The sequence below is a fragment of the Bradyrhizobium sp. Unk1 genome, from assembly GCF_059512345.1.
Map to the genome: position 1 here is coordinate 1 of NZ_JCAMOP010000019.1, position 56,803 is coordinate 56,803.

Annotated in this window: 52 protein-coding genes (1 of these 52 cut by a window edge); 37 read left to right on the forward strand and 15 right to left on the reverse strand. The window is 65.2% G+C overall.

Features of this window, described 5'->3' with window-relative positions:
• Positions 1-220: 220 nt before the first annotated feature.
• The gene (locus AC5ZFO_RS23950; RefSeq protein ID WP_496122724.1) at positions 221-1,843 is read right to left on the reverse strand and encodes a helicase HerA-like domain-containing protein; all 1,623 of its coding nucleotides are present in this window, start codon (positions 1,841-1,843) and stop codon (positions 221-223) included.
• Between the two features lie 349 nt (positions 1,844-2,192).
• Between AC5ZFO_RS23950 and AC5ZFO_RS23955 the strand changes: the two genes are divergently transcribed.
• The 19 genes from AC5ZFO_RS23955 (at position 2,193) to AC5ZFO_RS24045 (ending at position 17,994) form a co-directional block, all read left to right on the forward strand.
• Positions 2,193-2,558 (forward strand): DUF2267 domain-containing protein, encoded by a 366-nt coding sequence (locus AC5ZFO_RS23955; RefSeq protein ID WP_282518854.1) that lies wholly within the window; start codon positions 2,193-2,195, stop codon positions 2,556-2,558.
• Between the two features lie 24 nt (positions 2,559-2,582).
• Positions 2,583-2,990, forward strand: a complete 408-nt coding sequence (locus tag AC5ZFO_RS23960; protein WP_282518855.1) for a DUF4332 domain-containing protein — start codon at positions 2,583-2,585, stop codon at positions 2,988-2,990.
• A 144-nt stretch (positions 2,991-3,134) separates the two neighbouring features.
• Entirely contained in the window at positions 3,135-3,995 is an 861-nt protein-coding gene (folP, locus tag AC5ZFO_RS23965; protein WP_282518856.1) for a dihydropteroate synthase, read from the forward strand.
• A complete protein-coding gene (gene folB, locus AC5ZFO_RS23970; RefSeq protein WP_008553485.1) occupies positions 3,992-4,360 on the forward strand; it encodes a dihydroneopterin aldolase in 369 nt (122 codons plus the stop codon). Before folP ends, folB begins: the two co-directional genes overlap by 4 nt.
• 1 nt (position 4,361) lies before the next feature.
• The gene (folK, locus tag AC5ZFO_RS23975) at positions 4,362-4,853 is read left to right on the forward strand and encodes a 2-amino-4-hydroxy-6-hydroxymethyldihydropteridine diphosphokinase (protein ID WP_282518857.1); all 492 of its coding nucleotides are present in this window, start codon (positions 4,362-4,364) and stop codon (positions 4,851-4,853) included.
• A gap of 81 nt (positions 4,854-4,934) precedes the next feature.
• Positions 4,935-6,806, forward strand: coding sequence for a methylmalonyl-CoA mutase family protein (locus tag AC5ZFO_RS23980; RefSeq protein ID WP_282518858.1), 1,872 nt, complete (start codon positions 4,935-4,937; stop codon positions 6,804-6,806).
• Positions 6,803-7,267: a GFA family protein gene (locus AC5ZFO_RS23985; protein ID WP_282518859.1), complete on the forward strand. Its 465-nt coding sequence runs from the start codon at positions 6,803-6,805 to the stop codon at positions 7,265-7,267. Before AC5ZFO_RS23980 ends, AC5ZFO_RS23985 begins: the two co-directional genes overlap by 4 nt.
• Positions 7,260-7,487, forward strand: a complete 228-nt coding sequence (locus AC5ZFO_RS23990; protein WP_282518860.1) for a hypothetical protein — start codon at positions 7,260-7,262, stop codon at positions 7,485-7,487. Before AC5ZFO_RS23985 ends, AC5ZFO_RS23990 begins: the two co-directional genes overlap by 8 nt.
• Entirely contained in the window at positions 7,484-9,640 is a 2,157-nt protein-coding gene (scpA, locus tag AC5ZFO_RS23995) for a methylmalonyl-CoA mutase (RefSeq protein ID WP_282518861.1), read from the forward strand. Before AC5ZFO_RS23990 ends, scpA begins: the two co-directional genes overlap by 4 nt.
• Before the next feature lie 37 nt (positions 9,641-9,677).
• Positions 9,678-9,974: a nucleotidyltransferase family protein gene (locus AC5ZFO_RS24000; RefSeq protein WP_282518862.1), complete on the forward strand. Its 297-nt coding sequence runs from the start codon at positions 9,678-9,680 to the stop codon at positions 9,972-9,974.
• Between the two features lie 32 nt (positions 9,975-10,006).
• Positions 10,007-10,780, forward strand: a complete 774-nt coding sequence (locus AC5ZFO_RS24005) for an RsiV family protein (RefSeq protein ID WP_496122747.1) — start codon at positions 10,007-10,009, stop codon at positions 10,778-10,780.
• 131 nt (positions 10,781-10,911) lie between these two features.
• Positions 10,912-11,904 carry a tripartite tricarboxylate transporter substrate binding protein gene (locus AC5ZFO_RS24010; protein ID WP_028146998.1) on the forward strand — a complete coding sequence of 331 codons (993 nt, stop codon included), beginning with the start codon at positions 10,912-10,914 and terminating at the stop codon, positions 11,902-11,904.
• A 97-nt stretch (positions 11,905-12,001) separates the two neighbouring features.
• Complete coding sequence (locus AC5ZFO_RS24015) at positions 12,002-12,493, forward strand: tripartite tricarboxylate transporter TctB family protein (protein WP_282518863.1); 492 nt, start codon at positions 12,002-12,004, stop codon at positions 12,491-12,493.
• Positions 12,494-12,497: 4 nt separating this feature from the next.
• Positions 12,498-14,009 (forward strand): tripartite tricarboxylate transporter permease, encoded by a 1,512-nt coding sequence (locus AC5ZFO_RS24020; RefSeq protein WP_282518864.1) that lies wholly within the window; start codon positions 12,498-12,500, stop codon positions 14,007-14,009.
• A gap of 95 nt (positions 14,010-14,104) precedes the next feature.
• A complete protein-coding gene (locus AC5ZFO_RS24025; RefSeq protein WP_282518865.1) occupies positions 14,105-14,419 on the forward strand; it encodes a nucleotidyltransferase family protein in 315 nt (104 codons plus the stop codon).
• The gene (locus AC5ZFO_RS24030; RefSeq protein WP_282518866.1) at positions 14,420-14,764 is read left to right on the forward strand and encodes a HepT-like ribonuclease domain-containing protein; all 345 of its coding nucleotides are present in this window, start codon (positions 14,420-14,422) and stop codon (positions 14,762-14,764) included.
• Positions 14,765-14,785: 21 nt separating this feature from the next.
• The gene (gene meaB, locus AC5ZFO_RS24035; RefSeq protein WP_282518867.1) at positions 14,786-15,772 is read left to right on the forward strand and encodes a methylmalonyl Co-A mutase-associated GTPase MeaB; all 987 of its coding nucleotides are present in this window, start codon (positions 14,786-14,788) and stop codon (positions 15,770-15,772) included.
• Positions 15,769-16,425, forward strand: coding sequence for a pyroglutamyl-peptidase I (locus AC5ZFO_RS24040; RefSeq protein WP_496122725.1), 657 nt, complete (start codon positions 15,769-15,771; stop codon positions 16,423-16,425). Before meaB ends, AC5ZFO_RS24040 begins: the two co-directional genes overlap by 4 nt.
• A 198-nt stretch (positions 16,426-16,623) precedes the next feature.
• Positions 16,624-17,994 (forward strand): TIGR03808 family TAT-translocated repetitive protein, encoded by a 1,371-nt coding sequence (locus AC5ZFO_RS24045; protein ID WP_282518868.1) that lies wholly within the window; start codon positions 16,624-16,626, stop codon positions 17,992-17,994.
• A 124-nt stretch (positions 17,995-18,118) separates the two neighbouring features.
• Here AC5ZFO_RS24045 and AC5ZFO_RS24050 read toward each other — a convergent pair whose 3' ends face one another.
• From AC5ZFO_RS24050 to AC5ZFO_RS24065, 4 genes are all read right to left on the reverse strand, one after another.
• Positions 18,119-18,844 (reverse strand): TIGR03809 family protein, encoded by a 726-nt coding sequence (locus tag AC5ZFO_RS24050; protein WP_306664162.1) that lies wholly within the window; start codon positions 18,842-18,844, stop codon positions 18,119-18,121.
• Between the two features lie 480 nt (positions 18,845-19,324).
• Complete coding sequence (locus AC5ZFO_RS24055) at positions 19,325-21,037, reverse strand: S8 family serine peptidase (protein WP_496122726.1); 1,713 nt, start codon at positions 21,035-21,037, stop codon at positions 19,325-19,327.
• Between the two features lie 15 nt (positions 21,038-21,052).
• Positions 21,053-21,742 (reverse strand): hypothetical protein, encoded by a 690-nt coding sequence (locus AC5ZFO_RS24060; RefSeq protein ID WP_282518870.1) that lies wholly within the window; start codon positions 21,740-21,742, stop codon positions 21,053-21,055.
• On the reverse strand, positions 21,739-22,308 hold the full coding sequence (locus tag AC5ZFO_RS24065; RefSeq protein ID WP_008140099.1) for a sigma-70 family RNA polymerase sigma factor: 570 nt from the start codon (positions 22,306-22,308) through the stop codon (positions 21,739-21,741). The genes AC5ZFO_RS24060 and AC5ZFO_RS24065 overlap by 4 nt, the downstream gene beginning before the upstream one ends.
• 434 nt (positions 22,309-22,742) lie before the next feature.
• Between AC5ZFO_RS24065 and AC5ZFO_RS24070 the strand changes: the two genes are divergently transcribed.
• Positions 22,743-23,900: a GGDEF domain-containing protein gene (locus AC5ZFO_RS24070; protein WP_282518871.1), complete on the forward strand. Its 1,158-nt coding sequence runs from the start codon at positions 22,743-22,745 to the stop codon at positions 23,898-23,900.
• A 63-nt stretch (positions 23,901-23,963) separates the two neighbouring features.
• Positions 23,964-25,067, forward strand: coding sequence for a DUF2336 domain-containing protein (locus AC5ZFO_RS24075; RefSeq protein WP_282518872.1), 1,104 nt, complete (start codon positions 23,964-23,966; stop codon positions 25,065-25,067).
• A 10-nt stretch (positions 25,068-25,077) separates the two neighbouring features.
• Here the strand turns inward: AC5ZFO_RS24075 and AC5ZFO_RS24080 are convergent, their stop codons facing one another.
• The gene (locus AC5ZFO_RS24080) at positions 25,078-25,716 is read right to left on the reverse strand and encodes an NrsF family protein (protein ID WP_014496784.1); all 639 of its coding nucleotides are present in this window, start codon (positions 25,714-25,716) and stop codon (positions 25,078-25,080) included.
• A 2-nt stretch (positions 25,717-25,718) separates the two neighbouring features.
• Complete coding sequence (locus AC5ZFO_RS24085) at positions 25,719-26,264, reverse strand: sigma-70 family RNA polymerase sigma factor (RefSeq protein WP_282518873.1); 546 nt, start codon at positions 26,262-26,264, stop codon at positions 25,719-25,721.
• A 288-nt stretch (positions 26,265-26,552) separates the two neighbouring features.
• Between AC5ZFO_RS24085 and AC5ZFO_RS24090 the strand changes: the two genes are divergently transcribed.
• From AC5ZFO_RS24090 to AC5ZFO_RS24110, 5 genes are all read left to right on the forward strand, one after another.
• On the forward strand, positions 26,553-27,188 hold the full coding sequence (locus AC5ZFO_RS24090; protein ID WP_282518874.1) for a hypothetical protein: 636 nt from the start codon (positions 26,553-26,555) through the stop codon (positions 27,186-27,188).
• A 149-nt stretch (positions 27,189-27,337) separates the two neighbouring features.
• The gene (locus AC5ZFO_RS24095; RefSeq protein WP_282518875.1) at positions 27,338-28,117 is read left to right on the forward strand and encodes an enoyl-CoA hydratase; all 780 of its coding nucleotides are present in this window, start codon (positions 27,338-27,340) and stop codon (positions 28,115-28,117) included.
• Positions 28,118-28,305: 188 nt separating this feature from the next.
• Positions 28,306-29,736 carry a TolC family outer membrane protein gene (locus tag AC5ZFO_RS24100; RefSeq protein ID WP_404979692.1) on the forward strand — a complete coding sequence of 477 codons (1,431 nt, stop codon included), beginning with the start codon at positions 28,306-28,308 and terminating at the stop codon, positions 29,734-29,736.
• A gap of 25 nt (positions 29,737-29,761) precedes the next feature.
• Positions 29,762-30,319, forward strand: coding sequence for a P-loop NTPase family protein (locus AC5ZFO_RS24105; protein WP_282518974.1), 558 nt, complete (start codon positions 29,762-29,764; stop codon positions 30,317-30,319).
• 52 nt (positions 30,320-30,371) lie between these two features.
• A complete protein-coding gene (locus AC5ZFO_RS24110; RefSeq protein WP_496122727.1) occupies positions 30,372-31,334 on the forward strand; it encodes an amidohydrolase family protein in 963 nt (320 codons plus the stop codon).
• Positions 31,335-31,354: 20 nt separating this feature from the next.
• On the opposite strand, the gene AC5ZFO_RS24115 is transcribed toward AC5ZFO_RS24110, so the two are convergent.
• From AC5ZFO_RS24115 to AC5ZFO_RS24125, 3 genes are all read right to left on the reverse strand, one after another.
• Positions 31,355-34,471: an efflux RND transporter permease subunit gene (locus AC5ZFO_RS24115; RefSeq protein ID WP_282518877.1), complete on the reverse strand. Its 3,117-nt coding sequence runs from the start codon at positions 34,469-34,471 to the stop codon at positions 31,355-31,357.
• A gap of 29 nt (positions 34,472-34,500) precedes the next feature.
• A complete protein-coding gene (locus AC5ZFO_RS24120; protein WP_282518878.1) occupies positions 34,501-35,745 on the reverse strand; it encodes an efflux RND transporter periplasmic adaptor subunit in 1,245 nt (414 codons plus the stop codon).
• 145 nt (positions 35,746-35,890) lie between these two features.
• Complete coding sequence (locus AC5ZFO_RS24125) at positions 35,891-37,303, reverse strand: CoA transferase (RefSeq protein ID WP_496122728.1); 1,413 nt, start codon at positions 37,301-37,303, stop codon at positions 35,891-35,893.
• Between the two features lie 113 nt (positions 37,304-37,416).
• Between AC5ZFO_RS24125 and AC5ZFO_RS24130 the strand changes: the two genes are divergently transcribed.
• Positions 37,417-37,704 (forward strand): hypothetical protein, encoded by a 288-nt coding sequence (locus tag AC5ZFO_RS24130; protein ID WP_063984616.1) that lies wholly within the window; start codon positions 37,417-37,419, stop codon positions 37,702-37,704.
• A 176-nt stretch (positions 37,705-37,880) separates the two neighbouring features.
• Complete coding sequence (locus AC5ZFO_RS24135; RefSeq protein ID WP_282518880.1) at positions 37,881-38,651, forward strand: SDR family NAD(P)-dependent oxidoreductase; 771 nt, start codon at positions 37,881-37,883, stop codon at positions 38,649-38,651.
• A 303-nt stretch (positions 38,652-38,954) separates the two neighbouring features.
• Here the strand turns inward: AC5ZFO_RS24135 and AC5ZFO_RS24140 are convergent, their stop codons facing one another.
• The 4 genes from AC5ZFO_RS24140 to AC5ZFO_RS24155 form a co-directional block, all read right to left on the reverse strand.
• Positions 38,955-39,647, reverse strand: a complete 693-nt coding sequence (locus AC5ZFO_RS24140) for a hypothetical protein (protein WP_496122729.1) — start codon at positions 39,645-39,647, stop codon at positions 38,955-38,957.
• A gap of 134 nt (positions 39,648-39,781) precedes the next feature.
• Complete coding sequence (locus tag AC5ZFO_RS24145) at positions 39,782-43,243, reverse strand: error-prone DNA polymerase (protein WP_496122730.1); 3,462 nt, start codon at positions 43,241-43,243, stop codon at positions 39,782-39,784.
• A complete protein-coding gene (locus AC5ZFO_RS24150; protein WP_282518883.1) occupies positions 43,240-44,826 on the reverse strand; it encodes a Y-family DNA polymerase in 1,587 nt (528 codons plus the stop codon). The genes AC5ZFO_RS24145 and AC5ZFO_RS24150 overlap by 4 nt, the downstream gene beginning before the upstream one ends.
• Complete coding sequence (locus AC5ZFO_RS24155) at positions 44,729-45,529, reverse strand: ImuA family protein (protein WP_282518884.1); 801 nt, start codon at positions 45,527-45,529, stop codon at positions 44,729-44,731. The genes AC5ZFO_RS24150 and AC5ZFO_RS24155 overlap by 98 nt, the downstream gene beginning before the upstream one ends.
• 163 nt (positions 45,530-45,692) lie before the next feature.
• Between AC5ZFO_RS24155 and AC5ZFO_RS24160 the strand changes: the two genes are divergently transcribed.
• The 3 genes from AC5ZFO_RS24160 (at position 45,693) to AC5ZFO_RS24170 (ending at position 50,106) form a co-directional block, all read left to right on the forward strand.
• Complete coding sequence (locus tag AC5ZFO_RS24160; RefSeq protein ID WP_496122731.1) at positions 45,693-46,928, forward strand: putative DNA modification/repair radical SAM protein; 1,236 nt, start codon at positions 45,693-45,695, stop codon at positions 46,926-46,928.
• Entirely contained in the window at positions 46,928-48,370 is a 1,443-nt protein-coding gene (locus tag AC5ZFO_RS24165; RefSeq protein WP_282518886.1) for a UdgX family uracil-DNA binding protein, read from the forward strand. Before AC5ZFO_RS24160 ends, AC5ZFO_RS24165 begins: the two co-directional genes overlap by 1 nt.
• Positions 48,371-48,477: 107 nt before the next feature.
• The gene (locus AC5ZFO_RS24170; protein WP_282518887.1) at positions 48,478-50,106 is read left to right on the forward strand and encodes an inorganic phosphate transporter; all 1,629 of its coding nucleotides are present in this window, start codon (positions 48,478-48,480) and stop codon (positions 50,104-50,106) included.
• Between the two features lie 71 nt (positions 50,107-50,177).
• On the opposite strand, the gene AC5ZFO_RS24175 is transcribed toward AC5ZFO_RS24170, so the two are convergent.
• Positions 50,178-51,350, reverse strand: a complete 1,173-nt coding sequence (locus AC5ZFO_RS24175; RefSeq protein WP_282518888.1) for a M20 aminoacylase family protein — start codon at positions 51,348-51,350, stop codon at positions 50,178-50,180.
• Between the two features lie 214 nt (positions 51,351-51,564).
• On the opposite strand from AC5ZFO_RS24175, the gene AC5ZFO_RS24180 reads away from it, so the two are divergent.
• The 6 genes from AC5ZFO_RS24180 to AC5ZFO_RS24205 all read left to right on the forward strand — a co-directional run.
• Entirely contained in the window at positions 51,565-53,184 is a 1,620-nt protein-coding gene (locus AC5ZFO_RS24180) for a GMC family oxidoreductase (RefSeq protein WP_282518889.1), read from the forward strand.
• Positions 53,185-53,196: 12 nt separating this feature from the next.
• A complete protein-coding gene (locus AC5ZFO_RS24185) occupies positions 53,197-54,087 on the forward strand; it encodes an alpha/beta fold hydrolase (RefSeq protein ID WP_282518890.1) in 891 nt (296 codons plus the stop codon).
• Positions 54,088-54,246: 159 nt separating this feature from the next.
• Positions 54,247-55,188 (forward strand): metallophosphoesterase family protein, encoded by a 942-nt coding sequence (locus tag AC5ZFO_RS24190; protein ID WP_282518891.1) that lies wholly within the window; start codon positions 54,247-54,249, stop codon positions 55,186-55,188.
• A gap of 39 nt (positions 55,189-55,227) precedes the next feature.
• Positions 55,228-55,563 (forward strand): cupredoxin domain-containing protein, encoded by a 336-nt coding sequence (locus tag AC5ZFO_RS24195; protein WP_282518892.1) that lies wholly within the window; start codon positions 55,228-55,230, stop codon positions 55,561-55,563.
• A gap of 142 nt (positions 55,564-55,705) precedes the next feature.
• The gene (locus tag AC5ZFO_RS24200; RefSeq protein WP_028146963.1) at positions 55,706-56,254 is read left to right on the forward strand and encodes a sigma-70 family RNA polymerase sigma factor; all 549 of its coding nucleotides are present in this window, start codon (positions 55,706-55,708) and stop codon (positions 56,252-56,254) included.
• Positions 56,251-56,803 carry the 5' portion of an anti-sigma factor family protein gene (locus AC5ZFO_RS24205; protein ID WP_282518893.1) on the forward strand. 215 nt of this gene lie beyond the right edge of the window, so the window shows 553 of its 768 coding nt (coding positions 1-553); it begins with the start codon at positions 56,251-56,253; its stop codon lies beyond the right edge, outside the window. The genes AC5ZFO_RS24200 and AC5ZFO_RS24205 overlap by 4 nt, the downstream gene beginning before the upstream one ends.

Below are 56,803 nucleotides of genomic sequence, written 5' to 3' on the forward strand. Positions count from 1 at the left end.
CGCCTCCACCGAATCGAGATGATAAAGTGAATCATCAAGCCCCCTCCCTGGCGAGGGGGTTCTTCAGCAGACTGCTAAAGCTTCCGCAGCGTCATGGCTGGGCCTGTCCCGGCCATCCACGGTCTTGCCGCGACAACAAAGAACGTGGATGCCCGGGACAAGCCCGGGCATGACGGCCTTTTGTGGTCGAGCGAGGCTGCCTCAAATCCGGCTTCTCTGCCTAACGACGCAGCAGCCCGCCGAGCGCGCCGCGCACCAGGGTGCGGCCGATCGAGCCACCGAGTTGGCCGGCGACCGACTTGCCGAGATTGGCCGCCATCCCCCCGATCACCTGGTTGGTGACCGATCGCGTCACGTCGCGCGCAATGACCTGGCCCGTCGACAGGCGGCCGCGCTTGACGTTGGTGCCGAAGATGGTGCCAACCATCGAGCCGATCTGGCCGAGGATGCCGCCGCCTTCGCCGCCCGCCGGAGCATCCGCAGTCGCGGCGGTGCCGGCAATGCGCTTCTGGATCATCTCGTAGGCGGATTCGGCATCGACGGCGGTGTCGTATTTGCCCTTCACCGGGCTCGCATCCATGATCGCCTTGCGCTCTTCGGGCGTGATCGATCCGATGCGGGCTGATGGCGGCCGGATCATGACACGCTCCACCATCGTCGGCGTGCCGTTGCCTTCGAGGAAGGACACCAGCGCCTCGCCCTTGCCGAGCTCCATGATCACCTTGGCGGTGTCGAGCTTCGGGTTGGGCCGGAAGGTCTGGGCTGCGGCGGCGACCGCTTTCTGGTCGCGCGGGGTGAACGCACGCAGCGCATGCTGGACACGGTTGCCCAATTGCCCGAGCACGCGGTCGGGCACGTCGATGGGGTTTTGCGTCACGAAATAGACGCCGACGCCCTTGGATCGGATCAAACGCACCACCTGCTCGATCTTGTCCATCAACGCCTTCGGCGCGTCGTTGAACAACAGATGCGCCTCGTCGAAGAAGAACACCAGCTTCGGCTTCGGCAGGTCGCCGGCCTCGGGCAGCTCCTCGAACAGTTCTGACAGCATCCACAGCAGGAACGTCGCGTAAAGCCGTGGACTCTGCAGCAGCTTGTCGGCAACAAGGATGTTGACCATGCCGCGGCCGTCGCGGTCGGTCTTCATGAAGTCCTTCAGCGTCAGCGCCGGCTCGCCGAAGAATTTGGTGCCGCCCTGGTTCTCCAGCACCAGAAGCTGGCGCTGGATGGTGCCGACGGTGGCCTTGGTGACGTTGCCAAAACCCTGGGCCTCCTTCTTGATGTCGGCAAGCGGGCTTTCCTCGGCGTCCGCCCCCTTCTTGCCGGCATCCGGCACGATGGCATCGAGCAGCGCGCGCAGATCCTTCATGTCGATGAGGGTCAGCCCATTGTCGTCGGCGACGCGGAAGGCGACGTTGAGCACGCCTTCCTGCACGTCGTTCAGGTCGAGCATGCGCGCGAGCAGCAGCGGCCCCATCTCCGTGACGGTTGCCCGCACCGGATGACCCTGTTCGCCGAACACGTCCCAGAACACCGTCGAGAACTGATCGGGTTGAAACGTCAGGCCCATCCCGGTGGCACGCTTGACGATGAAATCCTTGGCCTCGCCGACCTCGGAGATGCCGGAGAGATCAGCCTTGATGTCGGACGCGAAGACCGGAACGCCGGCGCGCGCAAATCCTTCCGCCATCACCTGCAGTGTCACCGTTTTACCGGTTCCGGTTGCACCCGTGACGAGGCCGTGGCGATTGGCGAGCGCGAGCGTCAGCCATGCCTGCTCGTCTCCCTTGCCGACGAAGATCTTGTCGTCGGTGTCGCCGAGCTTGCTGTCCTGTGCGGTCATGCTTCTCTCTGATCTCTCTGCCGTGTTTCGCGTATTGAAACTCGAATGCGCCTGTTCCGTAGTTTAACGCATGTCGCGTGCGGATTAAAACCGTTCAACGCGCCCTGAGCATGCGACATTGTCGGAAACTTACCGGCGACATCAGCCGAAAGTAGGGATGACGCGTTCGCACCGCGGCAATTTCTTGCAGAAATCCATCTCCGCTCTTGCATCGCTGCAACACTTTTCGCGCCTTCGGGAGTGAATCGGGACGTTGCGTGCGTTCATCGCTTGTATTTCACATCGCTCCGGATCAAGATCATTTCGGAAGCAATACTCCGGCATGCAAACCGGCTGAGGGGCGGGCCTTATGGACGAGCTGATCGGGCAGCTGGCGTCGAACGCCAGCATAGACAGTGCTGTGGCTGAAAAGACCGTCGGCATTATCCTGGGCTTCCTCCGCAGCGAAGGTCCTTCCGAGAACGTCGAAGCGTTGATCGATCGGATTCCCGGTGCGGAAGCGGCGATCGAGGCGTCCAGGAGCGGCGGCGGACTGTCGCGGCTGATGGGCGGCGGCCTGATGGCCGTCGGCACGCGCCTGATGGGCCTGGGACTTGGCATGTCCGAGATTCAAAGCATTGCCCGTGAACTTTTCCGCTACGGCCGAGACAAAATCGGAGCGGATCAGATGGGCAAGATCATCGCGGGGACGCCGGGCCTCAGCCAGTTCGCCTGAGCGACGCTTTTCATATCGAGCATCATGACATATCCGATCACCGAGATTGAGGGCCTGCCGGCCTTTGCCGCCAACAAGTTGAAGGCGCATGGAATCCGCACGACCGACGCGCTGCTCGAGGCGGCCTCGACCGTGAAGGGCCGCAAGGCGCTCGCCGCCAAGACCGGCATCAGCGAGCAGCAGCTGCTGGAATGGGCCAACGTCTCCGACTACATGCGCATTCCCGGGATGGGCCGGGCCAAGGTCGGCCTCGTCCGCGCCGCCGGCGTCACGACCGTGCGCGAGCTCGCCTATCGGAATCCGGCACGGCTCGCCCAGAGCATGCGGGAAGCCAACGAGAAGAAGAAGCTCGTCCGCATCCTGCCCTCGGAAAAATCGGTCGGCGACATCATCGCCAAGGCGAAGAAGCTGCCGCCGAAGATTACGTATTAGTCGCGCTGCTCCATCACCGTCATCCTGAGGTGCGAAGCGCGACACCTGCAGCTCTCAATTTCAGTGCGTAGATGGGGTAACGGGCCGACATTCGCCTCCAATCCCACCTTGAATCCCCCCTCCCCGACCGCTAAAGCGAGCCGCATGAATGCCTCGCCCTCCCCATCCGTCCCGCCGGCCGGCTCGGCCGGGCCCGACGTGCTGCGGACGCTGCTGGAGCGGCCTCTTCCGGCAGTGATGGGCGTGCTCAACGTCACCCCGGATTCCTTCTCCGACGGCGGCGAGTTCATCGCGCCCGAGCTGGCGCTTGCGCGGGCGCGGGCGATGATCGAGGCCGGCGTCGACATCATCGACATCGGCGCCGAGTCCACCCGGCCCTACACGGGCGCCCGGCCGGTGACGGCGGCGGACGAGCTGGCCCGGCTGAAGCCGGTGCTGTCAGGCGTGGTGGCGCTGGGCGTCCCCGTATCGATCGACAGCATGAAGGCGGAGGTGGTGGCCTTTGCGCTCGACCAGGGCGCTGCGATCGCCAACGACGTCTGGGGCCTGCAGCGCGACACCGGCATGGCGCAGCTCATCGCCGCACGCGGCGTCCCCGTCATCGTCATGCACAACCGCGACAGCGTCGATCCCGCCATCGACATTATCGCGGACATGAAGGCGTTCTTCCTGCGCTCGCTGGATATCGCTGCAAAAGCCGGCATCGCGCGCGACAAAATCGTGCTCGATCCCGGCATCGGCTTCGGCAAGACGGCCGAGCAGAGCATGACTGCGCTGGCGCACTTACGCGAATTCGACATGTTCGGCCTGCCGATCCTCGTTGGTGCCTCGCGAAAACGCTTCATCGCCTCGGTGTCGCCCTCGGAGCCGAAAGAACGGCTCGCCGGCTCGATCGCCGCGCATCTGATCGCCGCACAGCGCGGCGCCAAGATCATCCGCACCCATGACGTCGCCGAGACCTTGCAGGCCCTGCGGGTCGCGAACGCAATCGAGAGCAAGCAATGACCGATACGATCTTCGTCACCGGCCTGTCGATCCACGCCCGCCACGGCGTGATGGATCACGAGACCGAAGTCGGCCAGCGCTTCGTCATCGATCTCGAGCTCTATACCGATTTGTCGGAGCCGTCGCGCAGCGACCGGCTCGCCGATACTGTGTCCTACGCCGAAGTCGTGGCGACCACGACGGCGGCGTTCAAGAACACCAACTACAAGCTGCTGGAGCGGGCGGCCGGTGCGGTCGCCGATGCCATCCTGTCGCACTTTCCGCGCATCCGCGCCGTGAAGATCACCGTGCACAAGCCGCATGCGCCGATCGCCGCGATCTTCGACGACGTCGGCATCATGCTGACGCGCTCGCGGCATCCCTGATATGGCAAGCGTGCTGATCGCACTCGGCGGCAATGTCGGCGATGTCCGCGCGACGTTCCGGAAGGCGATCGCGCACATCTCAGGCATGGCGCAAGCCGCGCTGATCGCGCGCTCCTCGGACTATGCGACGCCGCCCTGGGGCGATGAGGACCAGGATCCCTTCATCAATGCCTGCGTCGAGATCGAGACCAGCCTCGATCCGCATGCGCTCTTGTTCGTGATGCAGAAGGTCGAGCAGAAATTCGGCCGCACGCGGGACAAGGAGCGGCAATGGGGCCCGCGCACGCTCGATCTCGACATGATCGCCTATGACGATGTGTCGCTCCAGAAGCCCGACCTGACCTTGCCGCATCCGCGCCTGTTCGAGCGCGCCTTCGTGCTGGTGCCGCTGGCTGAAATCGCGCCCGACCGCGTGATCTCGGGCATTCGTGTGCGTGACGGGCTTGCCAGCGTCTCGACGCAAGGCATTGAGCGGCTTCCGGATACCGGTTAACCAAAAACAACCGTTTGCAGCGACGGCCGGTCGTGGCAATTTCGCCTGCGAACAACAAGATTTTTGGGAGCCCTTGGCCGTATGACCTCCGTGACTGACGACCTGCCGCTGGCGGCCGATTTTCCCAAGGCGACCGTCGACGACTGGCGCAAGCTGGTCGACGGCGTGCTGAAGGGCGCGCCGTTCGAGAAGCTGGTCGGCAAGACTTATGACGGCCTCAAGATCGACCCGCTCTATCCCCGCGCCAAGGGCGTTGCGCCCGTGGTGGGACGGCCTGCCGCCGCGCCGTGGCAGATCATGCAGCGGATCGACCATCCCGATGCGGTGGCCGCGAACGCGCAGGCGCTGACCGATCTCGAAAATGGCGCGACGGGTCTCGCGCTGGTGTTCGCCGGCGGCAGTGGCGCTCACGGGTTCGGGCTGGAACCTTCGGCCGATGCGGTCGCAAAGGTCTTCAAGGATATTCATCTCGATGCCGGCATCGACGTCGAACTCCAGATCGGTCCGCAATCGCGGATGGCGGCGATCCATGTCGCGGAATATGTGAAGAGCAGCGGCCTCGATCCCGCCGCCTGCAACATCCGCTTCGGGCTCGATCCGCTCGCGGCCGGCGCGGTGTGGGGTCACAGCCCCTACACATGGGACGAGATCGTTCCGGCTGTCACCGGCGCCATCAAGGGTCTCGCCGCGCTCGGCTTCAAGGGCCCGTTCGCGTCCGCCGACGGGCGCGTGATCCACGATGCCGGCGGCTCCGAGGTGCAGGAGCTCGCGTTCGTGCTCGCCTGCGGCGTGGCCTATCTGCGCGCGATCGAAGGCGCCGGCGTTCCGCTGGAGCAGGCACAGGGGATGGTCTACGCGCGGCTGGCCGCGGATGCCGACCAATTCTTGACCATGGCAAAATTCCGCGCGCTGCGGCTGCTGTGGGCGCGCGTCGAGACGGCGTGCGGGCTGACGCCGAAGCCGCTCTTCATTGCCGCCGATACGGCCTGGCGCATGCTGACGCAGCGCGATCCCTACGTGAACATGCTGCGCGCGACCATCGCGACGTTCGCGGCCGGTCTCGCCGGCGCCAACGCGATCACCGTGCTGCCGCATACGCTGGCGCTCGGGCTGCCCGATCCGTTCGCGCGGCGCGTGGCGCGGAATACGCAAGCCCTGCTGCTGGAGGAAAGCAACCTCGCCAAGGTCAGCGATCCCGCCGCCGGCGCAGGCGGCATCGAGACATTGACGGCGCAGCTTTGCGAGGCCGCCTGGGCGCTGTTCCAGGACAGCGAGAAAGCCGGCGGCGCCTTCGCCGCGCTTCAGCAAGGCCTGTTCCAGAGCAAGGTCGCAGCCGCTCGAAAGGCGCGCGACGCCAATATCGCAAAGCGCCGCGACGTGCTGACAGGCGCCAGCGAGTTTCCCAACCTGCATGAGAGCGAAACGGCCGTGCTGAAGGCGACGCCGGTCGCGCTCGCGCCTTATGGCGAGCAGAAGTACAAGTTCGATGCGCTGCCGCCGATCCGGCTGGCGGAACCGTTCGAGGCGCTGCGCGACAAATCCGATGCGGCGCTGAAGGCGCGCGGCGCGCGGCCAAAGGTGTTTCTGGCCAATCTCGGCACGCCCGCCGATTTCACGGCACGGGCGACCTTTGCCAAGAGCTTGTTCGAGGCCGGCGGCATCCAGGCCGTCGACAGCGAGGGTTTTGCCGATCCGGCCAAATTGGCCGCCGCATTCAATGCCTCCGGCGCCGAGCTTGCCTGTCTTTGTTCCAGCGACAAGGTCTATGCGGAACACGCCGACGCCGCGGCGAAGGCCCTGCAAACGGCAGGCGCGCGACATATCTATCTGGCAGGCCGTCCGACTGATGCCGAGGCGGCACTCCGTGCGGCCGGCGTCACGGGTTTTGTCTTCGCCGGAGGCGATGCGCTTGCGACACTGCAAGACGCTTACCGACGGATGGAGCAGGCATGAGCGAAGCGGGCAAACCAGTTTTCACCGGCGGCTGCCAATGCGGCGCGGTGCGCTTTGCGATTTCGGCAACCCCGAACCGGGTTTCGATCTGCCATTGCCGGATGTGCCAGAAGGCGAGCGGCGCGCCGTTCGCGTCCTTCGCCGACATCAACCGGACGGATTTCGCCTGGACCAAGGGGCAGCCGTCGTTCTTCCGCTCTTCCTCGATCGCCGATCGCGGCTATTGCGCCGCCTGCGGCACGCCGCTGAGCTTTGGCCGCATCGACGGTGACCGGATCGAGATCATGACCGGCGCCTTCGACCGGCCCGACCAGATCATACCGGCGCGACAGTTCGGCACCGAGTCCCGTCTCGGCTGGGTGGTCGGCATCGCCAACCTGCCGAGCCAGACCACGCAGCAGAATTACGGACCGGAGAAGATGGCGACCATCGTCAGCCATCAGCATCCGGATCATGATTGATGGCCGCCGCGTCGAGGCTGCAACTATGATAGGCTATAACATGCTGCGGGTGCTCGGAGGACTGTTGCGGGCTTTGATAGAGTGGAAGGTCGAACTCGCGCGGCTGCTCTGGGCCGGAACTGGTGCGATGACCAAGAGCCGCATCGACGATCCCATCTACAAGAAAAATGTGCAGAGACTGATCGAGCGCAATCGCAGGTTTGAGGAATCCAAGGAATGAGCCGCATTCCCAATTTCGCCGACGTCGCCTTCGAGCGCGCCGCGACCGCCGCGCCATCAGGCAGCGCCGAGCCGTGGCTGACGCCTGAAGGCATTCTGGTGAAACCCGCCTATGGCGAGGCCGATCTTGCCGGGCTCGATTTCCTCGAGACCTATCCGGGCATCGCGCCCTACCTGCGCGGCCCCTACCCGACCATGTATGTCAACCAGCCCTGGACCGTCAGGCAATATGCCGGCTTCTCCACGGCGGAGGATTCCAACGCGTTCTACCGCCGCAATCTCGCGGCAGGACAGAAGGGCCTCTCAGTCGCCTTCGACCTCGCCACCCACCGCGGCTATGACTCTGATCATCCGCGCGTCGGCGGCGACGTCGGCATGGCCGGTGTTGCGATCGATTCCATCTACGACATGCGCACGCTGTTCGCAGGCATTCCGCTCGACCAGATGAGCGTGTCCATGACCATGAACGGCGCGGTGCTGCCGATCCTCGCGCTATATGTGGCCGCCGCCGGCGAACAGGGTGTGCCGCCGGAGAAGCTCTCAGGGACGATTCAGAACGACATTCTGAAAGAGTTCATGGTGCGCAACACCTATATCTATCCGCCCGCGCCCTCGATGCGGATCATCTCGGACATCTTCGCCTACACCTCCACGAAGATGCCGAAGTACAATTCGATCTCGATCTCCGGCTATCACATGCAGGAGGCCGGCGCGACGCAGGATCTCGAGCTCGCCTATACGCTCGCCGACGGCGTCGAATATCTCCGCGCCGGCCTTGCCGCGGGCCTGGATGTCGACCGCTTCGCGCCGCGCCTGTCATTCTTCTGGGCGATCGGCATGAACTTCTTCATGGAAGTCGCCAAGATGCGCGCCGCGCGCCTGCTCTGGGCGAAGCTCTTGAAGCCTTTCAACCCTAGGGATCCGCGCTCGCTCTCGCTGCGCACGCATTGTCAGACCTCCGGCTGGTCGCTGACCGCGCAGGACGTGTTCAACAATGTGATGCGCACGACGGTGGAGGCGATGGCGGCGACGCAAGGCCACACCCAGTCGCTGCACACCAACGCGCTCGACGAGGCCTTGGCGCTGCCGACCGACTTCTCGGCGCGCATCGCCCGCAACACCCAGCTCTTCCTGCAGCAGGAGAGCGGCACCACCCGCATCATCGATCCCTGGGGCGGCTCGTATTATGTCGAGCGGCTGACGCGTGATCTCGCCGCGAAGGCGTGGGGCCACATCCAGGAGGTCGAGGAGCTTGGCGGCATGGCCAAGGCCATCGAGGCCGGCGTGCCGAAGCTGCGCATCGAGGAGGCCTCGGCCAAAACCCAGGCCCGCATTGATGCCGGCAAGCAGGCGGTGATCGGCGTCAACAAGTACAAGCCGACGGATGAGGCTCCCATCGACATCCTCAAGGTCGACAACACCAATGTCCGCCGCCTCCAGATCGACAAGCTGACGCGGCTGAAATCCGAGCGCAACCAGACCGACGTCGACGCGGCGCTTGCCGCGCTGACGCGCTCGGCCGGCGAAGGCAACGGCAATCTGCTCGCGCTCGCAATCGACGCGGCACGGGCGAAGGCGACCGTCGGCGAAATCTCGGACGCGATGGAAAAGGTGTTCGGCCGGCACCGCGCCGAGATCAAATCCATCACCGGCGTCTACAAGCGGGAGGCGTCCAGCATGGGTAACCAGGTCGAGAAGGTTCAGGCGCTGATCGACGCCTTCGAGGAGGCGGAAGGCCGCCGGCCGCGCATCCTGGTCGCCAAGATCGGCCAGGACGGCCACGACCGCGGCCAGAAGGTGATTGCCTCGGCCTTCGCCGACATCGGCTTCGACGTCGACATCGGGCCGCTGTTTGCAACTGCCGACGAAGCTGCGCGGCAGGCGGTCGAGAACGACGTGCACATCCTCGGCGTTTCCTCGCTCGCCGCCGCCCATCTCACCGCAGTGCCTGAACTCAAGGCCGCGCTGAAGAAACAGGGCCGCGACGACATCATGATCATCATCGGCGGCGTGGTGCCGCCGCAGGATTACGATGCGCTCTACGCCGCCGGGGCCGAGGCGATCTTCCCGCCGGGCACGGTGATCGCGGAAGCCGCCGAGGAGCTGATCCGCAAGCTGAATGCCCGGCTCGGGCATAGCGAGGCGGCGGAGTAGATGATACGCTGGCCGCATCACCGGCCGGATTGTCTCCATGACACGTGATGAGCTCATCGCTGCGATACGCCAGAACGCTGATGCCATCAAAGCCAAGGGCGTCTCGAAGCTCGCCATCCTCGGCACGCGGGCCGGCGACGATTATCACCCGCACAGCGACATCGATGTCCTGGTCGAGGTCGAACCGGAGGCCTCTTTCTCGCTGCTCAACCTGATCGATGTCGAGCAGATCATCGAGGATGCGACCGGCTTGCAGGCGCAGGCGACCGTCCGGCGCTCCGCCTCCCCCCACTCTGCGCAGCAGATCGCAGACCACATCCTCGAAATATTCTGACGCTCACGTAAGGAGCACTCCCCTTGAAGTTCATGATCGGTTTGAGCGTCGCCATGGCGCTTAGCGCAACGTGCGTCGTCTCCGCCCTCGCCGCGGACCCCAAGCCCGACGCCGTCGTCAAGACCAAGAGCATCGACGCCCGCGTCTTCCTCGACGACAGGATCAAGGCTGATGCGGCGCTGGCGGCGGATTGCCTTTCAGACGGCAGGAAGTGGCTCGACAAGAACGCGGCCGAGGCTGCCGCCTCGCGCAAGGAAGATCCGCAGTTCTTCAAGGACGGCGGCTGGGATTTCGAACGCAAATATGCGATCCGCTCCGTTGTCGCCGATCGCTATGTCAGCGTCCTGCGCAACGACTACATGGACACCCATGGCGCGCATCCCAATTCGGACGTGAACACGATCCTTTGGGACAAGACCGAGCACAAGCGCATCTCGATCCGCCCGTTCTTCACCGAGACCGTCGACAACGGCGCGACCATGAAGGCGATGGTGAAAGCCGTGATCGCCTCGCTGAGAGCCGAGAAGAAGAAGCGCGACACCAGCGAGACCGCGACCGACGAATGGTTCAAGAGCGTCGAGCCGAGCCTGCTCAAGATCGGCGCGGTGACGCTTGCGCCTTCAACCGAAGCGGGCAAGAGTTCCGGGCTCACCTACCACTATCCGCCTTACGCGGTCGGCCCCTACGCCGAGGGCGAATATGTCGCCTTCGTGCCGTGGGGAACGCTGAAGACCTATCTCACGGCGGAAGGCATGCGCATCTTCGGCGGCGCGCGGCCGAAGGGCGATGCGGAAGAGCCGCAGTGATGATGTTTTGAGCAGCGACAGATTGCTCACAGCGCTGTGGTAGCGCTACCTTGCAGCGGCGCCGCAAAGCCGACTAGAATGCCTTCATTGACAAGAGCGCCCGATGTCACGGGCGCCGCTGGGAGGCATTCATGTCCAAGATCTCGCGCCGCACTTTTGCGGCCTCTTCCGCCGCGATTGCCGCATCCGCAGCATTCGGTCTCACACCAGCACGCGCACAGGCCTATCCGGCGCGCCCGGTCACCGTGATCGTGCCCTGGGGCGCCGGTGGCGGCACCGACGCGACTGCGCGCATTGTCGCAGCCCTGCTGGAAAAGGATCTCGGCCAGCCCTTCAACGTCGTCAACCGCACCGGCGGTTCAGGCGTGGTCGGCCATAGCGCGATCGCGACCGCGCAACCGGACGGCTACACGATCGGCATGCTCACCGTCGAAATCTCGATGATGCACTGGCAGGGCCTTACCGAGCTGACGCCGAAGAGCTACACGCCGCTGGCGCTGATGAACGAGGACCCGCCGGGCATCCAGGTCTCCTCCTCCTCGCCCTACAAGACCGTCAAGGAGCTCGCCGAAGCCATCAAGGCGGCGCCCCCCGGCAAGTTCAAGGCGTCGGGCACCGGCCAGGGCGGCATCTGGCATCTCGCGCTGGTCGGCTGGATGCAGGCGATGGGCCTGCCCGCCAACCAGGTCGCCTGGGTACCGTCGAATGGAGCTGCGCCCGCGATGCAGGATCTTGCCGCCGGCGGCCTCGACCTCACGACGTGCTCGGTGCCGGAAGCGCGCGCCATCATCGAGGCGGGCAAGGCGAGGAGCCTCGCCATCATGGCGCCCGCCCGCAACCCGATCTTCAAGGATGTGCCGACGCTGAAGGAGGCGATGGGCATCGACTACGCGACCGGCGCCTGGCGCGGCATCGGCGCACCGAAGAACCTGCCGCCGGAAATCGCAACGAAGCTCACCGCGGCGCTGAAGAAGGTCTACGACTCCGCCGAGTTCAAGGACTTCATGAGCAACCGCGGCTTCGGCACGGTGTGGGGCGATGCCGGTCAGTTCGCAAGCTTCATGGACAAGGGCGACGCCCAGATGGGCGAGGCGATGAAGGCCGCCGGCCTGAGCAAGGCGTGACGTTTCACCTCTCCTCGCGCTTGTCCGCCGAAGCTTCAGCGAAGGCGGATGCGGGGAGAGGGAGCGCACTTCCCGGAATTCTGACAGGACCTCTCTCATGCGTCTTCCCGACTCCGTCACGGGATCGTTTCTCGTCGTGCTCGGCGCGGCTTCAGCCTATGGCGGCTGGATCCTGCCGCCGGTGCCGGGGCAGCCGGTCGGCCCCAACGTATTTCCGCTCGTGATCGGTATCGGGCTTGCGCTGTGCGGGCTCGCGATCGTGTTCGGCATCGGCCATTCCTTCGAGGAGGAGGAAGAGCTGATCCCACTGGAAGACGGCCAAGCCGCCGCACCGCTGCCGCAGGGCAAGCTCTACGGCCTGCGCGCCCTGCTGCCGCCGGCGCTGCTGCTGTTCTACGTCGCCGCCGCCGACCGGCTCGGCTTCATCATCACCGCGGCGATCATGGTCTATGTCACCTCGACCGCGCTCGGGGCGAAGTGGAAGCTGGCGCTGCCGCTCGCAGCGCTGTCGCCCTTCGCCATCCACCTCATCTTCGGCAAGCTGCTGCGCGTGCCGCTCCCCGCCGGCCTGCTGCCGACGCCCTGGTGATCCCATGCTGAAGACCCTGATTGAAGCATTCGCCCTGATCTCCACCTGGGAGGTCATCATCGCGATGTTCGCAGCCTCCGTGTACGGGCTCGTCATCGGCTCGCTGCCGGGCCTGTCGGCGACGATGGCGACCGCCCTGCTCGTCCCCGTCACCTTCTACCTGTCGCCGATCGCGGCGATCGCGACCATCGTCGCGGCCTCCTCGATGGCGATCTTCTCCGGCGACATTCCCGGCGCGCTGCTGCGCATTCCCGGCACGCCGGCCTCGGCAGCCTATGCCGACGAGGCCTACGCCATGACACGCAAGGGCCAGGCCGAGCTGGCGCTGGGAGCCGGCGTCTGGTTCTCCGCCGTCGGCGGCATCGCCGGCGTGCTGTCGCTGATGATCTTGGCGCCGCCGCTCGCCGAGATCGCGCTGTCGTTCTCGACCTTCGAATATTTCTGGCTGGCGCTGCTCGGCCTGATGTGCGCCACCTTGGTCGCGCGCTCCTCGCCGGTGAAGGCGATCGCGGGCATGTTCCTCGGCCTGCTGGTGTCCTGCATCGGCATCGAGAATCCCGGCGGCGTGCCGCGCTTCACCTTCGGCATCACCGATTTGTTCGGCGGCATCGAGCCGATCCCGGCGCTGGTCGGCGTGTTCGCGGTGGCGCAGGTGATGCGCGCGATGCTGACGCCCGAGCCGCCGCCGCTGCCGCGACGAAAATTCGGAAGCATCATGGCCGGCCAGTGGAAGCTGACCAAGAAGTATCACTGGCAGATGACGCGTGGAAACATCATCGGCATCATCATCGGCGTGCTGCCCGGCGCCGGCGCCGACATGGCCGCCTGGGTCTCCTACGCGATGTCGAAGCGCTTCTCCAGGGAGCCGGAGAAATTCGGCACCGGCCATGTCGAGGGCCTGGTCGAGGCCGGCGCCAGCAACAACGCCAGCATCGCCTCGGGCTGGGTGCCGTCGCTGCTGTTCGGCATTCCCGGTGACACCATCGCCGCGATCGCGATCGGCGTGCTCTACATGAAGGGCCTCAATCCCGGCCCGACGCTGTTCACCGAGAAGGCGTCGAGCATGTACGCGATCTATCTGATGTTCATCATCGCGAACATCCTGATGATCCCGCTCGGCATCGCCATGATCCGGATCGCCGCCTACATCCTGCTGGCGCCGCGCTCCGCCATCATGCCGATCATCATGCTCTGCTGCGCGGTCGGCTCGTTCGCGATCGGCAACAACATGTTCGGCGTCGTCACCGTCGCCGCCTTCGGCGTGATCGGCTATGTGATGGAGGCCAACGGCTATCCCGTCGCCGCAATGGTGCTCGGCATCGTCATGGGCACCATGGTCGAGCAGGCTTTCGTGACCTCGCTGATCAAGTCGGACGGCAGCATCCTGCCGTTCTTCGAGCGCCCCGTCGCCGCCATCCTCGCCGCCATGGCGATCGGCGCGCTGCTGTGGCCGGTGATGGTGTGGGTCTGGCGCAAGGTGAAGCCGGTGCAGACGGCGGCGGCAACACCCGGGTGATAGGGGGCGGGCAGCCCTCGCCTGCCCCGCCGGGGGCGGGTCCAGCCGGCTCCGCCATGCTGGGCCAGACGGTCGCCTTGTGCTAGTGTCCGGTCATGACCGACGTCGCAGACATTCCGCTCCAGACGCTTGTCGGGAAGCTCCGAGAGCTTGCTCCCGCCCTGAGGGCTGCAGGTGTCATCCGGCTTTACCTGTTCGGGTCCCGCGCGCGCGGCGACGCTCGGCCAGACAGCGACCTCGACGTGCTGGTCGAGACAACCTCGCGCGAGGAAACGCCGCGGTTCGACTACTTTAGAGTCCTGCATTTGATCGAGGACCATGTCGGCCTACGAGCGCAGATATCGATACGGGACCTGCTGAAGCCGCGCATGGCCGAGCGTATCGCGGATGATCTGGTCGAGGTCTTCTGAATGCCGCCGACCGTGGAAGACCGGCTGCGAGATATTCTGGAAGCTATCACTGACATCGAAAGTGTCGTGAAGGGCCTCACATTCGATCAATTCGTCTCTGAAAAAACCGCCCGGCTGGCAATCGAACGACTTCTCGAGATCATCTGCGAGGCATCAAGATTCATCCCGGATGAGATAAAACGAACCGAGCCGGCGATCGATTGGCGCAAGATGATCGACTTCGGAAATCTACTTCGTCATGCCTACCACATGACGAAGGCCGAGATCGTTTGGGACATCATTCAAATCCACCTTCCACCTTTGAAATCTTGCGCTGAAAGACACATTCGCATGTCGGGCCGCTAGCGGCTGGACGCGAAGACAATCATGACCGGTAGCAAATCCATCGACATCAAAACCCTCGCCCGCGACTTGCGCTCCGGCAGTCGCGCGGCCCTCGCCCGGGCCATCACTCTGGTGGAAAGCCGGCGCGGCGACCACCAGGCGCTGGCGCGCGAGCTGGTGCAGATGCTGCTGCCCGACACCGGCAAGGCGGTTCGCGTCGGCATCACCGGCTCCCCCGGGGTCGGCAAGTCCACCACCATCGACGTGCTCGGGACGTACCTGATCGAACAGGGCAACAAGGTCGCGGTGCTCGCGGTCGATCCGTCCTCGGCGCGCAGCGGCGGCTCGATCCTCGGCGACAAGACGCGGATGGCGCGGCTATCGGCCTCCAATGACGCCTTCATCCGCCCCTCGCCATCGTCAGGCACGCTCGGCGGCGTCGCCGCCAAGACGCGCGAGGCCATGCTGTTGTGCGAGGCCGCCGGCTTCGACGTCGTGCTGGTCGAGACCGTCGGCATCGGCCAGTCCGAGACCGCGGTCTGTGACATGACCGATTTCTTCCTCGCGCTGATGCTGCCGGGCGGCGGCGACGAGTTGCAAGGCATCAAGAAGGGCCTGGTCGAGCTCGCCGACATGATCGCGATCAACAAGGCCGACGGCGACAATCTCAAGCGCGCCAACATCACCGCCGCCGACTATCGCGGCGCGCTGCATATCCTCAGCCCCCGGTCCGAGCATTGGCACCCGCCGGTCGAGACCTATTCGGCGCTGACCGGCGACGGCATCGCAAAACTCTGGCAGAAGGTTCTGGATCACCGCAAGGCGATGAATGCATCCGGCGATTTCGCTGCACGGCGGCGCGAGCAGCAGGTGAAATGGATGTGGTCGATGCTGGAGCAGCGCATGCTGGCGCGGCTGCGCAGCGAGGCGTCGGTGCGTACGAAAGTCAGGAAGATCGAGGCTGAGGTGGCTGAAGGCCATCTCACGCCGGCACTCGCCGCCGAGCAGATTCTGGAGTTGCTGCAATGAGCGAAAAGCTCCGCATTCTCCTCACCGGCTTCGGACCGTTTCCCGGCGCGCCCTATAACCCGACCCAGCCGCTGGTCGCGCGGCTGGCGCAATTGCGCCGTCCGGCCCTCGACGATGTCGCGCTCGCGAGCCACATCTTCCCGGTCACCTACGCCGCGGTCGACCGGCAATTGCCTGATGTGCTCGCGAAAGAGAAGCCGGATGCGCTGCTGATGTTCGGCCTCGCCGCGCGCACGCCTTACCTCCGCATCGAGACCCGCGCCCGCAATGCCGTCACCATGCTCTGGCCCGATGCCGCCAACACCCGCTCCAGCAAGCGCGGCATCGCCGGCCATACGGACGCGATGACGTTCGGTCCGCATACGGCAAGACTGCTGCGCGCCGCGCGCCTCACCGGCATCGACGCGCGCGCCTCGCGCGATGCCGGGGCCTATCTCTGCAATTATCTCAGCTGGCGCGCGATCGAGAATGTCAGGGCGGGCGGACCGCAGCTTGCCGCGTTCATCCACATTCCCCTGCTCGCGCGTAGCGGCGCTGTTCGGCGCATGGGTTCGCCGCGGATCACGCTGGAAGAACTGGTGGACGCCGGCGAGGCCATGCTGATGGAGATAGTGGGGCTCGCGAGGAAGCGGCGGAACCCGCAGGTCTCGTAGGGTGGGCAAAGGCGCCCTTGCGCCGTGCCCACGACTTCGCCTCGAATAGGCTTTGTTGGGCACGCTTGCGCTTTGCCCACCCTACGGCACCGCCTCCGCGGTAAACATTTAACCCTACCGCGAACAATCCCCGCGCCGTCGGCCACCCTGCGCTACCTAGTCGGTCGCGGACCTCCCGCGTCCGCCGAAGGATGCGTCATGGACCTCAACCGCCGTCGTCTCATCGGAGCTTCGACCGCAGGCATCGCGGGCGCACTCGCCGTGCCGGCCGACGCCGCGCGCGCGGCGCCGCTGACATCCCTGCTCGGCCGTGATGCCACGCAATTCGGCGTGCGGCCCGGCAGCAGCGAGGACCAGACCCGCGTGCTCCAGCGCGCCATCGACGAAGCTGCACGGGCACAGATGCCGCTGGCGCTGCCACCCGGCATCTATCGGAGCGGATTGCTGCGATTGCCGAATGGTGCCCAGCTGATCGGCGTGCGCGGCGCGACAAAATTCGTCTTCACCGGCGGAGCCGCGGCAATCCAGAGTGACCGGTCGGACTCGATCGGCCTGACCGGCATCAGCTTCGATGGCGGTGGCATTCCGCTTCCGACGCGGCGCGGACTGATCCATGTCCTCGGCGGGCGTGACGTCCGCATCACCGATTGCGAGATCACCGGCTCCGGCGGCAGCGGCATCTGGCTCGAGCAGGTCACGGGCGACATCTCCGGCAACATCTTTACCAGCATTGCGGTGACGGCGGTCGTCTCATTCGACGCCAGGGGCCTCAGCGTCTCGCGCAACACCATCATCGGCACCAACGACAACGGCATCGAGATCCTGCGCACCACGATCGGCGATGACGGCACGCTGGTCACTGATAACCGCATCGAGGACATCAAGGCCGGTCCCGGCGGCTCGGGCCAGTACGGCAACGCCATCAACGCGTTTCGCGCCGGCAACGTGATCGTGCGCGGCAATCGCATCAGGAACTGCGATTACTCGGCGGTGCGCGGCAATTCGGCCTCGAACATCCACATATCAGGCAACAGCGTCAGCGACGTGCGCGAGGTCGCGCTCTATTCGGAGTTCGCGTTCGAGGCCGCGGTGATCGCCAACAACACGGTCGATGGTGCCGCCGTCGGCGTCTCCGTCTGCAATTTCAACGAAGGCGGCCGCATCGCGGTGGTCCAGGGCAACATCATCCGCAATCTGATCCCGAAGCGGCCGATCGGCACCGCCCCCGACGACGATGCCGGTGTCGGCATCTACGTCGAGGCTGACAGCTCCGTGACTGGCAATGTGATCGAGAACGCGCCGTCCTATGGCATCGTCGCCGGCTGGGGCAAATATCTGCGCGACGTCGCGATCACGGGCAACGTGATCCGCAAGGCGCTGGCCGGCGTCGGCGTCTCCGTGGTGTCCGGCGCAGGCACCGCGCTCGTCAACAACAACATGATCTCGGAAACCCCGCGCGGCGCCGTGGTTGGGCTCGATCATGCCCGTGCGGTGACGTCGGATCTGTCGGCGGACGGCGCACAGCGCTTCGCGCAGCTGGTGGTCGGCGGCAATGCGGTGCGGCGGTAGGTGTGCGACGCCAGAGCGGCCGTGCATCCTTCGAGGCTCCCCATGGGACGCGCAGCGTCCCATGCCTCGCACCTCAGGATGACGGGGATCGGGAGGACGCGGTGGTCCTCTTGAACATTCGCCCTTAAAACGCGTTCCTCAGCAGCGGGTACTTCGCTTGCAGGCCGTCGAGGCTGAAGGTGAATTCGACGACGCGCTCGGGAGCGGCGACGATTTCGGCGGCGGGCGGGGCGAACTGCGGCAGGAGCGTTGCCATTGCAGCAGGCGTGGCCTGCGGCGCCTTCACGGCAGGTGCGGTGAACGCCGCCATTGCGGCAGGCGGGGCGACCGGCGACCTCACAGCGGGCGCGGCGACCGGCGCCCGCGCAGCGGGAGCCTTGAGCGGAGCGACAGCGGCAGGCGCAGTGAACAATGCCGCCGCAGCCGGCGTCGCTCGCGGCACGAGCGGGGCTTCGGGGATTTCGGCAAGGACCTCCGGCTTGGGCGCGAGCCTGACCGGAACGGCGGTCTCCGCGGCGATGTGGACGGCCTTCGGCTGCACGGTCTGCGCCTGTTGCTCGCGCGGAAACACGCGGGGCATGGTCGCCGGCGACCAGCCGAATACGGGCGAGACACTCGCGGCCGCCGCAGCCACGTCGGCACCGGTCGCGAGCGCGCGCCAGGTCTGAACGGCGCGCTTGGCTTCCTGGATGTTTTCGAGGAATGCGATCTCGGAGTGGTAGCGGCGCCAGCGTCCGGTCTCGAACATTTCGGAGAGATGTTCCAGCCGCTGCTCGGCGAGAGTGCACCAGCGTGCCGCAATGTCGCGGCCACGCGCCACGTCGCGAACAGCCTCTTGGCGATGTGTCATAAACCAGCCCGTCAGGTGAAAAATACGGACGCGACGCAACGCACACGAATCAATTTAGACGTGACATGAATATTTTGTGGAAAAGTTTTGACTTGTCCAGCAACGACACGCCGGTCGTCGTCAATAACGGTAGTCGTGCGGAGAATTGCTGTGTTTTCGAGTCAAGCTTCGCACAAGCATAACCGGCCTGCGGGGCGACTCCCGGGCGCCGACAATGGGCGCCGCCACGTTCGCTCAACCGGAAGCTGATCGCGCCGAGCGGTTCAAGAAATCAGCCCCTGAAAAGAAAAGACCCGTCCGGGGGGACAACCGGACGGGTCGAGCCATATGGGCGCTTGGGGTGGATGGGCGCTCGCGCCTGATATGACTTATGGGGAGGGATGACCGCTCCCACATAATTTGGTCGTGGCAGCCGGCTGAACGTTCAATGCGGCGTTCGATTTCTTGGCCTTCGCACCGCGCGCAAAGTTGTCGCAGCCGCTATCGCGTCGCCGGCCTATCCGCCTGAGAAATCGTGGATTTATCCTCTGCGCTCGACAGCGAGGGTTGTTCGATCGCGCGGATGCCAGGCTCGTCGCGACGCTTCTCGGCATCTTCACGTTTTGTTGTACCGGACGCAGCCGCGACAGGCGTCGCGCTGTCGGCGGGAACGGCCATGACTGCGGCAAACGCGTCGGCCTCACCGTCGCCGAAGAGATCATCACGGCCGGGTGAACCGAGGTCGCGCGCGGTCTTCGCCAGCGTCATGCGCAGCGCCTCCGGCTTGAGCGTGTAATTGCGCTCGAGCAGCAGCGCGGCGACGCCCGAGACATAGGCGGCCGAGAACGAGGTCCCCGAGGTCATCTGGTACTTGCCGTCGGGCGCGGGCAGGAAGATGTCGACGCCGGGCGCCGCCAGCGCGATGTAATTGCCGCGGTTGGACGCCGAGAACAGCTTGTCCTGCTGATCGGTCGCGCTGACCGCGATCACGTTGGGATTGGCGGCAGGATAAAGCGGCGGCGATTTCGCGCCGGCATTGCCGGCGGCCGCGATCAGCACCAGCCCGCGGGCGGCGGTCGCCGCGATGGCGCGCTCGATCGCGGCGTCCTTCGGACCGGCAAAGCTCATATTGATGATCTGCGCGCCGTGCTCGGCGGCGTAATTCAGCGAGCGCAAGACGATGTAGGACGAGCTCTGGGCGCCGCCCGTCGTGCCGCCAAAGGCGCGGATGGCAATGATGCGCGCCTCGGGCGCGCTGCCCATCAGCCTGGCATGAGCCACGATGGCGCCGGCAATGCCGGTGCCATGGACATGCGGGCCCTCGGCGCTGCCGAGCGCATCAAAGTTGTCGGCGATGGAATGGGCGAGCTCGGGATGTTGGGCGTCGATGCCGGAGTCGATCACGGCAACCGTCACGTTGGCACCGTGTGCCAGTGTATGCGCCTGCGGCAGGCGAAGCCTGGCCAGCGCATATTGCGCGGGATCACCCTCGGTCGGCACCGACGATTTCTGATCCTGGAGCACGTAGCGGAAGTTCGGCTGGACCGAACGCACGCTGCCATCGGCGGCGAACTCACGCCGCACCGTCTCGGAAGGCCGGCCGTCCGTGATGCGGAACAGGCCGAACGTCGCCCCGATCAGCGGGAAATTCTCGGATGAGACACGCGTCAAGCCGTGGCGGCGCGCAAGCTCGTCGGCTTCGGTCGCCGACAGGGCGCCGTCGATCTCGGCCACGAATTCGTTGGCGAAGCTACGCAAGTCGACGGCGGCCGGCGTGCTGTTACCCCGCCCCTTGCCGGCGCTCTTCTTGCCCGATTTGCCTGTGCCATCGCCACCTGCGCCCGGCTGCGCCAGGCATTCGCCGTCGGCGTCGCGATAGGGGGCCGTGCAGGCGGGGTACAGGTTCGGCGAATAGCGCGCATAGGGCAGCACCGGGGTCGGTCGCATCCGCGCCGTGGTGGTGGTACGCGGGATAGCAGGGATAGAACGCGGGCCGGGGCCGACGCCGACAGCCCGCGCGCCAACACCGGGGCTGACGCGCGCGGCGATGCTGGGAGAGATGGTCGGGGTGCGCGTGGGGACGCTGATCGTCGGCGTGCGCATGATCGCCTGCGCCTGCGCAACCTCGACGCCGAGGCCGGCGAGCAGGAGTGCAGCTCCGACCGATGAAACGTAGGCCCCGGCTCGCGACTTACTCTCGGACTTGCGCGTCATCGGTGCAGCGGCGCCTTACGGCGCCGCGACGGCGAGGTTGACGAACTTCTCGCGCGACATCCTGCCGAGCAGCGAGGCGAGCTCGTCCCGGCTCATCGCCTTGTCGAACTGGAGACGGAACATGCCGCCCTTGGCATCACCGATAATTGAAGCCTGGTAACTGTCGAGCAGCGCGGTGATGTCGGCGACGCGCGCCTCGGGCGTGAAGCGCACCAGCGCGCGCGCAGGTGCAGCTCCAAGCTCGCGCGTGATCGGCGCGCCGACCGACAGCGAAGCGGTCTCGAAGGTCGCGGGCTGGGTCTTCATCAGCACGGCGCCGATGATGCCGGCCTGGAGCAGCAGCGCGATGGCACCCAGGCTCGCCGACCAGGCCAGCGTACGCGGCGACAGGCTCGAGAAGAAGGTCGCGATGCGCGCCGAGAGCGGCAGCGAACCGACCGGCCGCGCAGGCTCGGCGTCGATCGCGGCGAACAGCTTCTGCATCGCCCGCGCCGACGGAGCCCCTAAGCTCTCGTTCAGATGGATGGTCTCTTCGTACTCGCCGCGGATCGCGGCATATTGCTTTGCAAGCGCCGGATCACCCGCCAGCGCTTCCTCGACGCGGCGAGCGTCACGCGCGTTCAGCGTGCCGGCGGCGTGCCAGGGCAGCAGCAGTTCAATTTCACTGGGCTCTTGCTCCAGCATCTTCTTGCTCAATGCCATCATGGCCAGCCTCGCTCAACGCCGGCTGCCTTCAGCAGTTCGGCCAGTTTCTTGCGCGCATAAAACAAGCGCGTCTTCACAGTGTTCTCCGGAATACCGACGATTTCGGCCACTTCTTCCACGGATTTCTCGTGGTAGTAGACGAGATCGACGATTTCCCGATGGTCCGGCGAGAGGCCCGTCAGACACTCGCGCAACGCTTCACTGGTATCCTTCTTCTGCACCGCGATTTCCGGATCGTCAGACGAATCCTCGATCGCGTTGGCAGCTTCGTCGTCCAACCCAACGTCCTTCCTGCGCCGGAGCGCAGACAGGGCCTTGAATCGGGTGATTGCCAGCAGCCAGGTGGAGACGGCGGATCGCCCCTCGAACTTGCCGGCTTGACGCCAGACGTCGAGAAACACCTCGCTGATGAGGTCCTCCGCCGCCTGCTCATCCCGCACGAGCCTCAGCCCGAACCTGTAGACCCTGACATGGTGCCGCCCGTACAGCACCTGCATGGCGAGCCGGTCACCTTGAGCGATCCTGGCGATCAGGACCTCGTCCGAAGCCGCCTGTGTCACGCTCAATGCCCGTCTCGCAAAGTTGGTCGGGTCGGCGCGGCGGACGGTTCGACGGGCGGGGCGAAATTCTTCAGCGTACCGCAGTCACACGGGGGTCTGTGTGATCTACCCCACATACGCGAATTTTCCTTTTGCCACCCGTGGCGGTTGGCCGGCTCGCTCGATAACGGTAACATAGTAATGATGCATTCCCTGCGCAATGCCGTCCGGCGCGGACGGCCCGACGTGATGGAACCATAGCAGCCCTGCACGACGTATGTCTCACCAAGCCCTGCTTTGGCTCGACCCCGTCGCCAACGATGCCTAATCGCCGGCAAATTTCCCCGCCGGCCGCTGTCACCCTGTTGCGCGCTGCACCGTTTGGATTCGATTGCGAAGGATACCAAACCTAAAGGCTTGCCGCGTAGATTTTTGAGCTGACATCCACCCTTGGCGGGACAATGAGCACGGCCGCGACGACCTTACCGGAGAGGAATGCCGCTCAGGTCGCGGATCTCGTTCTCATGCCCGACGCGGCTGCGCCCGAGGTGCGAGCGCGCCGGGTCCGGCAACGCCGGCAGATGTATGTCGGCCAGGTCGCAAGCTACTCGCTCGGCGCCTTCGTGCTGCTGATCTATGCCCATGACGGCGTCGTCCGGATGAACGTTCCGTCGCTGTTCTGGGTCGGCGGCCTGATGATCATCGGCATCTTCGTCGTGATGTCGGAAGCCGGCGTCGGCGACAGGCACAGCGACCACTATCTCACCGTCTTCCAGATCTCGGCGCACATGGCGCTGCAGTTCATCTTCCTGGTGTCGGTGCCGACCCTCGGCATCGCCTTCATCAGCGTGCTGTTCCTGATCTTCGCCTTCGGCACGCTGCGCATGACCTCGGCGCAGGCGATGTTCACCTGGGCGATCGCGACGACCTGCCTCGCGGCCGTCTTCCTCGCCTCCGACCTGCCGATCGGCATGCCAGTCGCCACGAGGCTCCAGCGGACCGCCTCGATGCTGTGCTTCGTCCTGGTGATCGGCCAGTGCGCCTTCCTCGGCCTGTTCGGCGCCACGCTGCGAAAGGTCCTGTACCGGCGCAGCATCGAGCTGAAGGCCGCCTATCAGCGCATCGAGGAGCTCGCCGAGCTCGACGAGCTGACCGGCTCCTACAATCGCCGCTGCATCATGCGGCTGCTCGATGCAGAGGTCGAAAAGTCGCAGCTGGCGTCCGCACCTTGCGCCATCGCGCTGATCGACCTCGACTGGTTCAAGCGCATCAACGACGCCCACGGCCACCCCGTCGGCGACGAGGTGCTGCGCACCTTCGCCATCACCATTTTTGCCAATATCCGCCCGGCCGACTTTTTCGGCCGCTATGGCGGCGAGGAATTCCTGCTGCTGCTGCCGGGCACCGACGGCGGCGCGGCGGGGCGCATGCTCGAGCGGCTGCGCGGCATCGTCGCCGATCTCGACTGGAGCGCATTTTCGCCCGGCATGCGGGTGACGATTTCCGCGGGCGTCGTGACGCTGCGCGACGTTGATACTGCCGACACGTTTCTCGCACGCGCCGACAGCGCGCTTTATTCCGCCAAGGCGCAAGGGCGCAATCGTATTGCAACGAGCTGACTAATCCATTTTTTCCTGGCTGCGCAGAAGCCGCAGCCGGACCGAACGCTCCAGGACAGGGCCATGAGATCGAAATCCGAAAAACCATCCGAGAACCTGCTTGAGGAATTGCAGGCCGCGCTCTCGCACGGCACCGTCGCGCGCCGGGTCGAGGCCCTGCGCCGCGTCACCGATCTGTTCATCAACAATGCGGTGGATTATTCCGACGAGCACGTCAGGGTGTTCGACGACGTGTTCCAGTGCCTGATCGAGCAGATCGAGGCCTCGGCGAGAGCGCTGCTCGCCAACCGTCTCGCGCCGATCGCGGCCGCGCCGCCCAAGATCATCCGCACGCTTGCGCTCGACGAGGTGATCGAGGTCTCCGGACCCGTGCTCACGAAATCGGAACGGCTGGACGAGGCGACCCTGATCGAGATCGCGCGCACCAGGAGCCAGGCACATCTCAAGGCGATCTCGCTGCGGCGGGTGCTGTCGGCAGCGCTGACCGACGTGCTGGTGGCGCGCGGCAACGAAGACGTCGTGCAATCGACCGTCAGCAATCCGGGCGCGCAGCTCTCCGAGGGAAGTCTCAGCGACCTCGTCACGCGCGCCGAACGCGACGATGACCTCGCCGCCTGCATCGGCCTGCGGCCCGACCTGCCGCGCCATCACTACTTGAAGCTGGTCGCCAAGGCGTCCCTGAGCGTGCGCAGGAAGCTCGAGGCCGCGCATCCGGAGCTCGCGGACGAAGTGTCCAGCGTGGTCCAGGAAGCGACCCAGCGGGTCCGCGCCGCCGCCATGACCAGGCAGACCGAAATGGCGCGCGCACTGGTGAGATCGCTGCACGAGGACGGTCGTCTCAACGAGTTCCAGGTCACCAGCTTCGCCGAGCAGGGCAAGTTCGACGAGACCAATGCAGGACTCGCGGCGCTCGCGGGCGTGGCGGTCGAGACCGCCGAGAACATGATGATCGAGAGCCGCAACGAGGGCGTGATGATCCTCGCCAAGGTCGCGGGCATGCAATGGTCGAGCGTCCGCGCGATCATCGCCATGCGCGAAAAGCTCTCAGGCGACTCGAAGACCGACATGCTGACGCTGCGCGATGCCTACGAGGCCCTCCGCTCATCGACCGCGCAGCAGGTGCTGCGCTTCCACCGCATGCAGCAGGGCACGACGCCGGCGGCGTGAAGCCGGCGCACTAGTAGCGCAAAACTTTCGAACCTGCGTAGGCGCCGATCGCGGTCACGAGTGCCGTCGCGATCGTGTACCAGGTCGCGACGAACAGCGGCGAGTCGTCGGTGCAATGCGAGGCGTAGAGCGTTGCGGCAAGGCCGGCCGACAGCAGGCCCGCGAGCGCGCCGGCGAGTGCAGGATGCGACGGCGCGCCGTGGCGCAGGCCGAACAGCGCGCCCGCAAGCAGCGGCAGCGACATCGCCGGGATCGCGAGCATGCACACCCGGGAGTTCTTGCCCACCAGCCGCATCGTCATCGGCATCGCCGGGGCCATCATGGTCTCGCTGCCGATCGCAACCGCAAGCAGGCCGACGGGAAGCAGCAGCAGCCATCCCCAGCCGCGCATCAAGGCTTCGGGCCGCGACAGATGCAGGCTGACGATGATCGCGGGAATCGCAAGCGACAGCGTGACCGCGAACTTCGTGTCGAAGAACGGATTGTGCATGGCGGTCATCACGTCGGGCCGCACGCCAAGGAAGCTGGCGAAGATCAGGATCGAGAACGGTGCCGCCACCAGCAGCGCCATCGTCAGCACGGCGCCGACGCGCGGCGCGCGATGGGCGTTGTCGGCCGCGAGCGAACGAATGAGTTGATCGGTATCCATGACTAGTGGTCCCGCAGTTTGGCAGTCAGCGCCGCAAGTCCGCGATGCAGCGCGACCCGCACCGCACCTTCGCTCATCGAAAACTTTGACGCCGTGTCCTTGATCGAAGCGCTGTCGACGGCGATCGACTGCAGCACGTCGCGCTGGCGCTGCGGCAGCGTGTCGAGCTGCGTTGCGACCTCGGCCGCCGAGGCCGTCTCCTGCGGCGTCTCGCCCGGCAGCGTCTCGGCGAAATCGTCGATGTTGACGAAGACCCGCCTGCCCCGCCGCCGGAGCGCATCGATCAGCTTGTTGCGCGCGATCGCAAACAGCCACGGGGCGAAGGGGGCTTCGCTGTCCCAGGTGTGCCGCTTCAGATGGACCGCCAACAAAATCTCCTGCACGATATCCTCGGCCTGGTCGGGAGGCTGCCCGGCCCGCGCCAGACCCCGCCTCGCGGCAGCGCGCAGCACAGGCGTGACCGCCTTCAACAGGCGATGATACGCCGCATCATCGCCTGCCATGGCCGACCGCATCAGGCCGGTCCACTCGTCCTCACGTCCGCGCACGCGCCCTCACCATGCAATTCGGCAGCTCTTTCAGTTTGTTACGCCGGCACCAGCAAGATCACGACTTCGTGATCTGCGCCGCGCATCGCCACGCGAAGCGACCGTAAAAACCCGCGACGGCTCATAACACCGATCGGTCCCGTCCGCATCCCGCGGCCGGTTGCGCGGCGGCGGTTTGCCCCGCTTTTGCCTAGTGTGGCACGAAGAATCCCATTTTTTGCCCCGCTGTGGTCACGCCCCAGGGGCTCTGTTCGGTCCCGGGACAGGGGAATTGGGGAGATCGTCAACATGATGAAAGCCAGCGGGCGCGCCGCACTGATTCTCCTTGCCGGCCTTTTCGTGCTGGTCGGAGCCGCTGCACAGGCGGCACCGAGTTCAGCCACAAGCAGCAAATCGGACAGCGCGAGCAACCAGGACGAGGCAGTCAAGCCGAGCAAGCAGCGGCGCCATGCATCGCGCCACCGCGACAGCGGCAAGACGGCGCAGAAATCCGACGACAAGGCCGACAAGAAGGACGACGCAACGAAGGCCCAAAACGACGTGCCAGCCTTGAGCCAGATGCCGCCGGCCGTCGCCAACGCCAACGCGCAGATCGCCGCAGCCGATACGCCGATGGCTGCCGCGGCCTCCGCGATGACCGGCCGCGCCAATGACAATGTCCAGGCTGCAGCCGATAATACCACCGCGCCGAATGACGAGGCTCAGGTGGTGGCGCCCGATCAGCTCAACGACATCGATCGCGCGCTGCAACAGGACCCGCCGGCACAGAAGGCGGTGATCGCCGCAACCGACGCGCGGCCGGCGCCGGTGATGGCGAGCAGCCACAGCTCGGCCTGGGACCAGAGCTCGCTGATCGGCAAGATCTTCATCGGCGTCGGCACGCTGCTGACGCTGGCCTCTGCCGCGCGCATGTTCTTCGCCTGATTCTCGGGTGATCTTGGCCTGAGGGACCTCGCCCGGAACGCGCGTCTCGCCGCGCGTTCCGGACGGCCCCGTTCCGACAGCTTTTCGGCCCTTGAAGCCCACCGCGCCAGCGGGCACATTGCCCGCCCAATCAAACGCGTGGGTGGAGCATGAGCACGTTCGAACACATCATCGTCGAGAGCAAAGGCGCGGTCGGCATCATCAAGCTGAACCGGCCGAAAATGCTCAATGCGCTCTCCTTCGGCGTCTTCCGCGAGATCGCCGCGGCCGTCGACGATCTCGAGGCCGATGACGCCATCGGCTGCATCGTCGTGACCGGCAGCGAGAAGGCCTTTGCCGCCGGCGCCGACATCAAGGAGATGCAGCCGAAAGGCTTCATCGACATGTTCTCCGAGGATTTCGCCGCGATCGGCGGCGACCGCGTCGCGCGCTGCCGCAAGCCGACCATCGCTGCGGTCGCGGGCTATGCGCTCGGCGGCGGTTGCGAGCTCGCCATGATGTGCGACTTCATCATCGCCGCCGACACCGCTAAATTCGGCCAGCCCGAAATCACGCTCGGCACCATTCCAGGCATCGGCGGCACCCAGCGCCTGACCCGCGCGATCGGCAAGTCGAAGGCGATGGACCTCTGCCTCACCGGCCGCATGATGGATGCGGCGGAAGCGGAGCGCTCAGGCCTCGTCAGCCGCATCGTGCCCGCCGACAAGCTCATGGACGAAGTCTTGGCCGCCGCCGACAAGATCGCATCGATGTCGCGGCCCGCCGTCGCCATGGCCAAGGAAGCGGTCAACCGCGCCTTCGAGACCACGCTCGCCGAGGGCATGAGCGTCGAGCGCAACCTGTTTCACGCGACCTTCGCGCTGGAGGACCGCTCCGAGGGCATGGCGGCGTTCATCGAGAAGCGCAAGCCGGTGAACAAGAACCGGTAAGACCCGCGAGCGGTCAGGCTGGTGTAAGGCTTCGCCGCTCTCCCGCGGAAGCCCTGTGACGCACCTGCAACAAGCACGGAATAGATGGGGGTTTCCCCCGCGGCAGTTTGCCTGCGGGACCCCGGCTGGTTAAACAGTTAAGAGGCCACCGTCGGCGGGGGCGGACAGCCGGGGTTTAGCGGGATTACATGATTGGGCGTGCCGCCAGAGCTGGTCGCGTGATGACGCGACATCGATCGGGCGTGGGTCCCGTGCTTGCGACATGGACCGCGCTGGCGCTCTGTTGCGCCCTGCCCTCGGCTGCATGGGCTGAAGCTTTGCCCGAGGCGCTCGCAAAGGCCTATCAGACCAATCCGCAGCTCAATGCCGAGCGTTCGCGGCAGCGCGCCACCGACGAAAACGTGCCGCAGGCGCTCGCCGGCTACCGACCGCAGATCGTGGCGAGCCTCAGCGCCGGCCTGCAATCGGTTCGCAACCTTTTGCCCAACAACACCATCCAGACCGCCGATCTGAAGCCGTGGATCATCGGCGTCACGGTGACGCAGACCCTGTTCAACGGCTTCCGCACCGCCAACAACGTGCGGGCCGCCGAGTTGCAGGTACAGTCTGGCCGCGAGGCGCTGCGCAATGTCGGCCAAGGCGTACTGCTCGACGCCGTCACCGCCTATACCAACGTGCTGGCGAACCAGTCGCTGGTCGAGGCGCAGCGCTCCAACGTGGCGTTCCTCCGCGAGACCCTCGCGGTCACCCAGCGCCGCCTCAACGCGGGCGACGTCACGCCGACCGATACCGCGCAGGCCGAAGCCCGTCTCAACCGTGGCCTTTCCGATCTCAATGCCGCCGAGGTCGCGCTCGCGGTCAGCCAGGCGACCTATGCGCAGGTGATCGGCAATCCGCCATCGCAGCTGAAGCCGGCCGACGTGGTCGATCGCTATCTGCCGAAGAGCCGCGAGGACGCGATGACGATGGCGATCCGCCAGCATCCGGCGGTGATGGCGGCAGGCTTCGACGTCGATGTCGCCTCGACAAATATCCGCGTCGCCGAGGGCGCGCTGCTGCCGAGCGCCAGCGTCCAGGGCAGCGCCAGCAAGAGCCGCGACAACGACCCGACGCTCGGCACCTTCGCCACCGACCAGGCCTCGATCGTCGCCAACGTTACCGCGCCGATCTACGACGGCGGCACGGCCGCCTCGCAAACCCGGCAGGCCAAGGAAGTCACGGCGCAGAGCCGGCTGGTGCTCGACCAGGTGCGGAACCAGGCGCGCACGGCGGCGACCAGCGCCTGGGTCGCCAACGAGGGCGCCAAGATCGCGGTCTCGGCCTCGGAGTCCGAGGTGAAGGCGGCGACCGTCGCGCTCCAGGGCGTGCAGCGCGAAGCCGCCGGCGGGCAGCGCACGACGGTCGACGTGCTGAACTCGCAGGCCGATCTGATCCAGGCCAAGGCCCGCCTGATCGGCGCACTGCGCGACCGCGTGATCGCCTCCTACACGCTGCTCAGCGCAGTCGGCCATCTCGACGTCAAGACGCTTAGCCTCAACACGCCGGACTATCTGCCCGAGGTGCATTACCAGCAGGTCCGCGACGCTTGGCACGGACTGCGCACGCCGTCGGGGCAGTAGCTTCAAATCGTCTGGCCTGATGCCGATGAAGAGCCGCCGCATCCACCTGATGGGAGCTTCGGGCTCCGGCGTGACGACGATCGGTCGCGCGCTCGCCGACCGGCTTGCGCTGCCGCATCACGACACCGACGATTATTTCTGGCTGCCGACCGCCCCGCCCTACCAGACGACGCGCCCTGCCGCAGATCGTCTGCGCCTGATGGGCGAAATGTTTCTGCCGCGTCTCGATTGGGTGCTGAGCGGAACCGTCACCGGCTGGGGCGACGAACTCGTCCCGTTGTTCGACCTTGTCGGCTTTGTGACGACGCCGCGCGAGCTTCGCTTGCAGCGCCTGCGTGGCCGCGAGGCTACGCATTTCGGAGCTGATGCCGTCGCACAGGGCGGCTGGCGTCATGAGGAGACGGAGTCTTTTGTCGATTGGGCCTCGCGCTACGAAGCCGGCGAACGCGAGGGCCGCAGTCTCGCAAAAGATGAGGCGTGGCTCGCGGGCCTGCCCTGCCCGGTCGTGCGCATCGACGGCTCACGCCCGCTTGCGGATCTTGTCGAGCAGCTATGCAGCGAAGCGGAGCGGTTACCCGGCTGATGTGATATTGTTCCGGTCCCACCTTAAAAATAACGAAGCAGGGAGAGAAACCATGCTCAACCGACGCAGCGTCCTGCTTGCCTCCCTTGCCGCCGGAGTAGCCATGACCAACAAAGCTCACGCCCGTGCGGCGCAACCCGCGACGCCGGTCGATTTCGACGTTCCGGCCCATGCCTGCGACTGCCACACTCACATCCACGGTGACGTCGAAAAGTTTCCGTTCTTCGCGGGGCGCGTTTATACGCCGGAACCGGCAAGCCCCGAGGAAATGGCGGCGCTGCACAAGGCGCTGCATATCGAGCGCGTGGTGATCGTGACACCGAGTGTCTACGGCACTGACAACTCCTCCACCTTGTTCGGCATGAAGGCGCGCGGCGCGACAGCCCGCGGGGTCGCCGTGATCGATGACGAGACGACGGAAGCCCAGCTCGACGCGATGCAGGCGGACGGTTTTCGCGGCAGTCGCATCAATCTCGCCACCGGCGGCGTCAGCGATCCGAATGTCGGCCGCGCGCGTTTTTCGGCCGCCGTCGAGCGCATGAAGGCTCGCGGCTGGCACGTGCAGCTCTACACCACCCTGCCGATGATCTCGGCGATCAAGGAGCTCGTGCTGGCTTCGCCCGTGCCGGCCGTATTCGACCATTTCGGCGGCCTCGAGGCGTCGCTCGGACTGGAGCAGCCGGGATTTTCCGACCTGATCGCGCTCGTCAAATCCGGCAAGGCCTATGTGAAGGTCTCAGGGGCCTATCGCTCGTCGAAGCTCGCGCCCGACTATCAGGACATGGTGCCCTATGCCCGCGCGCTGATCGCGGCGAACCCGGACCGCATCGTCTGGGGCACCGACTGGCCGCATCCGGATTCCAGCCGCGTCGAGGGACGCAAGCCCACCGACATAGCGCCGCTCTATCGGATCGACGACGGCCGGCTGCTCAACCAGCTTCCGGTGTGGGCGCCGGATGCGGAGGTGCGCAAGAAGATCCTGGTCGACAATCCCGCGCGGCTCTACGGATTCTGAGGCGCGGCGGCCGCGCGCGATCAGCGCGCGCGGCGGGAGAAGAAGGAAATCAGGACCGGCAAGGTCACCAGGATCACGACCGGCGCGAGCATCATGCCGGTGACGACGACGACGGCGAGCGGCTTCTGCACCTGCGAGCCGATGCCTTCCGACAGCGCCGCCGGCAGCAGGCCGACGCCGGCGACGACGCAGGTCATCAGCACCGGACGGAGCTGCAACTCGCCGGTGCGTATCACCGCGCTCATGCGGTCCATGCCTTCTTCGATCAGCTGATTGAACTGCGACAGGATGATGATGCCATCCATCACGGCGATGCCGAACAGCGCGATGAATCCGATCGCGGCGGAGACGCTGAAGGCGGTGCCGGTGATCAACAGGCCGAGCACGCCGCCGAAGATCGCCATCGGGATCACGCTCATGGCGAGCAGCGTGTCGGTCATCGAGCCGAAATTGAACCAGAGCAGCACGCCGATCAGCGTCAGCGAGATCGGCACCACGATCGACAGCCGGCGAATCGCGTCCTGGAGATTGCCGAACTCGCCGACCCAGTCCATGTGCGCGCCGGGCGGCAGCTGCACCTGCTCGGCGATCTTCTGCTGCGCCTCGCGGATCGCGCTGCCGAGGTCGCGCTCGCGCACCGAGAACTTGATCGGAAGATAGCGTTCCTGCTGCTCGCGATAGATGTAGGCGGCGCCGGAGACGAGGCTGATGGTGGCGACCTCGCTCAGGGGGATCTGCGTGACGGTGCCGTTGGGGCCGGGCGCGCCGATGCGCAAATTCTGGATCGCCTCCGCGCTCCTGCGATATTCCGGCGCGAGGCGGACGATGATCGGGAAGTGACGATCGGAGCCCGGCTCGTAGAGATCGCCCGCGGTATCGCCGCCGATCGCGACCTTGATGGTGGCGTTGATGTCGCCGGGCGCGAGCCCATAGCGCGCGGCCTTGGCACGGTCGATGTCAATCTGAATGGTCGGCTGCCCGAGCGAGGTGAACACCGCAAGGTCGGTGACGCCCTGCACCGTCGCCAGCACCGACTTGATCTTGTTGGCGGTGTCGGTGAGCGCCTGGAGATCGCTGCCGAACAGCTTGATGGAGTTCTCGCCCTTCACGCCCGAGACCGCTTCGGAGACGTTGTCCTGGAGATATTGCGAGAAGTTGAATTCGACGCCGGGGAAGCGGTCGTCGAGCTGCTTCAACAGCTGCGCGGTCAACTCTTCCTTGTCGTGCGTTCCCGGCCATTGGCTCGCGGGCTTGAGGGGGGCGAAGAACTCGGCGTTGAAGAAGCCGGCCGCGTCGGTGCCGTCATCGGGGCGGCCATGCTGCGACACCACGGATTCTACCTCGGGCCGGGCACGGATCAGCTTGCGCATCTCGTTGACGTAGGTGTTGCCTTCCTGGAGCGAGATGGTCGGCGGCAGCGTGGCGCGGATCCAGAGATTGCCCTCTTCGAGCTTGGGCAGGAATTCCAGTCCGAGCAGGCGGCTGAGCGCCACCGTCATCAGCACCAGACCGACCGCGCCGCCGAGCATGATACCGCGGTTGGCGACGGCCCAATTCAGCACCGGCATGTAGATCCGATGCAGGATCCGCATGACCCTCGTCTCGGTCTCCTCGACATGCGCGGGCAGGATGATCGCGGACAGCGCCGGGGTCACCGTGAAGGTCGCGAGCAGTCCGCCGGCGAGCGCATAGGCATAGGTGCGCGCCATGGGTCCGAAGATGTTGCCCTCGACGCCGGACAGCGTGAACAGCGGTATGAAGGCCGCGATGATGATCGCAGCGGCAAAGAAGATCGAGCGCGACACGTCGGCGGCGGCGCTGAGGATGGCGTGACTCTTCATGCCGAACAGCGTCTCGGGCGACATCTGCTCGGATTCCGACACCGGCGTCGTCTGCGTCAGGCGGCGGAAGATCGCTTCCACCATGATGACGGTGGCGTCGACGATGAGGCCGAAATCGATGGCGCCGACCGACAGCAGATTCGCGGATTCCCCGCGTAGCACCAGGATGATCACGGCGAAGAACAGCGCGAACGGAATCGTGGCGCCGACGATCAGCGCGCTGCGGAGATCGCCGAGGAACATCCACTGCAACAGCACGATGAGCAGGATGCCGACCACCATGTTGTGCAACACGGTGTGGGTGGTGAGTTCGATCAGGTCCCCGCGATCGTAGATGCGCTCGATGCGCACGCCGGGCGGCAGGATGCTGGAGTTGTTGATGGTTTGAACGAGCTGGTGGACGCGCTTGATGGTTGGCGAGCTTTGCTCACCGCGGCGCATCAGGACGATGCCCTGCACGATGTCGTCGGAATCGTCGATGCCGGCAATGCCGAGACGGGGCTTTTGACCGACAGTAACGGTGGCGACGTCCTTGACCAGCACCGGATTGCCGTTGGTCTGCGAGACCATGGTGTTGGCGAGGTCGTCGATGGAACGGATCAGGCCGACGCCGCGTACCACGGCCGATTGCTGGCCGATATTGACGGTGTTGCCGCCGACATTGACGTTGGAGTTGCTGACCGCCTGGAGCAATTGCGGCAGTGTCAGGCCGTTGGCGACCAGCTTGTTGAAATCGACCTGGAGCTCGTAGGTCTTGCTCTTGCCGCCCCAGCCGGTGACGTCGATGACGCCGGGCACGGCGCGGAAGCGGCGCTGCAGGATCCAGTCCTGGATGGTCTTGAGATCGAGCACGCTGTAGTTCGGCGGACCGACGAGGCGGTAGCGGAAGATTTCGCCGATCGGGCTGAGCGGCGAGATCTGCGGCTGCACATTGCCCGGCAGCGGCGCGAGCTGCGCCAGGCGGTTCAAGACCTGCTGCTGCGCCTCGTCATAGGTGTAGGCGAAGGAGAACTGCAGTTTGATGTCGGAGAGGCCGTAGAGCGAGATGGTGCGGATCGTCGTGAGGTTCTTCAGACCCGCGACCTGGGTCTCGATTGGAATCGTGATGTAGCGCTCGATCTCTTCCGCCGACAGGCCCGGGCTCTGCGTCACGATGTCGACCATCGGCGGCGTCGGATCGGGATAGGCCTCGATGTTGAGCTGGTTGAACGCGATCAGGCCGCCGATCAGCACGGCGAAGAACATCCCGACCATCAGGAAGCGCCGGTTGACGGCAAGGGCGACGAGACGATCCATTCAGGTCTTCAATTTTCTTGGGTCGTCAATCAGCTACCGGACGCCGCGCGGTCGATGAACAGGCTGCCCTTGGTGACGACCTGCTCGCCTGGCTTCAGATTGCTGGTGACCTCGACGAAATTGCCATTGATGAGGCCGGTCTTGATCTGGCGCAGCTCGACCGACTTGTCCTCGCGCGCGACCCAGATGCGGACCTTGTCGGCCTCGTAGATCAGCGCCTGCTTCGGCACCGCCGGCGCGGCACGGTCGCCGGCCGAATAGATCGTGACGTTGGCGAACATTTCCGGCTTGAGCAGGCCGTCCTTGTTGTCGATGGTGGCGCGAACCAGCAGGCGGCGCGTGTTGGGATCGATTGCGGCGGCGACGTAGTTGATCTTGGCGGTCAGGGGGTGGCCCGGCAGCGCCATCACGTTGACGCTGATGTCCTGCCCGATGCACACCGCGGCCGCATCGCTCTCGCGCACGAAGGCGGTGAGCCAGACCGTGGAGAGGTCGCCGATCACGAACACCGGGTCGCTGGCGCCGGAATTGACGTACTGGCCCGGACCGATCTTGCGCTGCACGACGGTGCCGGAGATCGGCGAGTAGATCGTGATCTCCCGATCGATGACGCCCTTGTCCTGGAATGCCTTGATGGTCTCGTCGGTGAAGCCGAGGATGCGCAGCTTGTTGCGCGCGGCCTCCAGCGCCGTCCCCGAGGAGCGCACGTCGTTCTGCGCCTGGACCTGGGTCGTTTCGGCCTGCTGATAGTCCTTCAGCGGGATGGCGCGGCCCTCATAGAGGTCCTTGGCGCGCCTGAACTGGATGTCGGCAAGATCGATCGCAGACTTCGCCTTGTTCTGCGCGGTCATCGCCGCGATGAAATCGTTCTGGGCCTGCACGGTGTCGGCGGCCTCGATTGTGAACAGCGGTTGGCCTTGCTTCAGCATCTCGCCCGGCTTGGCGAGCAGCTTGGTCACCCGGCCCGCATAGGGCGAGAACACCGGCGTCGAGCGATCCTCATCGACCGCGACCTTGCCCTCGGTGACATATTCGGCCCGGAAGGTCTTGGCCTTGACCGGCTCGATCGTCAGCGTCGCCCATTCGGACGGCGTCGGCGTGAAATTCTGCGCATTCCTGCGCGACTGGCTGGAGATCTCGGAGTGGCTCTTCTCCTTGGCCCCCACGCGCATGAAGCCATAGGCACCGGCGCAGGCGAGTGCCAGTAAAACTACGGATGTGATCATCCGTTGTTTTGTAAACACCTGCAATCGCTTGGTATTTTCAACTACCATGGGGCCCGGTCAAGTCTGCGACGATCTCGGCAGACGCCTGCCTTATCGGTCGCGCTAATAGTGCTGAATTGGGATTTCAAACAACCTAAAAAACGCCAGCCACCTTTCCGTTTGCGTTAAAATATTGCATCGCGTCAGCTTCACGTCAGTTTCGAGCCGGCCACTGTGGCGGATGACTGCCGAGCGGCATCGCCGGGCGGCTCCATCGCGCCGGCGTGGTCGACAGCAGCGCGGAATGGCGCACCGCCTTCAACGTGCCGAAGCCAGATGGCATGGGCTCGATGAATGCAGCATGTACGGCCTCGCCCGTAAGATCCGGGGTGTCCAGGCCGCCATCGAGCCGGCCGAGATTCCACAGCCAGCGTCCGGTCTGCGCCAGCGATACGCGCACGTGCCAGCTCCCGCCCTCGCGGGCCTGGCGTGCCTTGGCCATCATCGCGCCGAACGCCATCAGATAGCCGGTGGCATGATCGAGCATCTGCGCCGGCAATTCCTTGGGACCGTCGATGCCGGCGGCCTGCCCCTCGGCGTGGTTGAAGCCCGTCGTGGTCTGCACCAGTGAATCGAAACCGCGCCGCTCCGCCCAGGGGCCGGCATGGCCATAGGCCGAGAGCGTGACATAGACGATGCCGGGATTGATGCTCGCTGCATCCTCCGGCGCAAACCCGAGAGCGGCGAGCGCGCGCGGGCGATAGCCTTGCGAGAAGATGTCGGCGCCCTTCACCAGCTCGCGCAGCTGCGCCCTGCCCGCCTCGCTCTTCAGCTCGACCAACGTGGTGAGCTTGCCGCGGCCGGTGTCGATGGTGAGCCAGGGAATTGCCGGCAACTCCGGCCCCGAGACGAGCAGCACATCCGCGCCGTGCGCGGCGAGCGTGCGGCCGGCAACGGGGCCTGCGATGACGCGCGAAAGATCGAGCACGCGCAGGCCGGACAGCGGACGATCGCCGTTCGACAATCCCTGCGGCCATGGCTTGGGCGGGGCCTCGCCGATCTTCTCGATCGAGACCAGCGGCAGTTCGGCGAGCGCGCGCGCCTGTGGCAGCGCGGACCATTCGTCGTAGGAGCGCATCAGGGCGACGACGCCGCCCGCGGCATAGGCCGCAGTTTCAAAATCCTCGCCCTTCCATTGCATCAACGCGGCCTGAACCTTGTCGCGCTCGGGCTCGCAGCCGAGGACCTTGCAGACGGCGTCGCGATGATGCGGGAAATTGGTGTGGCAGCGGACGAAGTGGTTGTCGCCGGTTTTGTAGACGCCGGCGATGGCGTCCCAGGCCGGCGGCGGCGGCTTGTCGTCGAGGCGCAAATAGCGCTCCGAACGGCATTCGGCGACGGCGTGACGCATGTCGACGGAGACGTCCTGCGTCTCACCGCTGCGCAGTCTCCAGATTTCGGCCGCGGCAAGACCGGCGGCGGCGATCGTCGTCTGTCCGGCGACGGCGACGCGAAACGAGGACGGAATTTGCGGCTCCTCGCCGGTCAGCCGCACGCGTTCGAGCGCGGCCTTGTCGCCGCCGATGGAGGTCCAGAGATCCTTGAGAATATCGGCGGGGCTTTGCATGACCGCTTCTCTCCCTTTCAGATTTGAGCATGATCCTTTCGGAAATCCGCTGCGCATTTTTCGGATCATGCTGTAGTTTTCGCGACCATGTCATGATCGCAGAAAGGAATGCAATGGCCGCCGTAGATCCCCTCACCGCAGGCGCCGTGTTCATCGCAACGGCGGCCACCGACGCAGTCTATGTCATGTTCACCTCGGCCGTGATCGCGCGCAAGCGCGTGCCGGCGGCGAACTGGAGCGCGGTCTGGTACCTGCTCTCCTCCTACGCCGTGATCAGCTACACCGAAAACCCGTTCTATGTCGCTTTCGCGGCGATCGGCTCCTGGGCCGGCGCCTACGCCTCGCTGACCTTCCTGCACCGCCCGCCCGGCGGCCCGCCGGTGGGAGCGGCACCGGAGTGAGGGGGCGCTGATTCCACAGCCGTCATTGCGAGCGCAGCGAAGCAATCCAGAGTCTTTCCATGGAGACAGTCTGGATTGCTTCGTCGCTTCGCTCCTCGCAATGACGGCGTGGAGGCTTCTGCGTCTCGTTTGAAACGGCTACACTCCCGGCTACCAACAAAAAGGAAAACCAAACAATGGATCTCGGTCTCAAAAACAAAAACGCCATCGTCCTCGGCGGCACACGCGGCATCGGGCGGGCGATTGCAACGACGCTGGCCGGCGAAGGCGCCAATGTCGCGGTGTGCGCGCGCAACGCGGATCAGGTTGCGGCGACCGTCACTGAACTCAAGGCAAGCGGGATCCGCGCCAGCGGCGGACCGGTCGACGTCACCGACGGCGCGGCGCTGAAATCCTGGATCGAGACTGCTGCAAAGGAGCTTGGCGGTGTCGACCTGCTGTTCGCCAATGCCGGCGCGATGGCGCAGGGCCATGATGCGGCGTCCTGGGAGCAGAACTTCCGGCTCGACGTGCTCGGCGCCGTGCATGCGTTCGACGCCGCGCGGCCATTCCTCGAGGCCAGCGGCGAAAAGAGCGGCGACGCCGCCTTCGTCATCATCTCCTCGATTTCGGCGGCGCAGGCCGATCTCGCCAGCTCCTACGGCCCGATCAAGGCGGCGCTGATCCACATGGCCAAGGGATTGGCGCGGCAATACGCCAAGAAGAAGATCCGCGTCAACGTGGTGTCGCCGGGCACGGTCTATTTCAAGGGCGGCGTCTGGAACATGATCGAGCAGAACATGCCGGAGCGCTACAATGACGCGATGAAGCGCAATCCGACGGGCCGCATGGCAACGCCGCAGGAGATCGCAAGCGCGGCGGTGTTTCTGGCGAGCCCGGTGTCGGGCTTCACCACCGGCTCCAATCTCGTCGTGGATGGCGCGATTTCGAACCGGGTGAATTTCTAGAGGGGGCACTCTGTCATCGCCCGGCTTGACCGGGCGACCCAGTATTCCAGAGACGGCTCGGCTAGAGCCGAGGGGCCGCAGCGTACTGGATACCCCGCTTGCCGCCTACGCTAAAGCTTCGGCGGCCCTGGACCTCAGCCCCGGCGAAGCCTTGGCGTAGCCGGGTCGCGGGGTATGACACCGAGAGTGTGACACGGCCCGGCTCAACAAGCTCGTCATTGCGAGCGCAGCGAAGCAATCCAGATTGTCGCAGATACAGTCTGGATCGCTTCGTCGCTTCGTTCCTCGCGGAGGCTCAGGCACTCATGGTGCGGGTAGACGCGAACGCCGCCTGCGAATGACCCACATTGCAAATTGCACGAGCCAGTCCGGCACTTTCAAATAGCGCAATGTATCAATCTGGCCCTGTTCTTCGCGGTCCCGAAAGCTCGCGTCGGAAAGGTAAATCTGGTCGCTTTCGCACCACTCCAATGTACGAACAATTTCTTCCTGCATGGGTCCGCTGTCAGGCAGCTTCGTGAGGAAGTTGAGCTCGCGTCGAAGACAGGTCGATTCGATCCGATAGCGGCTCTTTTCTTCATAGATGATCCCCCAGCCCTCCAACCGTGCATGGGTCGCTTCATGGACGATGGTTGAGGCGATCCGCTCAAGCGTCGTTGTCTCGTTGAGAACGTAACGTTCATCGAGGGCGCAAGCGTTCAATGACCCGTCATAGTGCGCCTGGGCGCTGGGGAGCAGGTGCACCCATATGCGGTCGAGATTGCGGGTGATACGGGAATAGTTGAGTGTGTCGTGGCGCTTGATGAGCTGGAGGGCCTCTTTCACGCGGCGCAACGCCGGGTAAGGCTTGCTTTCGGTCGTCCCGATCCAAAGCCCGTCGATCGTGCTGCCCTTGGATAACCAGAGACTCAGCCTATCAACACGGGAGGGTCTTCGATCCGGCTTTACGGCGACGGCGAGGCCGCGCGATCGTTGCGGCGGTTCCAGTTGCTGCAAACATCACCCCGTCATGTCCAAATCGGGCACAACCAAGTGTATAGGTATCTCGCTTTCAGGTTGCTTAGAGACTTAATTCAAATCGTATCGATCGTTGGGCGGGATTAGCCGATCCAAGCGGTTGTCATGACCCCTCAATGAAAATCCCGCGACGGCGGCAGGATGCGGACGTTGCGGGGGTGGCGGATTTTTTGCGCCGGCATGTCCGCGTGGGCGCGGGGATCGTCGTTGAGGGGCTCGATCAGGTCGGCGCCTGCCGGCACCGGATGCTTGCGGCTCAGCGCGTCGTTGGCGAGACCGACCAGATCGTGCGAGCGGTCGACCATGCGCTGGGCGATGAGATGCGTCACCTTTTCGGGGCTGCTCTGGATATAGCCCTCGACCTCGATGAGGCGTGCGCCCATTACCTCCTTGCGGTACTGCTCCATGATCTTGGGCCACACCACGACATTGGCGATGCCGGTCTCGTCCTCCAGCGTCATGAACACGACGCCGCTGGCGCTACCTGGCCGCTGCCGGACCAGCACCACGCCGGCACAGCGGACGCGGCGCCGCTCGTTCTCATGGCTGATGTCCCTGCAGGCCACGACACGCTCGCGCGAAAACATCTCGCGCAAAAACTCCATCGGATGGCCCTTCAGCGATAGCCGGATGGTCTGGTAGTCCGCGACCACCTGCTCGGCCCGCGGCATCTCCGGCAATGGTTTTGCATGCTCGTCCGGCTGCTCGCGCGCGGTCGCGGCTTCGAACAGCGGCAGCGGCACGTCGTCGGGCAGCCGCCGCACCTGCCACAGCGCCTCGCGGCGGTCGAGGCCGAGCGAGCGGAAGGCGTCGGCATCCGCGAGCAGGATCAGCGCACGCTTGGGCAGCCCGGTGTCGCGGGCGAAGTCTTCGAGCGAGGTGAACGGATGGCGGTTGCGGGCGGCAACGATGCGGTCGGCCCAGTCGAGTTCAATCTGGTCCAAAGCCACAGAGATGGTGGCAGGGCTCTCTCCCCCCTTGCGGGGGAGGGAACCCATCCGCTGGCGCGTTCCTGACTCAGGTTCATCCACGCTTCGCTTGCGCAGCGCCTGATCCCTTTTCAGCCGTTCTTCGTCTTCATCCAGCCAGTGAAAGCCGTCGATCTGGCGGAAGCCGAGGCGCACGGCGCAGTATTTGCCGTCGGTGTTCTCCAGCGTGTTTTGCGCAAAGCTGTAGGATACGTCGATGTCGCGCACCTCGACGCCATTCTTGCGGGCGTCGCCGACGATCTGCGCCGGTGCGTAAAAGCCCATGGGCTGCGAGTTCAGCAGGCCGCAACAGAATGCATCGGGGTGATGATATTTCAGCCATGACGAGATGTAGACGAGCTGCGCGAAGCTCGCGGCATGGCTCTCCGGAAAACCGTAGGAACCAAAGCCCTTGATCTGGTCAAAGCAGCTTCTGGCGAAGTTGGCATCGTAGCCGCGCGCGACCATGTTGCCGATCAGCTTCTCCTCGTATTGGCCGATGGTGCCGACATTGCGGAAGGTCGCCATCGAGCGGCGCAGGCCGTTAGCCTCCTCGGAGGTGAATTTCGCCGCCTCGATCGCGATGCGCATGGCTTGCTCCTGGAACAAAGGCACGCCCAACGTTTTGTGCAGCACATTGTAAAGCTCGTCCTTGTCGCCGTGATCCGGCGACGGAGACGGATAGCTCACTTTTTCCAGACGGTTTCGCCGTCGCAGATATGGGTGCACCATGTCGCCCTGGATCGGCCCGGGGCGCACGATCGCGACTTCGATGACGAGATCGTAGAAGGTCCGCGGCCTCAGGCGCGGCAGCATATTCATCTGGGCGCGGCTTTCGACCTGGAATACGCCTAGCGACTCCCCGTCACACAGCATGTCGTAGACCTTGGGATCGTCCTGCGGAACGCTCGCCAACACCCAGCGCTTGCCCTTGTGGTGGTCGATCAAATCAAAACATTTCCTGATGCAGGTCAGCATGCCCAGCGCGAGCACGTCGACCTTCATCATGTTGAGCGCGTCGACGTCGTCCTTGTCCCATTCGATGAAGGTGCGGTCGTCCATCGCGGCGTTGCCGATCGGCACATAGGTGTCGAGCCGGTCCTGGGTGAGCACATAGCCGCCGACATGCTGGGAGAGATGGCGCGGGAATTCGATCAGCTCGGTCGCCAGCTCGACCGCGAGGTTGATCATGGGATTGTTGGGATCGAGCCCGGCCTGCCTGACCTGCATGTCGTTGAGACCCTTGCCCCAGCTTCCCCACACGGTGTCGGCGAGCGCGGCGGTGACGTCCTCGGTCAGGCCCAGCGCCTTGCCGACGTCGCGAATGGCGCTGCGCGGGCGGTAATGGATGACGGTGGCGATGATCGCGGCGCGGTGGCGGCCGTAGCGGCGATAGACATATTGCATCACCTCCTCGCGCCGCGAATGCTCGAAATCGACGTCGATGTCAGGCGGCTCCAGCCGCTCCTTGGAGATGAAGCGCTCGAACAGCAGATCGACCTTGGTCGGGTCGACCGAGGTGATGCCGAGCACGTAGCAGACGGCCGAGTTCGCCGCCGACCCCCGCCCCTGGCACAGGATGTTCTGGCTGCGCGCGTAGTGCACGATGTCGTGCACGGTGAGGAAGTAGTGCGCGTATTTCAGCTCGGCGATCAGCGCGAGCTCTTTCTTCAGGGTCGCGCGAAGCTTGTCATCGATGTTGCCGCCGAAATATGTCTGCACGCCCGCCCAGGTCAGATCCTCCAGATGCCCCTGCGCGGTCTTGCCTCGCGGCACCGGCTCGTCCGGATACTGGTATTTGAGCTGGTCGAGCGTGAAATCGATCTTACCCGCAAAGCGCATGGTCTCCGCGATCGCCTCGGGAAAGTCGCGAAACAGCCGCGACATTTCGCGCGGCGTCTTCAGGAAGCGCTCGGCATTGGCTTCCAGCTTCCGTCCGACCGCCTCGATCGTGGTTTTTTCCCGGATGCAGGTGAGCACGTCCTGGAGGGGGCGGCGGCCGGGATCGTGATAGAGCACCTCGTTGGTCGCGAGCAGCGGCACGTTTGCTTTGGCGGCGAGATCATCGAGCCGCGCCAGGCGGCGGCGGTCGTCGCCGCGGTAGACCAGGCTCGCCGCCAGCCACACGCCCTCGGCGCGGCTGTCCTTAAGCTTTGGGAGAACATCCAGCGCCTGCGCGGGCTCGAAGCGATGCGGCAGCGTCAGGACCAGGAGCTGTCCCTCGGAAAACTCGAGAAGGTCGGCAAAAGTGAGATGGCATTCGCCCTTCTCGATCCGCGTGATGTCGTCGCCGCGCTTGCCCCTGGTGAGGAGCTGGCACAGCCGGCCATAGGCGGCGCGGTCGCGCGGATAGACAAAAATGTCGGGCGTGCCGTCGATGAAGACGATGCGCGCGCCGATCAGCAATTTCGGCTTGTGCAGCACCTTGTCATTGTCGAGCTCCTTGTAGGCGCGCACCACGCCGGCGAGCGTGTTGTGGTCGGCAATGCCGATCACGGGAATGCCGAGGATGCTCGCCTGATGCACATAGGCGCGCGGATCCGAGCCGCCGCGCAGGAAGGAGAAGTTGGTGGTGATGCCGATCTCGGCATAAGCAGGCGTGTTCATGCGAAGAGACCGTGGACATACCAGTTGGGGGGAATGGGTTTGCCTTCGTCGTCGAACACCTCTCCTTCGTAAAGACCGTCGCGAAAGATCCAGAAGCGCAGGCCTTCGGCATCCTCGATGCGGAAATAATCCCGCGTCAATTGCTTGCCGTCCTGCCGCCACCATTCCATCGCGATGCGCTCGGGCCCTTCCACCCGCACCACCGCATGCAGCGCGCGTCGCCAGGTGAATTGATGCGGCGGGCCGTCGGGCACGGTCGCGAACGGCACCTTGATCGGCTCCGGTCTGTCGAACAGCCGCAGGGGGCGCAGCGGCGGCTCGCTCTCGGCGCGCGCCGGCCATACGGCCTGCATGGCCACGGCGAGATGGTGCTGCGCCGGCGCGGCCAGCACCGCACATTCGGGGATATGGGTATCCTCAGGCAAATGCACGACGACGCGCTTTCCGCCGATGCGCGCGGCGATGCGGTCGATCAGCGCGGCGAGCTCGTCATTGTCGTGGACATGGGCGTCGAGATCGCGCTGCTCCTGCACCACGACCTCCGTGCGGCTTGCCGACAGCCGCACCATGTCGAAGCCGAAGCCGGGATCCAGCGGATCGGCGAGCGCATCGAGACGTTCGCGAAAGAGACGGTCGATGACTTTGCTTTGCGTGACCGGCCGCCCGGTCTCGACCATGATCGCACGCACCACGCCGTCGGTGCGAAAGAAGGCGGCTTCCAGGCGCCGCGCGCCCTTGCCCTGTTTCTCCATGGACGCGATCAGCGTGTCGGCCAGCCGCGACAGCGTCATCGCGATCATGGTGTCGGTGGCGATCGGTTCGGCAAAGCGCTTCTCCACGATGTAATCCGGCAGCGGTTTGCGCGGATTGATCGGGGCATCGCCATGCCCCTGCGCATGCGCGAGCAGCGTGGAGAACCGGGCGCCAAACCGCGCCGTGATCTCATGCGGCTCGCGCGAGGCGACATCGCCGATGGTTTTCAGGCCGGCGCGGCGCAGACCCGTGGTGATGGCCTCGCCCGCACCGAGCGCGGACACCGGCAGCCGGCTGATCGCCGCCGCCTCCCCGCCATCGGCGACGATGGTTCCGGAAGCCTGCCGCGTCAGCGTGCGCGCGCAGACCGAGGTGCCCGCGATCGCCGCGCTGACGGCAAAACCCTGACGGGCGAGCGCGCGGACCAGCGTCTGCAACAGCGCGGCCTCGCCACCGAACAGATGCGCGCAACCGGTGATGTCCAGAAACAGCCCGTGCGGCGGATCGAGCGCCACCAGCGGCGTGAAGCGGTCGCACCAGTCGGCGACGTCGCTGAGCGTCTTCGCATCGGCCACGACATCGGCGTCGAACACTTTCAAGTCCGGACACATCGCCCGTGCATTGGCCAGGGGCTGGCCGATGTGCAAGCCGAGGCGCTCGGCGGCTTCATTGAGCGCATGGATCACCAGCGCATTGTTGTCCTTGATGACAACGATGCTCGGATCATTGGCCTTACCCAGCGCGCCGAAAAACCGCTGAATCCGATCGATGGGCAGGCGCGGCAGCCACAGGCTGAGGATACGCCGACGGTTCACTGAACTGGCACTCATCACATTTCCATTCCATGATCCACCGGCCGCACGGGCCATGACGATTGCGCAAGAGCTCGGCATCGAAGCGCGGCGCACCCCAGGAGCTCAAAGGCGCCGCAGGCATTGAAGCAGGGCCCGGCGGCGAATGCGCCGCGCGCAGCATCCATCGTGTCTCCGCGGTCGAGGGCAAAGGCTGCGCCGCCATCCGCAGCAGCAAGCCGGTGACACCGGAGCCTTGCGCGGCCAGTGTCAGCTTGCGGCTCGCCACGAGATCGAATTGCCGCGTCTCACCCCAGAGCTCGAGCACGACGGCGCCAAGCGCGTCGCAGGCCAGCGCATCGGCCGAGGTCCGCAGCGCGCTCTCGACATCGGCGGCGCGCACCATCACCACGCGGCGCGGATCGAGACCGATCTCGGCAAGCCCGCTCATCGACAGTGCGCCGGTTTCAATTTCCGAAAAATCCTGCCGCACCCACAGCAGCGGCCGGCGCCGCGAGACACGCCCCGCAAGCCCCATGACAAAACCCGTCGCGGCGGTTCCCTGCCGGCCTTCGCAAAACACCTCGTGGATCACCGCGCGCGCGAGCCCGCCCTTCAGCGCGCTGTCGACCTCGCCGTGGCCGAGCGCGACGCGATCGTGCTGATGCACGACCTCCGCCGTCTCGATGCGCTCGATCTGGCCGCGCAAGGTCGCAAGCGCGTTCATCCGTGCGCCGCTCATATACGCCGCTCCTTCAGAGGTGATTGCCGAGGGTCTCAAAAATAAGAACCTGCGGCTGGCTCATTTGTTCATGATATGTTCTAATATAAAGCTAACAGCGGCCGGGGAGTCAATCGAATTGGTGCTCATCCGGATTCGTAAGCTGAATCAAAGGGATCCCACGATGGACGTACAACGCAAGCTGGAGATTCTGGCCGATGCCGCCAAATACGATGCGTCGTGCGCCTCCAGCGGCACCGAGAAGCGGGATTCCAGCGATGGCAAGGGCATGGGCTCGACCGCGCCGGGCATGGGCATCTGCCATTCCTACGCGCCGGACGGACGCTGTATCTCGCTGCTCAAAGTGCTCCTGACCAACGCCTGCAACTACGACTGCCTTTATTGCGTCAACCGCGCCTCTTCCAACGTGCCGCGGGCCCGCTTCACCATCGACGAAGTGGTCAAGCTCACGCTCGACTTCTACCGGCGCAATTACATCGAGGGCCTGTTTCTCTCCTCCGGCATCATCCGCAGCCCCGACTACACCATGGAGCAGGTGGTCAGCGTCGCGCGCAAACTGCGCGAGGAGGATCACTTCCGCGGCTACATCCATCTCAAGACCATTCCCGAGGCCGACGACGCGCTGATCGCGGAAGCCGGCAAATATGCCGACCGTCTCTCCATCAACATCGAAATGCCTGAGGAGACGAGCCTGCAGCAATTCGCGCCGGAGAAAGACGTCCGTGCGATCCGCCGCACCATGGGCCGGCTGCGGCTGAAGCTCGACGAGGCCGAGGAAGGCCGCAACGCGAAGACGAAGGCCAGGCCGCAGCGCTTCGCACCGGCCGGGCAAAGCACGCAGATGATCGTCGGCGCCGACGCGGCCTCCGATCACACCATCCTGCACACCAGCGCCAATCTCTACGGCTCATACAGGCTGCGGCGCGTCTACTACTCCGCCTTCAGCCCGATCCCCGATGCGAGCCGCGCCCTGCCCCTGCGTGCACCGCCCTTGCTGCGCGAGCACCGGCTCTACCAAGCCGACTGGCTGATGCGCTTTTACGGTTTTGACGTCGGCGAGATCGTCGACGACAGCGCGATGCTGCCGCTCGACATCGATCCAAAACTCGCCTGGGCGCTGCGCCATCGCGACCGCTTCCCGCTCGACGTCAACCGCGCCAGCCGCGAGGAACTGCTGCGCGTGCCCGGCTTCGGCACCAAGGCGGTCGAACGCATCATCGCGACGCGGCGCACCACCACGATCCGCCTCTCCGATCTCGCGCGGCTGCACGTGCCCCGCAACAAGGCGCTGCCATTCATCGTCCTCAGCGATCACCGGCCCGCCCCGCATCGTCTCGATGCCGCCGGGCTGATCGAACGGTTCAAGCCGAAGGCAACACAACTGGGGTTTGGCTTCTGATGCAGTACATCACCCTCGACACCGAAACCGATTTCGACGGCTGGCGCAAAGCCGCACGGTCGCTCGTGCTGCATCATGTGCAGCCAAGCGATGTCACCTGGACCGTACAAGGCGGCGAAGCGGAGTTGTTCGCGCCACCCGCGCCGTCTCCGATATTTGAGGTGAACGACGGCACCTTCAATGTGTCCGCAAAATTCGTCGAGCTCGCCAAGGCCGCGATCCTGCATCGCGACGGCGAGCGCTTTGCGATCCTCTATCGCCTGCTCTGGCGCTTGAAGGACAATCACGATCTCATCGAGGTCGCGACCGATCCCGATGTCGCGCAGATCACCGCCATGGCAAGAGCAGTCCATCGCGACGAGCACAAGATGCATGCCTTCGTGCGCTTCCGCGAGATCGGACGCGAGCGCGCGGCGCATTACGTCGCCTGGTTCGAGCCGGAGCATCACATCGTCGAGCTTGCCGCGCCGTTCTTCGCCAAGCGCTTCGCCGACATGCCCTGGTCGATCCTGACACCCGATCTGTGTGCGCATTGGGATGGCCACGCGCTCTCGTTCACGTCGGGCGTGAGCAAGAGCGAAGCACCCGGCGAAGACCGGCTGGAGGAAACCTGGCGGCGCTACTACGCCAGCATCTTCAACCCGGCGCGGCTGAAGGTGAAGGCAATGCAGACGGAGATGCCGAAGAAATACTGGAGGAACCTGCCCGAGGCGTCGATCATTAAGCCCTTGATCGAAGACGCCGAGCGCATGACCGGCGCCATGATCGCCAATGCCGCAACCGATCCGCACAAGCCCCAGAAGCGGCCGGAGGCTCCGATGCCACGCAAGCTGGCTGCCGACGATCTCGAAGCGCTCCGCGAGGAGGCCGCACATTGCCGCGCCTGCCCGCTCTACAAGGATGCCACGCAGACCGTGTTCGGCGAGGGCCCGAAAGACGCGACCATCATGCTGGTCGGCGAGCAGCCCGGCGACAAGGAAGACCTGGCCGGCCATCCGTTCGTCGGCCCGGCCGGCCAGATGCTCGACCGTGCGCTGGCGGAAGCCGGCGTCGACCGCAACAAGGTCTATGTCACCAACGCGGTCAAGCACTTCAAATTCGTGCCGCGCGGAAAGATCCGCCTGCACCAGAAGCCGGCGACGCCGGAGATCCGGGCGTGCCGGCAATGGTACGAGCGGGAAGTTTCGGCAATCCAGCCCGAGCTCATCGTGGCGATGGGCGCCACCGCCGCGCAAAGCGTGTTCGGCAAGATCACCCCGATCGGCAAGACCCGCGGCCGGCTCATAGACCTGCCCGACGGACGCAAGGCGCTGGTGACGGTGCACCCGTCCTATCTGCTGCGACTGCCCGATCCGGAAGCCAAGGTGCTGGAATATCAGCGCTTTGTCGATGACCTGAAGATTGCCGCCGGCTTGCAGAAGAAAGCCCCGCGCGCCGCCTAAATACTGGCAAATACTGGAGGGAAAGCGACTTTACGACGCAGTTGTCATCCAGCCTTCAAATCCATCGCGGACAATAGCCCTTCAAATTAGTTAAGGGGCGTCCAAAAATGACAGATATTGCATTCGACCGTGCGGTAGGCGATCCGACGCCTGTCCAGCCGGCTTCCAGGCCAAATCTCGACAAGGGTTTTAACCCGCTAACGATGATCCTGTTCTTCGGCATCCTTGCCGCAGGCCTGCTGTTCGTTGCCTACAGCATCTATGTCGACGTCAACGCGACCGGCACGAAGGTGACGACCTTCCTGCCCTACATCCTCCTGTTCGTCGCGCTGCTGATCGCGCTCGGCTTCGAGTTCGTCAACGGCTTCCACGACACCGCCAACGCGGTGGCGACCGTGATCTACACCCACTCGCTGCCGGCCGAAGTCGCGGTGATGTGGTCGGGCTTCTTCAACTTCCTCGGCGTGCTGCTGTCCTCCGGCGCAGTCGCCTTCGGCATCGTCTCGCTGCTGCCGGTCGAGCTGATCCTCCAGGTCGGCTCGAGCGCCGGCTTCGCCATGGTGTTCGCACTGCTGATCGCCGCGATCATCTGGAACCTCGGTACCTGGTATTTCGGCCTGCCCGCCTCCTCCTCGCACACGCTGATCGGCTCGATCATCGGCGTCGGCATTGCCAACGCAATGATGCGCGGCCGCGACGGCACCTCGGGCGTCGACTGGAGCAAGGCCACCGAGATCGGCTACGCGCTCCTGCTGTCGCCGCTGTTCGGCTTCATCTGTGCCGCCGTGCTGCTGCTGCTGCTCAAGTTCATCGTGCGCAACCCCGCCCTGTACGCCGCGCCCGAAGGCAACAAGGCGCCGCCGCTGTGGATCCGCGGCCTGCTGATCGCGACCTGCACCGGCGTCAGCTTCGCCCACGGCTCGAACGACGGCCAGAAGGGCATGGGCCTGATCATGCTGATCCTGATCGGCACCGTGCCGACGGCTTACGCGCTCAACCGCGCGCTGCCGGAGAGCCAGGTCGCCCAGTTCCAGAAGGTCTCGGAGGCCGCCTCCAAGGTGATCGCGGCCAAGGGCGCCGGTCACTCGATCATCGGCGATCCCCGTCCTGCGGTGACACAGTACATCACCTCGCACCACATCAGCGAAGGCACCTACCCCTCGCTGTCGGTGCTGGTGAAGGATGTCGGCGACCAGGTCGCGAAGTACGGCTCGCTCAACAAGGTGCCGGCGGAAGTGGTCGGCAACACCCGTAACGACATGTACCTGACCTCGGAAGCGATCCGCTTCCTGATGAAGGACAAGGAAAACGACCTCAACAAGGAAGAGGTCGCGACCTTGAACGCCTACAAGGGCGGCCTCGATAGCGCCACGAAGTTCATCCCGACCTGGGTGAAGGTCGCCGTCGCCATCGCGCTCGGCCTCGGCACCATGGTCGGCTGGAAGCGCATCGTCGTCACCGTCGGTGAGAAGATCGGCAAGACCCATCTCACCTACGCACAGGGCGCCTCCGCCGAGCTGGTCGCCGCCGCCACGATCGGCGCCGCCGACGTGTTCGGCCTGCCGGTCTCGACCACCCACGTGCTGTCGTCCGGCGTCGCCGGCACCATGGCCGCGAACGGCTCGGGCCTGCAGATGGCGACCATCCGCAACCTGCTGATGGCCTGGGTGCTGACGCTGCCCTGCGCGATCGCGCTGTCGGCCACGCTGTATGTGATCTTCTCGCGGATTTTCTGAGCCGATCATTCCGCAAAGACAAAGGGCCCGTGCGATGCACGGGCCCTCTTCGTTTGTGCTTCGGTTCGGCGTTAAGACGCCGCGAGCGACTCCTCGACCAGCTTGACCCAATAGGACGTGCCGAACACGATCGCCTCGTCGTTGAAATTGTAGGCGGGGTGATGCAGGCCGGCGCTGTCGCCGTTGCCGCAGAAGATGAACGCGCCGGGCCGCGCTTCCAGCATGTAGGCGAAATCCTCGCCACCCATCAGCGGCGGCATCTCGTGCACATTGGCCTCGCCGGCAACGTTCCTGGCGATGCGCCGCGCCACCTCGGTCTCCGCGGCGTGGTTGTTCACGACAGGGTAGTTGCGCTTGTAGTGCAGGTCGATCCTGGCACCGGTGATCTGCGCCACGCCCGCCACCACTTCGTGCACGCGCTTCTCGACCAGCTTGCGCACCTCCGGCGACAACGTGCGGATGGTGCCCCTCAGCGTCGCAGTCTGCGGAATGACGTTGCGGGCATTGCCGGCGTGGAATTCGCAGATCGAGATCACGGCCGATTCCAGCGGATCGACGCTGCGGGCGACGATCGACTGCAGCGCGGTGATCACCTGCGCGCCGACCAGCACGGAATCGATGCATTTGTGCGGTCGCGCGGCGTGGCCGCCGAGGCCCTCGATCATGATGTCGACCTCGTCGGTCGCCGCCATTATCGGGCCCGGCCGGATCGCGAACGAGCCGATCGGAATGCCCGGGCCGTTGTGCATGCCGTAGACCTGCTCGATGCCGAAGCGCTCCATCAGGCCGTCCTTGACCATGGCCGCGCCGCCGGCGCCGCCCTCCTCGGCCGGCTGGAAGATCACGACAGCATCGCCGGCGAAGTTGCGGGTCTCGGCGAGATAGCGGGCCGCACCGAGCAGCATCGCGGTGTGGCCGTCATGGCCACAGGCGTGCATCTTGCCCGGAATCTTGGAGGCGTAAGGCAGGTTGGTCTGCTCGTCGACGGGCAGCGCGTCCATATCGGCACGCATGCCGATCACCTTGAGCCCATCGCCGGCCGGCTTGCTGCCCTTGATCACGCCAACCACGCCGGTCTGCCCGAGGCCGGTCACGACCTCGTCGCAGCCGAACTCGCGCAGTCGGTCCGCCACGAATGCTGCGGTGCGGTGAACGTCGTACAGCAGCTCCGGGTGCTGGTGGATGTCCCGGCGCCAGGCCTGAATATCGGGTTGGAGGTCGGCGACGCGGTTCACGATGGGCATGGAGGGTCTCAAGCTTTGTTGGGAATACAGGACTGTCTACCATGCAAGCACCAGTCCACCTAACTCCCGCGGATCGAGGGTCCCCTGTGCTCTCGTCATGGCCGGGCCTGTCACCGGCTTGTCTTGGCCATCCACGTCTGACTATTAGGACGGAAAGCGCGTGGATGCCCGGGACAAGCCCGGGCATGACGCCTGTTTGGGTGGAAGCAGCAGAATGCCGAGGCGGCTCGAAGGTGAGTTTGACTACATTGTCGTCGGAGCCGGCACGGCCGGCTGCATCATCGCCAACCGCCTCTCGGCCGAGCCAGGGAATCGCGTCCTCATCCTCGAAGCCGGCGGCGACGACAACTGGATCTGGTTCCACATTCCGGTCGGCTATCTCTTCGCGATCGGCAATCCGCGCTCGGACTGGATGTTCAAGACCGAGGCCGAGCCGGGCCTGAACGGCCGCTCGCTGGCCTATCCCCGCGGCAAGGTGATTGGCGGCTCATCGGCGATCAACGCCATGATCTCCATGCGCGGACAGGCCGCCGATTACGACCACTGGCGCCAGCTCGGCATGACCGGCTGGGGCTATGACGACGTGCTGCCGCTGTTTAAGCGGCTCGAGGATCATTTCCTCGGCGCGAGCGAACATCACGGCACCGGCGGCGGCTGGCGCATCGAGGCGCCACGGCTGTCATGGGCCGTTCTCGACGCCGTCGGCGACGCCGCCGAGGAGATGGGCATCAAGCGCATCCCGGATTTCAACACCGGTGACAACGAAGGCACCAGCTATTTCCACGTCAACCAGAAGCGCGGCCGGCGCTGGTCGTCGGCGCGCGGCTTCCTCAAGCCGGCGCTGAACCGCCAAAATCTGCGGCTCGAGAAGAACGTGCTGGTCGATCGTCTCATCATCGAGCAGGGCCGCGCCGTCGGCGTACGCTTCATCCAGAATGGCGAGGTCATCGAGGCGCGTGCCAAGCGCGAAGTGATCCTCTCGGCAGGCTCCATCGGCTCAGTGCAGGTGCTGCATCGCTCCGGCATCGGCCCCGCCGACTGGCTGTCGCCGCTCGGCATCGACATCGTGATGGACAAGCCTGGAATCGGCCGCAACCTCCAGGACCATCTCCAGCAGCGCGCGATCTACAAGGTCGAGGGTGTCCGCACGCTGAACGAGACCTATTACAACCTGTTCCGCCGTGGCTTGATGGGGCTCGACTACGCCTTCCGCCGCCGCGGCCCGCTGACCATGGCGCCGTCGCAGCTCGGCATCTTCACGCGCTCCGACGCGACGCGCGCCCGCGCCAACATCCAGTTCCACGTGCAGCCGTTGTCGCTCGACAAGTTCGGCGATCCCCTGCACCGCTTCCCCGCGATCACGGTGAGCGCCTGCAATCTGCAGCCGACCTCACGCGGCACGATACGGCTGCGCTCGGCAAGCCCGGACGAGAAGCCGATCATCGCGCCGAACTATCTGTCGACCGACGACGATCGCCAGGTCGGCGCCGACGCCATCCGCACCACGCGGCGGCTGATGCAGCAGAAGGCGCTCGCGAAATATCGCCCGAGCGAATATCTGCCCGGTCCCACCGTCGGCGACGACGACGCCTCTCTCGCCAAGGCCGCCGGTGACATAGGCACCACCATCTTCCATCCCGTCGGCACCGCGAAGATGGGCGCGGCGAATGATCCGATGGCGGTGGTGGACGAGCGGTTGCGGTTCTACGGCCTGAGCGGCCTGCGCATTATCGACGCGTCGATCATGCCGACGATAACGTCAGGCAATACCAACACGCCGACCGCGATGATCGCCGAGAAGGGCGCGACGATGATTTTGGAGGATGCGAAGTAGCATCCTGTCCCCATGATCAATCCACATCGCTTCTCCATCGGCCCCACTGACGCGCAGATCGCGATGCTGCAATGGGGCGAGAGCGGGAGGCCGCCCGCGCTGCTCGTGCACGGCACCGGTTTCGTCGCCGACGTCTGGGACGAGGTCGCGCGCGAGCTTGTATCGACCTACACCGTCTATGCGCTCAACCGCCGCGGCCATGGCGCGAGCCACAAGCCCGATGCCTATCATTTCCTTGATTATGCCGAGGATGTCTGCCGGGTGATCGATGCGCTCGATCTGCGCGACGTCTACGGCATCGGCCACAGCGCAGGTGCGACCGATCTTCTGCTTGCGGCAAAACTCTTGCCCGGATGCTTCACACGCCTGTTCGTGATGGAGCCGACGGCGATGGATCCGCGCGCGGCGCGGCCCGGAGGCTTGAGCGAAGACTCCTTGTCCCGCGTGCAGGGCACGCTGCGCAGGCGGGCCGAGTTCGACAGTGCCTACACGGTGTTCGAGCGCTACCGCGCTGCGCCGGCGTTTGCCGATTGGACCGAGACCTCGCTCCGGGCCTATGTGCAGCACGGCTTCGTGCCGCTCGACGATGGCCGTGTCCGGCTCTGTTGCACGCCCGAGATCGAGTACGCGATGCTGCGTCCGATCTACGAGGCGATGGAGCAGGTTTACGTTGGCGATGCCCGCGGCAACCCGTTTGCAGGGCTCACCGAGATCGAATGCCCCGTCCGCGTCGCGACTGCCGCGAAATCGGGACCGATCTACAAGGAGATGGCGTCACGCGCCGTGTCGCTGATTCCGCGCGTCAGCACGATGGTCTTCGAGGGCGCCGGGCACTGCGTGGCGCAGGAAGTGCCGGAGCGCGTGGTGGCCGCCGTGCGGGAGTTCGCCAAATCCCCTGCGTAGCCCGGATGGAGCGAAGCGTAATCCGGGGATAGCCGCGCCCCCGCATTCCGCTGCGCTCCAATCTCGACCTCACGAAAACGTCATCGCATCCGGGAATAAGCCTCGCCCTCCCCCAATCAACTCCCCGAAGCCCAATTCCGGGCGAAGTGGAGACGTGCGATGAGCGGACACGATCACGGGGACGGCGTCAGCCGCCGCAAGGTGCTGGAATGCATGACCTGGGCCGGCACCGGGGTGCTCTGGACCATCACGGGCGGCGTCCCGCGCTCGCTCGGTATCATCGATTCCGCGCAGGCCGCCACGGCAGCTGCGCCCGGCATGACCTTCCTCCAGATCAGCGACAGCCATGTCGGCTTCGACAAGCCGGCCAATCCCAACGCGCTCGGCACGCTGGAGGAAGCCGTCAACAAGATCAACGCGATGCCGGCAAAACCCTCCTTCATGATCCACACCGGCGACATCACGCATCTGTCGAAGGCCGCCGAGTTCGACAATGCCGACCGCATCATCTCGCAGAGCAAGCTCGACGTGCACTATGTGCCGGGCGAGCATGACTTCCTCGACGAGGAGGTGAAGTTCTATCGCGAGCGTTACGGCCGCGGCACCAAGGGTGCAGGCTGGTATTCGTTCGACGCCGGCGGCGTACACTTCATCGGCCTCGTCAACGTCGTCGACCTCAAGGCCGGCGGCCTCGGCAATCTCGGCGCCGAGCAACTCGCCTGGCTCGAGGACGATCTGCGCGGCAGGTCGAAATCGACACCGATCGTGCTGTTCGCGCACATCCCGCTCTGGACGGTCTATCCCGAATGGGGCTGGGGCACCGAGGACGGCGGCCGCGCGCTGGAACAGGTGAAAGGTTTCGGCTCCGTCACCGTGCTGAACGGCCATATCCATCAGGTGATGCAGAAGGTCGAGGGCAACGTCACCTTCCACACCGCGCGGTCGACTGCGTTCCCGCAGCCGGCGCCGGGGGCCGCGCCCTCGCCCGGACCAATGAAGGTCGAGGACGCAAGACTGCGCTCCATGCTCGGCGTCGCCAGCGTCAACTTCAAGCAGAACGAGCAGCGGCTCGCGATCATCGACACGCCGCTGCAGGGTTGATCCAAGAGTGAACCGAAAAAGGCTGAACGGAAGCTGACAATGAAAACACTCAATCGCCGCGACTTCGGTGTCGACTTCGGTCTCGCTTTGGTCGCAGCCATCCTGTTGCCCGCAACGACGGCCCGTGCCGACGACATGGAAGTGCATATCGACAATTTCGTTTTCCAGCCGGCCGAGCTCAAGATCAAGCTCGGCACCACCGTGACCTGGACCAACAGGGACGACATCCCGCACACGATCGTTTCGGCCGGCAAGTTCAGGTCGAAGACCCTGGACACCGACGACAAGTTCTCGTTCACCTTCACCAATGCGGGCGACTACAAATATTTTTGTTCGTTGCACCCGCACATGACGGGGATGATCAAGGTTGAGTAACGTCTCGAACCAAGGCATCAACGTCTTGCCCGGCCGGTGGTCCCACGCCGGCCGGGCTCGTGTGCCTTCGGTCACACACCCCGACGAAACGAACAGGGACGAAACAACGCGACGCGCAGAACAAGAGGCAAAGCGAGGAGCGATGCCCGCCAACGACGATTTGCAGAAGGCGCAGCGCTTCCGCGAAGCCGCGCTGCCCTATCTCGACGACGTCTACACGCTCGCGCGCTATCTGCTGCGCGATGCCTCCGACGCTGAGGATGCGGTGCAGGAGTGCTATCTGCGCGCGCTGAAGCATTTTGACAGCTATCGCGGGCCGGCGATGAAGCCCTGGCTGTTCGCGATCCTGCGCAACGTCTGCAACGCCGAATATGCGCGCCGCGCACACAGGCCCAGCGCGATCGAGGATACGCCCGGCGCCGCCGAGCAGACGCCGATCTGGCAGGAGAGCGAGGCGAGCCCCGAGACCGAGGTGCTGCGCAGCCGCGATGCTGGCGCCATCCGCAAGCTGATCGACGCGCTCGCCGAACCGTTCAAGGAAACATTCGTGCTGCGGGAGATCAACAACCTGTCCTATCGTGAAATCGCCGAGGCCGTCGGCGCCCCCGTCGGCACCGTGATGTCCCGCCTCGCCCGCGCCCGCGCCATGCTGCGCGCGGCCTGGACGGCGGAAGAGGAGCACTCGAGATGACCTGCGACGAAGCAAAAATCCTGCTTCACGCGCTGCTCGACAACGAGCTGGATGCCGGCCACGCGCGCGAGGTCGAAGCCCACATTGCCAGCTGCCCGGACTGCGCCGCGGAGTTTGCCGCACAACGCGAGATGCAGCGCGTGCTCGCCGACACCGATTTGCGCTATACCGCGCCGGCAAGCCTGCGCGCCCGGATTGAAGCCGCGCTGCCGCAGCCGCAGCGCCGGCAACCGACCCGCCGCTCCGTGCTGCGCGGCTTCGCGATGGGCTCTGCCGTCTCCGCGCTCGCCGCCTCCGGCGTCGTCGCCGTGGTGCTGCGCCAGGACGACCAGCAGCGCATCCTGTCGGAGGTCGTCTCCGCGCATCTGCGCTCGCTCCAGGCCGGCCATCTCATCGACGTGGTCTCGACCGACCAGCACACCGTGAAGCCGTGGTTCAACGGCAAGCTCGACGTCGCCCCGCCCGTGATCGATCTCACCGCGCAAGGCTTCACGCTGGTCGGCGGCCGGCTCGACTATATCGACGCCCGCGCCATCGGTGCCGTCGTCT

Bases quoted from the DNA above. Each gene is read 5' to 3' on its own strand.
- AC5ZFO_RS23950 (WP_496122724.1), bottom strand. From the start codon at position 1,843: ATGACCGCACAGGACAGCAAGCTCGGCGACACCGACGACAAGATCTTC.
- AC5ZFO_RS23955 (WP_282518854.1), top strand. From the start codon at position 2,193: ATGGACGAGCTGATCGGGCAGCTGGCGTCGAACGCCAGCATAGACAGT.
- AC5ZFO_RS23960 (WP_282518855.1), top strand. From the start codon at position 2,583: ATGACATATCCGATCACCGAGATTGAGGGCCTGCCGGCCTTTGCCGCC.
- folP (WP_282518856.1), top strand. From the start codon at position 3,135: ATGAATGCCTCGCCCTCCCCATCCGTCCCGCCGGCCGGCTCGGCCGGG.
- folB (WP_008553485.1), top strand. From the start codon at position 3,992: ATGACCGATACGATCTTCGTCACCGGCCTGTCGATCCACGCCCGCCAC.
- folK (WP_282518857.1), top strand. From the start codon at position 4,362: ATGGCAAGCGTGCTGATCGCACTCGGCGGCAATGTCGGCGATGTCCGC.
- AC5ZFO_RS23980 (WP_282518858.1), top strand. From the start codon at position 4,935: ATGACCTCCGTGACTGACGACCTGCCGCTGGCGGCCGATTTTCCCAAG.
- AC5ZFO_RS23985 (WP_282518859.1), top strand. From the start codon at position 6,803: ATGAGCGAAGCGGGCAAACCAGTTTTCACCGGCGGCTGCCAATGCGGC.
- AC5ZFO_RS23990 (WP_282518860.1), top strand. From the start codon at position 7,260: ATGATTGATGGCCGCCGCGTCGAGGCTGCAACTATGATAGGCTATAAC.
- scpA (WP_282518861.1), top strand. From the start codon at position 7,484: ATGAGCCGCATTCCCAATTTCGCCGACGTCGCCTTCGAGCGCGCCGCG.
- AC5ZFO_RS24000 (WP_282518862.1), top strand. From the start codon at position 9,678: ATGACACGTGATGAGCTCATCGCTGCGATACGCCAGAACGCTGATGCC.
- AC5ZFO_RS24005 (WP_496122747.1), top strand. From the start codon at position 10,007: ATGATCGGTTTGAGCGTCGCCATGGCGCTTAGCGCAACGTGCGTCGTC.
- AC5ZFO_RS24010 (WP_028146998.1), top strand. From the start codon at position 10,912: ATGTCCAAGATCTCGCGCCGCACTTTTGCGGCCTCTTCCGCCGCGATT.
- AC5ZFO_RS24015 (WP_282518863.1), top strand. From the start codon at position 12,002: ATGCGTCTTCCCGACTCCGTCACGGGATCGTTTCTCGTCGTGCTCGGC.
- AC5ZFO_RS24020 (WP_282518864.1), top strand. From the start codon at position 12,498: ATGCTGAAGACCCTGATTGAAGCATTCGCCCTGATCTCCACCTGGGAG.
- AC5ZFO_RS24025 (WP_282518865.1), top strand. From the start codon at position 14,105: ATGACCGACGTCGCAGACATTCCGCTCCAGACGCTTGTCGGGAAGCTC.
- AC5ZFO_RS24030 (WP_282518866.1), top strand. From the start codon at position 14,420: ATGCCGCCGACCGTGGAAGACCGGCTGCGAGATATTCTGGAAGCTATC.
- meaB (WP_282518867.1), top strand. From the start codon at position 14,786: ATGACCGGTAGCAAATCCATCGACATCAAAACCCTCGCCCGCGACTTG.
- AC5ZFO_RS24040 (WP_496122725.1), top strand. From the start codon at position 15,769: ATGAGCGAAAAGCTCCGCATTCTCCTCACCGGCTTCGGACCGTTTCCC.
- AC5ZFO_RS24045 (WP_282518868.1), top strand. From the start codon at position 16,624: ATGGACCTCAACCGCCGTCGTCTCATCGGAGCTTCGACCGCAGGCATC.
- AC5ZFO_RS24050 (WP_306664162.1), bottom strand. From the start codon at position 18,844: ATGACACATCGCCAAGAGGCTGTTCGCGACGTGGCGCGTGGCCGCGAC.
- AC5ZFO_RS24055 (WP_496122726.1), bottom strand. From the start codon at position 21,037: ATGACGCGCAAGTCCGAGAGTAAGTCGCGAGCCGGGGCCTACGTTTCA.
- AC5ZFO_RS24060 (WP_282518870.1), bottom strand. From the start codon at position 21,742: ATGATGGCATTGAGCAAGAAGATGCTGGAGCAAGAGCCCAGTGAAATT.
- AC5ZFO_RS24070 (WP_282518871.1), top strand. From the start codon at position 22,743: ATGAGCACGGCCGCGACGACCTTACCGGAGAGGAATGCCGCTCAGGTC.
- AC5ZFO_RS24075 (WP_282518872.1), top strand. From the start codon at position 23,964: ATGAGATCGAAATCCGAAAAACCATCCGAGAACCTGCTTGAGGAATTG.
- AC5ZFO_RS24080 (WP_014496784.1), bottom strand. From the start codon at position 25,716: ATGGATACCGATCAACTCATTCGTTCGCTCGCGGCCGACAACGCCCAT.
- AC5ZFO_RS24090 (WP_282518874.1), top strand. From the start codon at position 26,553: ATGATGAAAGCCAGCGGGCGCGCCGCACTGATTCTCCTTGCCGGCCTT.
- AC5ZFO_RS24095 (WP_282518875.1), top strand. From the start codon at position 27,338: ATGAGCACGTTCGAACACATCATCGTCGAGAGCAAAGGCGCGGTCGGC.
- AC5ZFO_RS24100 (WP_404979692.1), top strand. From the start codon at position 28,306: ATGATTGGGCGTGCCGCCAGAGCTGGTCGCGTGATGACGCGACATCGA.
- AC5ZFO_RS24105 (WP_282518974.1), top strand. From the start codon at position 29,762: ATGAAGAGCCGCCGCATCCACCTGATGGGAGCTTCGGGCTCCGGCGTG.
- AC5ZFO_RS24110 (WP_496122727.1), top strand. From the start codon at position 30,372: ATGCTCAACCGACGCAGCGTCCTGCTTGCCTCCCTTGCCGCCGGAGTA.
- AC5ZFO_RS24115 (WP_282518877.1), bottom strand. From the start codon at position 34,471: ATGGATCGTCTCGTCGCCCTTGCCGTCAACCGGCGCTTCCTGATGGTC.
- AC5ZFO_RS24120 (WP_282518878.1), bottom strand. From the start codon at position 35,745: ATGGTAGTTGAAAATACCAAGCGATTGCAGGTGTTTACAAAACAACGG.
- AC5ZFO_RS24125 (WP_496122728.1), bottom strand. From the start codon at position 37,303: ATGCAAAGCCCCGCCGATATTCTCAAGGATCTCTGGACCTCCATCGGC.
- AC5ZFO_RS24130 (WP_063984616.1), top strand. From the start codon at position 37,417: ATGGCCGCCGTAGATCCCCTCACCGCAGGCGCCGTGTTCATCGCAACG.
- AC5ZFO_RS24135 (WP_282518880.1), top strand. From the start codon at position 37,881: ATGGATCTCGGTCTCAAAAACAAAAACGCCATCGTCCTCGGCGGCACA.
- AC5ZFO_RS24145 (WP_496122730.1), bottom strand. From the start codon at position 43,243: ATGAACACGCCTGCTTATGCCGAGATCGGCATCACCACCAACTTCTCC.
- AC5ZFO_RS24150 (WP_282518883.1), bottom strand. From the start codon at position 44,826: ATGAGTGCCAGTTCAGTGAACCGTCGGCGTATCCTCAGCCTGTGGCTG.
- AC5ZFO_RS24155 (WP_282518884.1), bottom strand. From the start codon at position 45,529: ATGAGCGGCGCACGGATGAACGCGCTTGCGACCTTGCGCGGCCAGATC.
- AC5ZFO_RS24160 (WP_496122731.1), top strand. From the start codon at position 45,693: ATGGACGTACAACGCAAGCTGGAGATTCTGGCCGATGCCGCCAAATAC.
- AC5ZFO_RS24165 (WP_282518886.1), top strand. From the start codon at position 46,928: ATGCAGTACATCACCCTCGACACCGAAACCGATTTCGACGGCTGGCGC.
- AC5ZFO_RS24170 (WP_282518887.1), top strand. From the start codon at position 48,478: ATGACAGATATTGCATTCGACCGTGCGGTAGGCGATCCGACGCCTGTC.
- AC5ZFO_RS24175 (WP_282518888.1), bottom strand. From the start codon at position 51,350: ATGCCCATCGTGAACCGCGTCGCCGACCTCCAACCCGATATTCAGGCC.
- AC5ZFO_RS24180 (WP_282518889.1), top strand. From the start codon at position 51,565: ATGCCGAGGCGGCTCGAAGGTGAGTTTGACTACATTGTCGTCGGAGCC.
- AC5ZFO_RS24185 (WP_282518890.1), top strand. From the start codon at position 53,197: ATGATCAATCCACATCGCTTCTCCATCGGCCCCACTGACGCGCAGATC.
- AC5ZFO_RS24190 (WP_282518891.1), top strand. From the start codon at position 54,247: ATGAGCGGACACGATCACGGGGACGGCGTCAGCCGCCGCAAGGTGCTG.
- AC5ZFO_RS24195 (WP_282518892.1), top strand. From the start codon at position 55,228: ATGAAAACACTCAATCGCCGCGACTTCGGTGTCGACTTCGGTCTCGCT.
- AC5ZFO_RS24200 (WP_028146963.1), top strand. From the start codon at position 55,706: ATGCCCGCCAACGACGATTTGCAGAAGGCGCAGCGCTTCCGCGAAGCC.